Source organism: Leptolyngbya sp. DQ-M1, assembly GCF_039962505.1.
GTDB lineage: Bacteria > Cyanobacteriota > Cyanobacteriia > Leptolyngbyales > Leptolyngbyaceae > Leptolyngbya.
The window spans coordinates 1-57,671 of the sequence record NZ_JAMPLJ010000011.1; the positions used below are offsets into that span (position 1 = coordinate 1).

47 protein-coding genes and 1 riboswitch (1 of these 48 running past the window's edge) are annotated in these 57,671 nt (G+C 48.2%); of the genes, 32 read left to right on the forward strand and 15 right to left on the reverse strand.

Annotated features, from left to right (window positions below):
- Positions 1–3,604 (forward strand): PAS domain S-box protein (locus NC981_RS22460; RefSeq protein ID WP_348244935.1); only part of this gene is annotated, 3,604 nt, incomplete at its 5' end.
- Between the two features lie 505 nt (positions 3,605–4,109).
- Positions 4,110–5,528, forward strand: coding sequence for an S-layer homology domain-containing protein (locus NC981_RS22465; RefSeq protein ID WP_348244936.1), 1,419 nt, complete (start codon positions 4,110–4,112; stop codon positions 5,526–5,528).
- Positions 5,529–5,904: 376 nt separating this feature from the next.
- Here the strand turns inward: NC981_RS22465 and NC981_RS22470 are convergent, their stop codons facing one another.
- Positions 5,905–12,147 (reverse strand): choice-of-anchor I family protein, encoded by a 6,243-nt coding sequence (locus tag NC981_RS22470; RefSeq protein WP_348244937.1) that lies wholly within the window; start codon positions 12,145–12,147, stop codon positions 5,905–5,907.
- 929 nt (positions 12,148–13,076) lie between these two features.
- Between NC981_RS22470 and NC981_RS22475 the strand changes: the two genes are divergently transcribed.
- Positions 13,077–13,334: a hypothetical protein gene (locus tag NC981_RS22475; RefSeq protein WP_348244938.1), complete on the forward strand. Its 258-nt coding sequence runs from the start codon at positions 13,077–13,079 to the stop codon at positions 13,332–13,334.
- A gap of 42 nt (positions 13,335–13,376) precedes the next feature.
- Here the strand turns inward: NC981_RS22475 and NC981_RS22480 are convergent, their stop codons facing one another.
- Both NC981_RS22480 and NC981_RS22485 read right to left on the reverse strand, forming a co-directional pair.
- Positions 13,377–13,553 (reverse strand): hypothetical protein, encoded by a 177-nt coding sequence (locus NC981_RS22480; RefSeq protein WP_242026988.1) that lies wholly within the window; start codon positions 13,551–13,553, stop codon positions 13,377–13,379.
- Positions 13,554–13,609: 56 nt separating this feature from the next.
- On the reverse strand, positions 13,610–15,190 hold the full coding sequence (locus NC981_RS22485; protein ID WP_348244939.1) for a DUF4070 domain-containing protein: 1,581 nt from the start codon (positions 15,188–15,190) through the stop codon (positions 13,610–13,612).
- Positions 15,191–15,955: 765 nt separating this feature from the next.
- Here NC981_RS22485 and NC981_RS22490 point away from each other — a divergent pair.
- The 14 genes from NC981_RS22490 (at position 15,956) to NC981_RS22555 (ending at position 33,049) form a co-directional block, all read left to right on the forward strand.
- Positions 15,956–16,762 (forward strand): WecB/TagA/CpsF family glycosyltransferase, encoded by an 807-nt coding sequence (locus NC981_RS22490; RefSeq protein WP_348244940.1) that lies wholly within the window; start codon positions 15,956–15,958, stop codon positions 16,760–16,762.
- Between the two features lie 22 nt (positions 16,763–16,784).
- Entirely contained in the window at positions 16,785–18,158 is a 1,374-nt protein-coding gene (locus NC981_RS22495; RefSeq protein WP_348244941.1) for an O-antigen ligase family protein, read from the forward strand.
- Positions 18,155–19,483, forward strand: coding sequence for a flippase (locus NC981_RS22500; RefSeq protein ID WP_348244942.1), 1,329 nt, complete (start codon positions 18,155–18,157; stop codon positions 19,481–19,483). Before NC981_RS22495 ends, NC981_RS22500 begins: the two co-directional genes overlap by 4 nt.
- A gap of 19 nt (positions 19,484–19,502) precedes the next feature.
- On the forward strand, positions 19,503–20,195 hold the full coding sequence (locus tag NC981_RS22505) for an FkbM family methyltransferase (RefSeq protein ID WP_348244943.1): 693 nt from the start codon (positions 19,503–19,505) through the stop codon (positions 20,193–20,195).
- Positions 20,196–20,226: 31 nt separating this feature from the next.
- Positions 20,227–21,141, forward strand: coding sequence for a glycosyltransferase family 2 protein (locus NC981_RS22510; protein WP_348244944.1), 915 nt, complete (start codon positions 20,227–20,229; stop codon positions 21,139–21,141).
- A 121-nt stretch (positions 21,142–21,262) separates the two neighbouring features.
- On the forward strand, positions 21,263–22,516 hold the full coding sequence (locus NC981_RS22515) for a glycosyltransferase family 4 protein (RefSeq protein WP_348244945.1): 1,254 nt from the start codon (positions 21,263–21,265) through the stop codon (positions 22,514–22,516).
- A gap of 50 nt (positions 22,517–22,566) precedes the next feature.
- Positions 22,567–23,634 (forward strand): glycosyltransferase family 4 protein, encoded by a 1,068-nt coding sequence (locus tag NC981_RS22520; RefSeq protein ID WP_348244946.1) that lies wholly within the window; start codon positions 22,567–22,569, stop codon positions 23,632–23,634.
- Positions 23,635–23,692: 58 nt separating this feature from the next.
- On the forward strand, positions 23,693–24,955 hold the full coding sequence (locus tag NC981_RS22525; protein ID WP_348244947.1) for a glycosyltransferase: 1,263 nt from the start codon (positions 23,693–23,695) through the stop codon (positions 24,953–24,955).
- Positions 24,956–25,001: 46 nt separating this feature from the next.
- Entirely contained in the window at positions 25,002–26,165 is a 1,164-nt protein-coding gene (locus tag NC981_RS22530; RefSeq protein ID WP_348244948.1) for a glycosyltransferase, read from the forward strand.
- A 6-nt stretch (positions 26,166–26,171) separates the two neighbouring features.
- On the forward strand, positions 26,172–27,071 hold the full coding sequence (locus NC981_RS22535; RefSeq protein WP_348244949.1) for a glycosyltransferase family 2 protein: 900 nt from the start codon (positions 26,172–26,174) through the stop codon (positions 27,069–27,071).
- A 3-nt stretch (positions 27,072–27,074) separates the two neighbouring features.
- Complete coding sequence (locus NC981_RS22540; RefSeq protein WP_348244950.1) at positions 27,075–28,232, forward strand: glycosyltransferase family 61 protein; 1,158 nt, start codon at positions 27,075–27,077, stop codon at positions 28,230–28,232.
- A 6-nt stretch (positions 28,233–28,238) separates the two neighbouring features.
- Positions 28,239–29,225: a hypothetical protein gene (locus NC981_RS22545; RefSeq protein WP_348244951.1), complete on the forward strand. Its 987-nt coding sequence runs from the start codon at positions 28,239–28,241 to the stop codon at positions 29,223–29,225.
- A gap of 142 nt (positions 29,226–29,367) precedes the next feature.
- Positions 29,368–30,822, forward strand: a complete 1,455-nt coding sequence (locus NC981_RS22550) for an SLBB domain-containing protein (protein ID WP_348244952.1) — start codon at positions 29,368–29,370, stop codon at positions 30,820–30,822.
- 52 nt (positions 30,823–30,874) lie between these two features.
- Entirely contained in the window at positions 30,875–33,049 is a 2,175-nt protein-coding gene (locus tag NC981_RS22555) for a polysaccharide biosynthesis tyrosine autokinase (RefSeq protein ID WP_348244953.1), read from the forward strand.
- 364 nt (positions 33,050–33,413) lie between these two features.
- Here the strand turns inward: NC981_RS22555 and NC981_RS22560 are convergent, their stop codons facing one another.
- Positions 33,414–33,971: a Uma2 family endonuclease gene (locus tag NC981_RS22560; RefSeq protein ID WP_348244954.1), complete on the reverse strand. Its 558-nt coding sequence runs from the start codon at positions 33,969–33,971 to the stop codon at positions 33,414–33,416.
- A 97-nt stretch (positions 33,972–34,068) separates the two neighbouring features.
- Between NC981_RS22560 and NC981_RS22565 the strand changes: the two genes are divergently transcribed.
- The 5 genes from NC981_RS22565 to NC981_RS22585 all read left to right on the forward strand — a co-directional run bounded on the left by NC981_RS22565 (position 34,069) and on the right by NC981_RS22585 (position 38,067).
- A complete protein-coding gene (locus NC981_RS22565) occupies positions 34,069–34,941 on the forward strand; it encodes an ABC transporter permease (RefSeq protein ID WP_190377133.1) in 873 nt (290 codons plus the stop codon).
- A 187-nt stretch (positions 34,942–35,128) separates the two neighbouring features.
- Positions 35,129–35,530, forward strand: a complete 402-nt coding sequence (locus NC981_RS22570) for an Npun_F0494 family protein (protein WP_348244955.1) — start codon at positions 35,129–35,131, stop codon at positions 35,528–35,530.
- A 36-nt stretch (positions 35,531–35,566) separates the two neighbouring features.
- Positions 35,567–37,036, forward strand: coding sequence for a cobyric acid synthase CobQ (gene cobQ, locus NC981_RS22575; protein ID WP_348244956.1), 1,470 nt, complete (start codon positions 35,567–35,569; stop codon positions 37,034–37,036).
- Positions 37,037–37,176: 140 nt separating this feature from the next.
- Complete coding sequence (locus NC981_RS22580) at positions 37,177–37,416, forward strand: 2Fe-2S iron-sulfur cluster-binding protein (RefSeq protein WP_190377136.1); 240 nt, start codon at positions 37,177–37,179, stop codon at positions 37,414–37,416.
- 66 nt (positions 37,417–37,482) lie between these two features.
- Positions 37,483–38,067 (forward strand): hypothetical protein, encoded by a 585-nt coding sequence (locus NC981_RS22585; RefSeq protein ID WP_348244957.1) that lies wholly within the window; start codon positions 37,483–37,485, stop codon positions 38,065–38,067.
- Here the strand turns inward: NC981_RS22585 and NC981_RS22590 are convergent.
- Complete coding sequence (locus NC981_RS22590; protein ID WP_348244958.1) at positions 38,064–38,498, reverse strand: SRPBCC family protein; 435 nt, start codon at positions 38,496–38,498, stop codon at positions 38,064–38,066. The two genes, NC981_RS22585 and NC981_RS22590, sit on opposite strands and share 4 nt — an antisense overlap.
- 70 nt (positions 38,499–38,568) lie before the next feature.
- On the opposite strand from NC981_RS22590, the gene NC981_RS22595 reads away from it, so the two are divergent.
- Positions 38,569–39,489: a HEAT repeat domain-containing protein gene (locus tag NC981_RS22595; protein ID WP_348244959.1), complete on the forward strand. Its 921-nt coding sequence runs from the start codon at positions 38,569–38,571 to the stop codon at positions 39,487–39,489.
- A 111-nt stretch (positions 39,490–39,600) separates the two neighbouring features.
- Here NC981_RS22595 and NC981_RS22600 read toward each other — a convergent pair whose 3' ends face one another.
- The 6 genes from NC981_RS22600 to NC981_RS22625 form a co-directional block, all read right to left on the reverse strand.
- On the reverse strand, positions 39,601–40,887 hold the full coding sequence (locus tag NC981_RS22600) for an aminotransferase class I/II-fold pyridoxal phosphate-dependent enzyme (protein ID WP_190377140.1): 1,287 nt from the start codon (positions 40,885–40,887) through the stop codon (positions 39,601–39,603).
- A 211-nt stretch (positions 40,888–41,098) separates the two neighbouring features.
- Entirely contained in the window at positions 41,099–41,986 is an 888-nt protein-coding gene (locus NC981_RS22605; protein WP_190377141.1) for a hypothetical protein, read from the reverse strand.
- Between the two features lie 41 nt (positions 41,987–42,027).
- Positions 42,028–42,549: a hypothetical protein gene (locus tag NC981_RS22610; RefSeq protein WP_348244960.1), complete on the reverse strand. Its 522-nt coding sequence runs from the start codon at positions 42,547–42,549 to the stop codon at positions 42,028–42,030.
- Positions 42,550–42,725: 176 nt separating this feature from the next.
- Positions 42,726–43,799, reverse strand: a complete 1,074-nt coding sequence (locus NC981_RS22615) for an aromatic ring-hydroxylating dioxygenase subunit alpha (protein ID WP_348244961.1) — start codon at positions 43,797–43,799, stop codon at positions 42,726–42,728.
- Positions 43,800–43,904: 105 nt separating this feature from the next.
- Positions 43,905–44,132 carry a 4Fe-4S dicluster domain-containing protein gene (locus tag NC981_RS22620; RefSeq protein ID WP_190377144.1) on the reverse strand — a complete coding sequence of 76 codons (228 nt, stop codon included), beginning with the start codon at positions 44,130–44,132 and terminating at the stop codon, positions 43,905–43,907.
- 159 nt (positions 44,133–44,291) lie between these two features.
- Positions 44,292–44,675, reverse strand: coding sequence for a DUF4278 domain-containing protein (locus NC981_RS22625; RefSeq protein ID WP_348244962.1), 384 nt, complete (start codon positions 44,673–44,675; stop codon positions 44,292–44,294).
- Between the two features lie 36 nt (positions 44,676–44,711).
- Positions 44,712–44,786, reverse strand: a riboswitch (Glutamine riboswitch).
- Positions 44,787–44,901: 115 nt separating this feature from the next.
- Between NC981_RS22625 and NC981_RS22630 the strand changes: the two genes are divergently transcribed.
- Positions 44,902–46,353, forward strand: a complete 1,452-nt coding sequence (locus NC981_RS22630) for a glycoside hydrolase family 13 protein (RefSeq protein WP_348244963.1) — start codon at positions 44,902–44,904, stop codon at positions 46,351–46,353.
- Positions 46,354–46,470: 117 nt separating this feature from the next.
- Here NC981_RS22630 and NC981_RS22635 read toward each other — a convergent pair whose 3' ends face one another.
- Positions 46,471–47,901, reverse strand: coding sequence for a phosphoglucomutase/phosphomannomutase family protein (locus tag NC981_RS22635; protein ID WP_348244974.1), 1,431 nt, complete (start codon positions 47,899–47,901; stop codon positions 46,471–46,473).
- A 13-nt stretch (positions 47,902–47,914) separates the two neighbouring features.
- Between NC981_RS22635 and NC981_RS22640 the strand changes: the two genes are divergently transcribed.
- The 7 genes from NC981_RS22640 (at position 47,915) to rpsD (ending at position 54,093) form a co-directional block, all read left to right on the forward strand.
- Positions 47,915–48,166 (forward strand): hypothetical protein, encoded by a 252-nt coding sequence (locus tag NC981_RS22640; RefSeq protein ID WP_348244964.1) that lies wholly within the window; start codon positions 47,915–47,917, stop codon positions 48,164–48,166.
- Positions 48,111–49,271 carry an MFS transporter gene (locus NC981_RS22645; RefSeq protein ID WP_348244965.1) on the forward strand — a complete coding sequence of 387 codons (1,161 nt, stop codon included), beginning with the start codon at positions 48,111–48,113 and terminating at the stop codon, positions 49,269–49,271. Before NC981_RS22640 ends, NC981_RS22645 begins: the two co-directional genes overlap by 56 nt.
- A 132-nt stretch (positions 49,272–49,403) precedes the next feature.
- Positions 49,404–51,122, forward strand: coding sequence for an ATP-binding protein (locus tag NC981_RS22650; RefSeq protein ID WP_348244966.1), 1,719 nt, complete (start codon positions 49,404–49,406; stop codon positions 51,120–51,122).
- Positions 51,123–51,185: 63 nt separating this feature from the next.
- A complete protein-coding gene (locus NC981_RS22655; RefSeq protein ID WP_348244975.1) occupies positions 51,186–52,508 on the forward strand; it encodes a serine/threonine-protein kinase in 1,323 nt (440 codons plus the stop codon).
- Positions 52,509–52,583: 75 nt separating this feature from the next.
- On the forward strand, positions 52,584–52,919 hold the full coding sequence (gene psb28, locus NC981_RS22660) for a photosystem II reaction center protein Psb28 (RefSeq protein ID WP_190377148.1): 336 nt from the start codon (positions 52,584–52,586) through the stop codon (positions 52,917–52,919).
- The gene (locus tag NC981_RS22665; RefSeq protein ID WP_348244967.1) at positions 52,919–53,413 is read left to right on the forward strand and encodes a MogA/MoaB family molybdenum cofactor biosynthesis protein; all 495 of its coding nucleotides are present in this window, start codon (positions 52,919–52,921) and stop codon (positions 53,411–53,413) included. The genes psb28 and NC981_RS22665 overlap by 1 nt, the downstream gene beginning before the upstream one ends.
- A gap of 71 nt (positions 53,414–53,484) precedes the next feature.
- Positions 53,485–54,093, forward strand: a complete 609-nt coding sequence (gene rpsD / locus NC981_RS22670) for a 30S ribosomal protein S4 (protein ID WP_190377150.1) — start codon at positions 53,485–53,487, stop codon at positions 54,091–54,093.
- A 94-nt stretch (positions 54,094–54,187) separates the two neighbouring features.
- On the opposite strand, the gene NC981_RS22675 is transcribed toward rpsD, so the two are convergent.
- From NC981_RS22675 to NC981_RS22685, 3 genes are read right to left on the reverse strand one after another with little or no spacing between them, the layout of a single operon-like run.
- Complete coding sequence (locus tag NC981_RS22675) at positions 54,188–55,210, reverse strand: SAM-dependent methyltransferase (protein WP_348244968.1); 1,023 nt, start codon at positions 55,208–55,210, stop codon at positions 54,188–54,190.
- Between the two features lie 53 nt (positions 55,211–55,263).
- Complete coding sequence (locus tag NC981_RS22680; RefSeq protein WP_348244969.1) at positions 55,264–55,683, reverse strand: hypothetical protein; 420 nt, start codon at positions 55,681–55,683, stop codon at positions 55,264–55,266.
- Positions 55,684–55,719: 36 nt separating this feature from the next.
- Positions 55,720–56,853 (reverse strand): AI-2E family transporter, encoded by a 1,134-nt coding sequence (locus tag NC981_RS22685; protein WP_348244970.1) that lies wholly within the window; start codon positions 56,851–56,853, stop codon positions 55,720–55,722.
- A gap of 190 nt (positions 56,854–57,043) precedes the next feature.
- Between NC981_RS22685 and eno the strand changes: the two genes are divergently transcribed.
- Positions 57,044–57,671, forward strand: the start of a protein-coding gene (gene eno, locus NC981_RS22690) for a phosphopyruvate hydratase (RefSeq protein ID WP_348244976.1). 668 nt of this gene lie beyond the right edge of the window; the window shows 628 of its 1,296 coding nt (coding positions 1–628); the start codon lies at positions 57,044–57,046; its stop codon lies off the right edge, out of view.

Here is a 57,671-nt window from a genome sequence, read left to right on the forward strand (position 1 = left end):
GTTTTTTACCTATTTGTATCACCCACAGTTCCCGGTCGTGGAAGGATTGCTGATTCCTCTATGCATCAACGATCAAGCCCTGGGCACGCTTTGGATTGTGTCGCATCGCGAGGAACGGCGTTTTGATCCTGAGGATCAGCGGCTGATGATGAGCCTGGGAGGCTTTACGGCTTCTGCCCTGCACAGTATGCAACAGATACAGCAGACGGCAGCAACTGCATTGCGACAAAGTGAGCAGTTTAATCAGCAGATCCTCGACAGTAGCGATGACTGCATCAAGGTGTTGGACTTAGAGGGACGGCTGCTATTCATGAGCCAGCCCGGGCAAACGTTGCTGGGCATTGAGAATATCACACCCTTTCTTAACACGTCTTGGGCGGAGTTTTGGCAGGGAGCCGATCAGCAAGCGGCAATCGAGGCGATCGCCAAGGCCAGAACAGGCGAAGTTTGCACCTTTCAAGGCTATCGTCCGACGCTGAGCGGTGAACCTAGATGGTGGGATAGCAAAGTTAGCCCGATTCGAGGAGCAGCGGGGCAAGTTGAACGGCTGCTGTGCATTTCGCGGGACATCACCGCACGCAGGCAGAGCGAAGACAAACGCAAACAGGTAGAAGAAAACTTGCGGCAGTCAGAAGAGCGGTATCGAACTATTGTCAACCAGGCAGTGACGGGCGTGGCGTACAGCGAGATTGGTGGCAACCTGACGATCGTGAATCAGAAATATTGTGATATCACGGGTTATTCTGCCGCCGAACTGAGTCAATTGCGAATGGCTGACATTACCCATCCAGATGATTTGCCAGGTAATGTCGAACTCTACAATCGCATGGTGACTGAAGGAGCACCGTTTGAGATCGAGAAGCGCTACATTCGCAAGGATGGCTCGATCGTCTGGGTCAATAACTATGTCTCTCCGATCTACGATCGCACTGGGAAGCCGCAATCGGTTGTGGCAGTGGTGCTTGATGTCACTGATCGCAAGCGGGCTGAGGCGGCACTAAAGGCGAGCGAGGCGAAGTACCGGACGCTGTTTAGTTCGATGGACGAAGGGTATTTTCTCGCTGATGTCATTTTTGACGAGAACAACCAGCCGATCGACATCTTCTATATAGATGCAAATCCAGCGGCAACTCGAATGGTGGGGCAAGATTTCACCGGACGACGGCTGAGCGAGATTGACCCAGCTTATGAACCCTATTGGTATGAAATCTTCGGTCGCGTGGCTCGCACAGGCAAGGGCAATCGCTTAGAGCAATACGCTGAGCCAAATCAAAAATGGTATGACTTCTACGTCTTCAAAGTGGGTGATAAGAACAGCCGCCGTGTTGCCGTCGTCTTTCAAGACATCACCGATCGCAAACAAGCAGAAGAGCGGTTGCAACGCGCCGCCGACTTAGATGCGTTTCGTGTCTCCCTCGCCGACGTGCTCCGCTCCCTTGCTGACCCGGTAGACGTTCAAGCAACTGCCACCCGTGTGCTGGGCGAATATCTCAGTGCAAACCGTGTGGTCTACTTCGAGGTTCGCGGCACTGATTACGTCGTTGAACGCGATTACGTCAACGGTGCCGTAGCACTCGCGGGTGGCTACCCCATTGATTCATTCGGATCTAGACTGCTCGCGGATTTCCGTGCGGGTCGTACCGTGTGCGTACCAGATGTATCAGCAGATCCCTACTTGTCTCCGACTCAGCGATTAGCTTATACCGCCATTCAAATTGGTGCCCACATCAGCATCCCACTAGTTAAGGACGGCGAGTTCGTCGCAGGGCTGGCAGTTCACACGTCTGAACCGCGCGCTTGGACAGAGGATGAAGTGGCTCTAGCCGAAGAAGTTGCCGAGCGGACCTGGGCGGCAGTTGATCGCGCCCGCGCTGAAGCAATTGTCGCAGCAGATCTCCAAGATACGCAGCGATTGCGCGAACTGGGGGTGAGACTGGTGATCGAAGGCGACATTCAAACCCTGTACCAAGAGATTTTGTCTACGGCGATCGCGCTCATGCAGGCAGATGCTGGCACAGTGCAAATCTTCGACGAAGCGACGCAAGATCTGGTACTGCTTGCCACGCAGGGCTTTGAACAAACGATCCGCGAGTCCTTCTACCGGGTGAATGCAAGTTTTAATACGTCCTGCGGTATTGCCCTTAAGAACGGTGCTCGCACTTTTGTCAACTTTGATGTGCCCGAGAGTGAAGACCCCAGCGGTTCAATGCGACTGCATGTGGAGGCTGGGTACCTCTGTGGACAATCTACTCCGCTGATCACCCGTGCAGGCAAACTAATCGGCATGGTTTCAACCCATTGGCATGACCATCACCACCCCAGCGATCCTTCGGAGCTTGGCAAAGCCAATCGCGAGTTGCGGTTTCTGGATCTGCTCGCTCGCCAAGCCGCTGACCTGATTGAACAACGCCAGACTGCTGCCGAACGGGAACAACTCTTAGCCCGCGAGCAAGCCGCCCGCACCGAAGCCGATCGCGCCAATCGCATTAAGGATGAGTTTTTGGCGGTGTTATCGCATGAATTGCGATCGCCCCTCAATCCGATATTAGGTTGGGCAAAACTCCTGCAGAGCGGCAAGCTAGACGCAGCCAAAGCCCAGCAGGCATTGCAGACGATCGAACGCAATGCCAAATTGCAATCAGAATTGATTGAAGATCTGCTGGATGTTTCCCGGATTCTCCAAGGAAAGCTCAACCTGAACGTTAGTTCGATCAATCTGTCCTCCATCATCGAAGCGGCGATGGAAACAGTACGGCTAGCGGCAGAAGCCAAATCAATCCGCCTGGAAGCAAGCTTTACGGAGACGGGTTTGGTTGCAGGTGATGCCACTCGGTTACAGCAAGTGATGTGGAATCTGCTCTCTAATGCCGTGAAATTTACGCCAGCAAGGGGACAGGTCAACATTCAATTAGAGCAATCAGATTCCTATGCCCTAATCAGTATCAGCGATACTGGGCAAGGAATCGCGCCTGACTTTCTCCCCTATGTATTCGACTACTTCCGTCAAGCTGATGCAGCAACAACTCGGAAATTCGGAGGACTGGGATTAGGGCTGGCGATCGTGCGGCATTTAGTCGAACTACACGGTGGCACAATCGCAGTCGAAAGTCCTGGGATTGGGAAGGGCGCAACCTTTACCGTCAGGTTGCCACTCATGCCCATCCAGGCGATCACCGATCCCGATAGTCGATCGTCAGAGCCATCTTCTGACTTAAATGGGATTCAAGTCTTGGTTGTAGATGATGAACCGGATTCACGAGAGTTCGTGGCGTTTGTGTTGGAGCAAGCGGGCGCAACCGTACTTACTGCAACGACCGCTGGTGAAGCATTAACCCTGCTCATTCAAGCTAAACCAACGGTGCTGCTGAGTGACATCGGTATGCCAGATATGGATGGCTATATGCTGATGCGACAGGTGAGAGCGCTGCCACTCGAGCAAGGGGGACAAGTTCGGGCGATCGCGCTCACTGCTTATGCAGGCGACTTCAACCAGCAACAAGCCCTGCAAGCAGGATTTCAACAGCATCTCTCAAAACCAATCGAACCAGAGAGATTAATTCAAGTGATTTCTCGCCTAACTCAGTCTGCTGAGCGATCGCCTTGAAGCTTAGCAACACTCTACCTTCAGCTTTTCCTTTGGTTATAGCCCTCTCGCTATTCTAATATTTAGCTGAAAATGATTTATTTCGACATCGGCTTCACTCAGGGCAATTTGCGAAAGGGCAAGCGTCATGAGCGTTCCCAATAATGCTTGTATTGCGTCGATTCTAGATAAAATATAATTTTTAATTCAATATCTACAACTGTAGTGCTAGAGAAGATTAGGCTTCCCCACCTTACCATTTTTGCAACACAACCAATTTGAGACGATTCAATCCCTCTCTGCTCTCCAGAATATTTTTTAGGTTCAAAGTTCCCAAAATTAGCTCATTCTAGCGGGCGCGATAAACTGTGCATTTTACGACTGATTCAGGCTTGACCGAACTGAAGTAGATTCCGTAAAATCACTCTCGACTCACCGAGTATAATTTTACACAATGCTTGCTTAGTGAGAGTAAAAAACTACTCCGCTTAATGTCACCCTCAACACGCATTTCAGTGTGGGAGTTATGAGCCAAAACTATTTTGCTTTCCTCGGTAATGCTACTTTAGCAGCCGCTATTCTCGTGCTTGCTCAAGCTAAAGGTGTTTCAGCAACACCTTCGCAAATTGGTCAACTCGATGCAGCTTCGGTGGCTTCACAATCTCATGTACAGCCGCTTGCTGATGCCAGCAGCCAATTGAAAGATGACGACAAGAAAGAACGTGAGGATGATGAGGTCAAGAAGCTGCCCAAATCGGTTTCTTCTGCTGTTCTCAAAGATGCAGCAAACCGGACTGGTGCAGATATCGCGACCTTGCGGATTGTTAACGTCGAACAGTACGACTGGTCTAATAGTTGCTTAGAATTAACCAGCGGACAAATGCGTTGCCTTCAAGCAATGGCGCAAGGCTATAAAGTCGTTGTGATGCGCGAGCAGCAGTATTGGGTCTACTACAGCAGCGCATCTGGTTCGATGGTCTCCTACGACGAAGCAATGTCCCAAAGGCTGATTGCCCAATCCACTGCTGAGGTTACTCAATCGCAAACCGTAATGAGCACCAGCACTCAGAGTATGAGTATGACCAGCACTCAAAGCATGGGCACTCAGAGTATGAGCAATGCTGAAACTATGGCTAGTGCAGAACAAAGCTCCAGCAGCACAGCTTCAATGTCACAAAGTAGCACCACAACTGCTACCAGCGCGACAATGATGAGCTTTACAGATGTCTCGACAAGCTACTGGGCGAGTTCATTTATCTCTGAACTGGCTAAGCTGACGATCGTTGAAGGCTTTCCAGATGGCAGTTTTCGCCCTGAGGAAGTCATGACCAAAGCACAATTTGCAGCAGTGATTCGCAAAGCCTTTGAGCAGGCTAAAATGCGAAACGCGATCGCGTTTCAAGATGTTTCTGAGGGCTACTGGGCTTACAGTGCCATCAGCAAAGCGTATGAGATGGGTTTCTTGGGTGTAAACGCAGAGAATCAATTCAACCCGAACAGCCGTCTCACCCGCCTAGACATCTTGGTTGCGTTGGCAACTTCACTCAATTACACGACAGTAAGCGGCTCTGTTGAGAAGATTTTGTCAGTATACAGTGATGCAGCAACTATTCCTGTCCAGTATCGCTCTTTGATTGCTGCTTTGACAGAGCGAGGAATTATTGTCAGCTATCCCCAAACCAGTCGGCTTGACTTAACTCGTGTGGTGACTCGATCAGAAGTCAGTGCCTTCGTCTACCAATTCCTAGCAAGCACTGGGAAAGTTGAAAAAATTTCCTCCCCCTATATCATTCAATCAGAAGAAATCAGCAGCCGTTCTAAGCCGACGGGCAAGCAGCACTGCAATCAGGGAATCGGAAATGGATCAGAAGGGTGCGATCCTGGTAACTCTCGTCCTCACGGTGGTAGTAACGATGAAGCTGGAAGAACACCTGGAAATCGCTAGACGGTGTTGTGCACTTTGAAAGCGAATTGTAACAAACTGTTTGGCCATCAAGATGACAAACATAACTATACCTAACCCTGCTAGGGTTAGGTATAGTTAGCCTAAGTCAGGGAGGCGGCTCCCTGACTCGGCTTCAGAATCGGACATGATTCGTTAAAATCATCTGGCTCCTCTCCAACTTGATTCGGTGTAAAGCTAGACACAGTAGCTAATAATTTCGCCAGATAGCGATGACGGGAATACATGGGTAAGCGGATGCGAACGGAGTTGAAGCAGTACGATTATTCTACATTCCGGTTAACCTGACAATGCCAGGGAAACATAGCCTTTTAGATTCAGGCCAGAATCTTATAATCGCGTCAAACTCCCCCGCCAATTACACTCTCAGGAAACTGCTAGAAGTAATGCTAGATGCTTGAACTCCAATTAGGGAAGCAAGTTTCTCTGATCCCGCTCTAATCAGCGTATTGCTGCCGTCTTGTAATACTGTGAGGTCATTGTAAGTTAAGCCAGCCGTTAGATTAAAGCGAGTCGAGCCTGCTGAGTAATTGTAGAGGGTGTCAATTCCACTGCCACGAGTCAACGCGATCGTATCTTGACCACCGCTTAGGTAGATCGTGTCATTTCCTAAACCGCCATCGATCAGGTTGATACCAGAACCAACATAGATCGTGTCGTTGCCAGCTCTACCATAGATGGTGTTGTTACCACCATAGGCGTAGATTTTATCGTTGCCGTTGCCGCCATCGATGTAGTCACTGCCAGCGGCACCATATAGCTCATCATTGCCATCTCTACCTAGCAGAATGTCATTTCCGCCATTTCCATAGATTTTGTAGTTGCCAGAACCAGCGTAGATCGTGTCAGCTCCAGCAGTGCCCTGAAGAGTGCCGTTTTTAACAGTGCCCCGAATCAAATTGGCAGGGTTGATCGCGATCGTGATGGTATCGGTATCAGTCTTCGCTCCCTCTGTTCCAGTGTTACCCAAATCATTGGTTTGAATGGTGAGGGTAACAGAGCCATTAATCACGGATGGGGCATCTGGAGTAAACTTCAAGCCATTGAGAGCGTTATTGAGGTCAGTTAATGTCCCTTGAATCGTGATTGCAGCCGAGTTGTCGCTACCGTTGATCACCGTCAGTCCATTGGTGTTGCCTAAGCTTAAGAAGCCGTTATTAACTGACAGTTTGACCTGCTCCACACCACCATTTGCATCGACATCATTGATAGAAATCATATTTCCTTCTATCGAAGAGAAGGTTAGGAAAGAATCCTGAGTCGCGGTTTGAGCACCAGGAACCGTATTGATGGGAGCATCGTTGACAGGGTTGATCGTTAGGCTAGAAACTGCGCTCTCTTTGCTGAAAGCGGTTGATCCCCCATTCAAGCTGGTATCTACTTTGTTTCCAGCCGTGCCACTGGTTTGATCCCAAGCTCGGAAGTTGAGGTTGATCGTGCCGTTGTAATCAAGCGCGGGGTTGAACCGCATTAGAATATTAGCATCTAGCAGCAAGGCTGAGTTATCGTTGACACTGCCAAAGTCAGTCCAGCTTGTACCACTGTTGATGGAGTATTGCCAGGAACCAGAACCTGTTGTTCCGATAACGGCAATTCCCTGCAATGCTCCAGCATCCTGGTCAACAACTGAGTTCGCCAAGATCGTAGAGAGGCGGGTTCCAGGATTGGTAGCCGGATCTTCATCGATCGCGGCGAAGTTTTGCACCTGAATGGAATTGAGAACAGGCGCATCATTTCGATCGTTAATGGCGATCGTCAGAACCTTGTCTAAACTCAATCCACCCTGATCGGTCGTACGCACTCGAATGCTGTAGGTAGACTTTGTTTCAAAATCTGGGGAGAGATTGATTTGCAGTTGATCGCTGTTAATGGTGAATTGAGTGTTGTCAGTATCTCCAGTTCCAGAAACCAGACTGTAAGTGAAGGTGTTACCCGGATCAAAATCGGTTGATGAGAATGTGCCAACAACTGTGTTCGCCGAAACATTCTCATCAAGGCTTGTTGTGCTCAAGGCTAGAGCGGTAGGAGCACTGTTAAAGAGGAATCGAGCGACTGAGGGATCGTGATCGCTGACTTGATCAACAAACTCAGAGTTAATGTGAACAACATCAAACCCATTTAATTGATTGAGCAGATTTTTGCTCACTAAGATGTGATCCAGCGTTTGAGCATTCCCTTCAAAGTTGTAGGTATACCGTTCGTTTGCAGGCAACGTTTCAATCAGATTATTGAGTCCACCACTTTTGAGAATGTTGAGTGGATTGGAGAACTCAAAGTCATTCAAGTCGCCAGCAACAATAACGTTGGCGTTAGGGTTGATCGCCAAAATACTTTGAACAAAGTTCTTGACGATCGTCGCCTGTTGATTGCGCTGAACTTCGCTACTCAAGGTTGGCGGTTGATTGGGGCCAAATAGGGGTTGATCGCCTCCCTTTGAGTTGAAGTGGTTGCCAATGACATAAACGGTCTGTCCGTTGAAAACAAACTCACCAACTAAGGGTTTACGACTCACATTGAAAGCAGAATTGGTAGGATCGATCAGACCAGGGCTAGCAGACAGATCAGGAATGCCATCATTTCCGACATCTGTAACTATGGTGTTGGAGATTGAGGTGCCACCCGGACGATCGACAAATGTAACCCGTTGCGGATTGTACAGGAACCCAACTCGGATGTTTCCACCCGGTTCTCCACCATTGGTGTCATCGACCGGATTAATCTGACGATATTGGTAGGTGGGACCTCCTGCGGCTGCGATCGCGTTGATCAAGGTCTGATAAGTCACGCTCGCATCAACCACAGAATCATTCGTTGAACCATTATTGTCCTGAATTTCTTCAAGATTGATGATGTCGGGAGATTTTAGATTTGTGACGATCGCACTCGCCAGCCCATTGAACTTAGCAGCACTATCCCCCGGATCAAGGTTCTCGACGTTGAAGGTCGCAACCGTGAGCCGATTAGGATCGCCCACGAGGGAAGTAACCTCCTTAGTCAAAGAACTGGAAGTCACGACCGTTGGCGCAGTAGAGGGCAAGACTTCATAGTTGTTGAAGTTATAGTTCACCACACCTACGATCGTACCGAGTTGCGCTCCAACATTAACCTCTGGCATTCCACCAGTAAACAGATTGTCATCAATTTGAATCCGTTCCGGGTTGAAGTCGGTTGGGTTGATCAAGCTACCGCCGCGTGCAGTTTGGCTGGTCGCATTAGCGCCGTTGTCTGCCAATACCCAAACTTCGCCAAAGCTATTAGTAGGGCTGGTAGTAAAAGGGTTATTAATCTGCACCCGCATCCCTTCCAGACTTTCGTAAAAGTCGATGCCGTCCTGCGCTGGATCAAAAATGCCATTGTTTTCCACATTGCTGGCATTGTTTTCAATGATCGATGTTGGAATGGTGCGCCCTCCGTTGCCTAGAGCGATCGTGGCAGGTAGCGCGTTACCGGACGATATTTTGTTAATGGTGGGATTGGTAACCTGCGTTGTCGTCAAGTTATTGGCATTGTTACCAGGACGGAATTCAGTGACTCGACCACTGACCTGCACAGCGTCACCCACAACAGCCGTTGGAAGAGAACTGGTGAAAACAAAGATACCCTCCGAGGTGCGGATGTCATTGTCAGCAATGGGATCTTGTAAATAAAATCCGTTACTCGCAACGGCGGTGACAATCCCTTGTACGTTGTTCACATCTTTGCCATTGAAGGAGGAAATGTGACCAGCGCCTTGAATGTCACTAATCCGAACAGGTGGCGTAAACTCAAACACTGCTACGGTTTGGCTGACTTCATTTACAGTCACAAGCAAGGGTTTACCCGTGGGACTATCTGCCGCTGAGATGAATGTAAGACCCTCTGGACTCACATCTGCTGGGGAGTTAATATACTCAATGAATTGGGGCTTCGTCGGGTCGGTGACTTCGTAAACTACCACATCTCCCGTTCGCTCCAAACCAATGAAGGCATAGGTACGATCGTTCACAACGCCAATGACCACACCTTCTGGTTCTGGTCCTTTGTTATCGCTGCGAGTATCGAAGTTTGGTGACGTAAAACTGCCATCGGAGTTAAAAACGCTCGGAACCTGAGCAGCGGTGATACGCTCCAATTGATCCCCGCTATCAAAGACCTGATTTCCACTCGCATCCCAAATAGAGAAAGACCTCGCACCAAGCGCTTCGATGCGATCGATATCTCCATCCCCATCAATATCTCCGGTTGCATTCGTTAACTGCAACCGACCCAAATTAGCATTCTGCTTCAAGGTTGCAGCATTGGGAAACACAGTGGGATCGAGAACATAGCTGCTGCTGCCAACCCGCACTTCCTCGTTAAAGCCAGGATAGTTACGGGCATCTCCTTCATTCGCCGTGATGTAGTAGGTCTGACCATTGACAGCAAAGCTTGCGATCTCATCAGGTTGATACAATCCAAACACAGGCACATTGCGAATGTTAATGCCACCATCTTGATCGCTTGGATCGATGCCGTTACCAGGAAGATTATGATTTTTTGCTCCTAGAGGCTTAATGTCAGTCACGGTTGCAGTTGCGATGTCTACGATCGCGATCGCATTGTTTTCCTGTAAGGTGACATAAGCTTTAGTGCCATCCCCGGAGAACGCGATATATTCCGGTTCTAAATCTTGAGCAACTGTGGCTCCTGGAGCATAAATTCGCACACCTGCTGCCTTCAAAGTATTAATTTGGCTATTGAATGCTGTGAAGCCAGCCGTTTGCACCATTGCATTGGCAACACCATTTGCCAGATTGATAATACTGATCGAGCCTTCGGGGTCAAACGAGTTCGCTTGTCCGTAACTGTTGGGTTCTCCTTCGTTTGCCGTCAGCACTTTGGTTCCATCCGGCGTGAAGGTGAGCATATCTGGTAGGTAGCCAACTTCGATCGAATTTAGGAAACTGCCATCCGATGCCTTAAAGAAACTCACTCGTCCCGGCAATTGAGCATTGGTTGTCGTATTTTGAATCGCATAGGCAACCGCAACAATGCCATTTTTGGTCGCCACACTGTTGGGAATGGCTGCTGTTCCAGCAGGCGGCGTAAAGCCAGGTGCGAGGGTGCCGATCGAAGTCAGTGCGCCTGTGTTGCTGATATTGTAGATGTCAACCGTCGCTCCAGCAACTGCAAACAAGCGTTGGCTACCTGGATCAAACGCCGGAATCTCTGCGCCATTGGGACTGTTCAAGCCTCCGACTTTCTTGAGCGATCCGGTGGTGTTATCAGCGATCGTCACTGTAGCACTGCTCGTTGACCCCAGATCGTAAGCGGCTCCATCCACCAAATTCAGAATGACGGTTTCGTTACCTTCAGTGGTGTTGCCATCATTCACAGGAGTAATCGTCAGGGTTGCGGAGCTTTGCCCTGCTGGAATCGTTACTGTTCCAGGTAGGTTGTTGTAATCGCTGCCATTGGTTGAGGTTCCTCCCGCTGTGTAGGTAACAGTCAATGCTGCCGTTGTATCTCCTGTTCGAGTGATCGTGAAGCTACCAGTATTCACCGTCGTACCCGATTCGGCTGCATTGGCATCTGTTGCAGTAATACTAACGCTGGGAACTAACGGAGCATCATTATCTGCGATCGTAATGTTTTGAATCGTTGTATCCCCAAGTACAAGTCCTGCAGAGGGATTACTAATAGATAGAACCGCCGTTTCTGTTCCTTCTATCAAAGCATCATCGACTACTGTGAAGCTAACAGAACCGCTGGTTGCGCCATTTGGAATGGTGATGATCGGATTACTGAGGGTATAGTCTCCTACTGTAATGCCTGTGCCAGCTACGCCCAAGTTCACAGTTTGATCACCTGTAACCGCGCTAGAAGCCGTAGCAGTCACCGTGATTGCTGTAGTACCCGCTTCAGAACCCGTTGTGGTGCTAACCGACAAGTTGACGCTGGGAATTGCTGCACTACTGTTGACAGTAAGGCTGCCAGTGGGTAGGACTGTTCCAGTGTTACTAAATGTCCAGTTTTCTGGATCATTAATCGCAGCTCGCCACTGTTCTTTAGTTCTACTGGTGAGTGTGCTGAAGTTAAAGGCAGCATAGGTTGCCCCATTGCTAAATAAAACAGTAGTGTTGCCACCTTGGGACAACCCTGGAATCACATTGCCTGTATTGGAAGTCGTGGCGTTTTCAAATGTCCCTGTGTAATCAATCTGGTAAATTGGGGTGAATCCTGACAGCAAAGGATTGTTACCTGTGGATTGAACAGCAGCAAGTTGATCCCCGCTCGTTCCCGTTCCCTGAGCTAGAGAGAGATCTGCATAACTCCCTGATGCTCCTGACGCGATCGGTCCAGATTTTGCCCAAGTGAAGCTAGTGGATGTGTCAATACTCCGAATGACAGTACCAGCAGGAATATCTAGAGTAGCAGTAAATTTAATCAGATTTTCATTTCCATCAGCATCGCTAGCCGTCACGCCTCTGAAAGCAGAGCCAGTCCAACCGTTATCTGTGAAGTAAATAACTGTATCAGCGTCGATCGGAACGAGATTCACGAAAGAGAAAGAGTCAGGATTGCCGTTGTTAATATAGCCAACGATCGCAATATCACCGGGATTAAGAATTGTGGGTGCCATAGAAAATCACAACACGAAGAACAAGTAACACGGACATGACAAATTGCCCCAACACCTGCGAAGCAGTGGAAATCTTGAAGATGTAGGGGGCTTCTTTTTGCCGAATTGTAAAAATTGATTCTCCAGCCTGAATCTACAAATAGTGAGTAGAAATCGGCTAGGTACTAGGAGTTGCAGAATGGGATTTGAACCTAAATGTCATTAAGGACTGATACTCCTTTCAGTGTTGTTACTCACGCAAAAACTCTACATTGAGAAAAACACGTAGCTATGTAAGCACGAACACAAAGACAATAAAGATTGTATGAAGTGATACCGTAGAACTCTGATGAAAACACCATCTAGCAGCCGACTTAATCGCTGCATTCAGTTCTCGCAAGCCCATCCGTGTCGCCATCACCACGATCAGAGCCGAAGGCTATGCAGCGTTATCTAAAGAACTCAGACCATCTCAATTAATACCTGCTACAGATAAGATGAACCAGTATCCGGCGATGGATGCGATCGTTTTCTGGCAAAGCTGGTTGAGCAGATCGCGCGCATCCAGATTCCTCTGATTGTGTCGCAAATACTTTCTAGGACATTGTCAGGCTAACCGGAATGTAGAATAATCGTACTTCTTCAACACGGACAAGCTCAAGAGCTACGAAGCGGCGAAGAAATAGGTGATAACGGTGGTAACAGTAAGCCAAAGTGCCGCTGAATTGGCGCTTTCGAGTGTTATCACCGTGTGAATTAAGGTGGTAACAGTTGCACTTATGCCAGGTCAGCAGTGTTGATTGAAATTCAATATTTACATTTCGCCAAGGCTCATCTGAAATTTTGATCCTACTTATATTGGGAACCTATTATTTTTCTGGATTTAAGCATCTCCCAAAAGTGTAAATTTGCAATAGCCTTTACCAAAGGGGCAGGCTCTCCTTTTGGTTGTGTCGCAAAAAATCCTGACTACGCTACAGAAAGAGCAGTTACACGCTAAAACTTCGACGAATGAGAAAGAGGCAGGGTTGGTCTTTCCAGTGCAGGTGCGACTCAAGCAGCATTCGGTTCGAGTGAATGGTCAGGAGGTTCCCCTTACCCCCGGCATGGCAGCCACCGCTGAAGTTGTCACGCGTCAGAAAACTGTACTCAGCTTTTTGCTAGACCCGATCACGGGCAGTTGGGATCGGGCCTTTTCAGTGCGCTAAGGGGAACCAGAGAGCGAAACTTTTTAACGTCAGTTCGACAGATTAGAAGATGGCAGGAGGCGGAGCAGGCAAGCCTTTTGGTTGCAAGTCGAGCGAGGGTAACTTGGGCTGATAGGTGTAGGCAATCAATCCTGCCAATAGGTTGACGAGGAAGTTCCAGCCACTGGGATGATCCGGCGGACAGGCGACCACCTGTTTGCTATAGCCAGTTTTGAGCAAAAAGTTACACAACCTGGTAAATCAATGCCCCAAAAGCAAGCTCGATCGCATCGGGTCTAGACGAAGGCAACCGTTTCGTTTAGCCGGGGAGGATTGAGCGGATCATGTCCAATCTGCTGAGCAATGCGCTCTCTTGCCAAGCTACGGTATTCAGCAAAATGCTCCCCGGCTGCACACAATCCAATATAGAGATTCAGCGATCGCGGTCTGCGGCGGATCATTTCCCAGAGTTGCCGCCAAAACTGTGCACGAATGTCTTTTCGACAAATGCCCTGAAGCCAAATCACCTGCATGATTAATCGGAGTCCCTTTCCGAGTGGGAAATGTAAGCTTTGACGCAGCCGTGGATTCGGAGCAATGTCTAGGCAGTGCTGAAAACAACGCTTTAGATAGTTCGCGGGTTCATACAATGTCCAAAGCGTACTGATATAGTCGTGAGCAATCTCATCGAGCGATCGAGTGGGATGAAAATTCATTAAGGTATTTTGATCACCGACCTCTAGGGCATCTTGGTGAGTCCGCCGCAGTCGGTTCTCTCGCTTGAGTCGTTCCCATAAATCGGTATTGGGAAGCGCCTGAAGAATCCCTAACATGGGTTGTGGAATCTGGGTTTCTTCCACAAACGCTCGAATGCGATCGCCCGCCCCCGATCGCTCTCCATCAAATCCGAGAATAAATCCAGCATAGATTAACAATCCTGCCTGCGCGATCGTGTGACACGCTTCAACTAAAGGACTGCGGGTGTTTTGATATTTACGAGTTGTTTGCAGACTATCTTGATCGGGTGTTTCAATCCCCAGGAACACCCCATAGAAGCCTGCTTGCACCATCAAATCTAACAGTTCTGGATCATCAGCCAGATTGACGGATGCCTCGGTGACAAAGGTAAAGGGATAATGATGTGCCTCCATCCACGGAATCAGATCGCGCAAGAATCGTTTAACGTTGCGCTGATTGCCAATAAAGTTGTCATCCACAATAAACACTGAGCCGCGCCAGCCGAGATCATAAAGAGCTTGAAGTTCTGCGATCGCTTGCTGGGGCTCTTTAGTCCGGGGCTTACGTCCGTAAAGCGTGATGATGTCACAGAATTCGCAGTTAAACGGACAACCCCGCGAGAACTGAATCGCCATCATCAAATAAGCATCTAAATTGAGTAAATCAAAGCGCGGAATCGGGCTCGTGGTCACATCGGGCTTCTCCACGCTGCGAAAGACTCCTTGTTCTGCTCCGGTTGCAAGGGCAGCAATCCATTGTGGAACCGTCAGCTCTCCTTCATCTAACACAAGATAGTGGGCACCTGAAGCTAAAGCTTCTTCTGGCAGCGATGTCGGGTAAGGCCCACCCACCGCAACTTTCTTACCGCATTGGACTGCTTTTTGAATCAAGGCATGAAAATCGGTTTTTTGTGCCAGCATTGCAGACAGAATGACTAAATCACACCAGTTCCAATCGTCGTCGGTTTCGAGTTGCACATTGCGATCGCAAAACCGCACCTCCCACTCGGCTGGCAGCAATGCAGCAGCCGTCAAAATTCCGAGCGGTGGAATAAAGGCTTTTAGTCCTGCCATCTGCATAAAGCGATCGTACGACCAAAACGTTTTAGGAAACTTGGGATAAAGCAAGAGCACTTTCATAGACCATTCTCACTAAGGATGAGGGGCAATCGTGCAGCACATCGTCAAGCGTAGCGACCAAAGGGGATACATTGCCCTTTGCAGTAAAAGTTGTAAAGTCTAGTAATTCATTTTGAGGTCAGTTTATCAGTAATGTTAAAGAAGGTTATAAATTTTAAGATTCGCAAGACGTATTTTTGAAACGGCAATCGATCGGGAAGACGGGACGACGGAGCTTGCAGGTCGGCGCAAGCAGAAGCAACATTCCACAGTAGTGTTACCAGATCGCTGGTTTGAAGAAGTGTCGCACGACTTCGAGCATCGAACAACCAAAGGAATAAAATTCTCCTTTCTTCTTCAATGTGATGTAACACCTTAAACGGGGAACTCTACAGACATATAAATAAGTAAATGATAGCGAGGGAATCAGGGTGATGAGCTAGTCCTGGAAGCAACGTTAGAGCAGTGCTATAGCGTTTTTAGACCGTGCTAGCTGTAACAAACTTCAAATAGTGAATCCACATGAGCTTAGGGTCTCAAGATCACTAAGACTATGCAGTTGTGGGGTAGCTTTGAAGGTCATTCAGATCTCAGTTGCCTCAGCGTAGCTATCTATCTGTTTTGGCGTACTGTCTCCGCTCTCAGTAGAGCGGAGAAGCCGAATTCTCGGATTCGTGTGTTCAGAGTGTCGTTTTAGTTGATCTACATGGTGCTATGAATACTGCCTCAAATTAATCAGAACTAGAAGCTTAAGTCACTACTGCACCCTAAGAACAATTGGCTCCTATGGATACGAGTTTGAAAGAGACGTTTCCCTTCCTTGAGGTTGTGGATGTTCGTGTTACTGCTTTAGATTTTGAAGCCCAAATTTCCTTAATGATGCAATGGGCGAAGCAGCAAAAGAGTAAAAGCGTTTGTGTGGCAAACGTACATATGCTAGTGGAAGCTCGTCGAGATCCTGCATTTGCCGATATTTTAAAGAAGGCTGATCTCGTTACTCCAGATGGGATGCCCTTAGTGTGGATGTTGAGGTGGTTAGGGCAATCCAGACAAGACCGAGTTGCTGGTTTAGATATTATCTTGGCGCTCTGTAGCCGTGCGATCGGAGAGGACGTAGGAATTTTTCTCCTAGGCTCAACACCTGAGATACTGGGACGCATGAAGGCGAGATTTGAAAGCGAGTTTCCAAATCTGAAAATTGCAGGTGCTGCACCACTGCCGTTTCGTTCTTGTACAGAAGCGGAAGAGCAAGCAATCGCGCAAACGATTAACGAGAGTGGCGCAGGATTAGTTATGGTCTCTTTGGGATGCCCTAAGCAAGAGGCATGGATTGCCAGACAAAGGGGTAAGGTGCAAGCTGTCATGATTGGTTTAGGTGGGGCTTTCCCGGTTTATGCGGGACTGAGAAAACGCACTCCTCGCTTGATTCAAAATGCTGGACTGGAATGGTTATACCGTCTTATCCAGGAGCCAAAAAGACTATGGTGGCGGTATGCCAGCACAATTCCAATATTTATATTGCTGGCAGTGAAACAGCTAGTCGTATCTAAGGTATATCAGGGAAGTCTAATAAAGCAGACTGAGCAGAGTTAACGAATCGCAGAAGGCAGAAGCTATGAGGGAGATATTTTTTAATCCGATAGTCTTACTGCTCGTTGCGATGATTGGGACAATCTACCTGCTGCTTTTTTCGTCTTGGGTGACGCGTGAGGAGAATAACCACCGTTTGCGCTGGCTGATTACATTTATTTTTCTATTTAGCGGATTGCACCCAACCGTTGCGCCATTCCCTTATTTTCAGCCAGAAGCGCTCGCTGGGTTCGATAAGTCTCCTGAATCTGCATTTGTGCAATTGACTTTCTATGGTGCGATTGCTCTTCTACTAAGCTCTTGGTTTAGGAATTTCTTTAGCGGCTTGCTCTACCTGGGCAGGAATCCGTTTTTGTTCGGGTTATTGCTCTTGGCGCTGTTGTCTGCTTTTTGGTCAGAGACTCCGATTTTATGTTTTAGGTACGGCTTGGTCTTTCTATTTGCGACTCTGTTCGCGATTCATATTGCTAGGGAGTACAGCTTTAAAGCGCTATGCGTCATACTCCGACGATTGGCATTTGTAAGCGGCATTATTAATTTGTGTTCGCCTGCGATCGTGCCCTCACTAGCAATTAAAGACAAAGGACTATCTGGAATTATGCCTTTTCCAATTGATCTCGGTAATTTTCTGGCGTTCGGTGTTGCACTCTGGGTTTCTTATGGCTCAGATGCTCCTAAACAAGAGCGATGGAAGGCATTTGCGATCGCAGGCTTTTTGGGCATGGTGATGTTAATGGCGAATTCTGCCCAGAGTATCTTTATCTGTGTTGTCTTAACGGTCTTAGTCATTGTTCTACAATCGGTGAAATTCTTGGATAGTAAATACTTTCCAGTGTTGCTAATCGGGGGGCTAATTTTAGCAATTGTAACCTCTGTGATTATGCAGTATTTACTTCCACTCATTTTCGCGGCTTTGGGCAAAGATATGTCGCTGACAGGACGAACAGAGTTTTGGCCACAGCTGATCGATCGCTTAGAGCAGCATAATTTGTTTGTAGGCTACGGCATTAATAGCTTTTGGCAGGCTTGGCGTGGAGATGATGATCCGGCTCATGGCATTATCATTTATGGTGGTTTTATTCCAACTCATGCCCACAATGGTTTTATTGATTTAGCATTGAGCTTGGGAGTGTTTGGACTCATCCTGTTCTTTATGTCTTGGTTTGTCGGGCTCGCTCAAGCAGTGAAGTACAGCTTGCAAAACGGTTCAGCAGATTGCAGCTTGCCACTTCTGATCTTGGTTTACCTAGTTTTCTTTAACGTCTCACACACACTGCTGACAGGTGCAAACTATATTTGGGTGTTGTATACGATCGCGTTAACCCGCTTGCAAATTGAATACAGACAGCGAAGAAAGTCGGCTCCTGAACTTCAATCTGTCAGGAGCTTACCGGTATGAATCAATCCTGGGTTCAACTTCTGCCTCCGTTTCTTCGCACTAAGCTGGAGGGGCGCTATACCGTACAAAAGATTCTTGGCAATACGGGATGGTTGCTTGTCGATCGAATTCTCCGCATGGGATTGGCGCTGATTGTGGGCGTTTGGGTTGCTCGATACTTAGGGCCAGAGCAATTTGGACTGTTTAACTATGCGATCGCTTTTTCTGCGCTCTTCAGCCCCATTGCGACATTGGGGTTAGAGGGGCTTGTGGTTCGCGATATTGTGCAGTCTCCTGCTGATAAAGATGAAATTCTAGGTACGACTTTCCTGATTCGATTGGTAGGTGGCATTTCAGCTTGGTTGTTATCGTTGGGTGTAATTTACTGGATGCGCCCAAACGATGCCATGATTCAATGGCTTGTAGGAATTACTGCCGCAGGATTTATCTTTCAATCCTTTGACATTATTGACTCCTGGTTCCAATCACAGTTGCAATCAAAGTATTCAATTCTTGCAAAAAGCGCCGCCTTCATCTTTACGGTTGGGGTGAGAGTGACACTCATTCATGTTAGAGCGCCCCTGATTGCCTTTGCTTGGGTAGCCTGTTTTGAGGGCATCCTAATTGCAATTGGACTAATTGCAGCCTACTGCTCTAGAGGATTTTCTTTGACCTCGTGGCGAGGAAATATCACTCGCGCTCGGACATTGCTGAAAAACTGCTGGGCTTTAATTCTGTCAGGCTTGGCGATCATGACTTACATGAAAATTGATCAGGTGATGTTGAATGAAATGATGGGAAGTGAAGCGGTTGGAGTATATTCAGCAGCCGTGAAGCTGTCTGAGATTTGGTATTTTGTGCCCATGGCTCTGACTTCCTCAGCCTTTCCGGCGATTGTAGAACTACGATCGAAAGATATTGATCTGTACTATCAACGACTACAAAGTCTATTTAACTTTCTGGTACGGCTTGCTTATGCGATCGCACTCCCAGTCACTTTTCTAGCAGGATGGCTGATTATGCTTTTGTTTGGCAGCGATTATGCTGCATCTGCACCCATCTTAGCAATTCACATTTGGGCAGGTGTGTTTGTGTTTCTGGGGGTGGCTCAAGAGTCGTGGAGCTTTGCTGAGGGGTTTCTCAAGCTGTCATTACAGAGGACTCTGATCGGTGCGGTGATCAATGTGCTGCTCAATTTTATTCTGATTCCAATTTACGCTGGAGTCGGTGCGGCAATTGCAACGGTGATTGCTTATGGATGTGCGGTGGTCGTAACAAACTTCGTTGATCCCAGAGCAAAACGGATTTTGGCGTTACAACTCAAAGCACTTTTCTTGGTTGGATAACTTCTTTGGATAACTTCTGATGAAAACACTTCCTATGCTGCTAAAAAACAATCTGAAAGACTTGAAAATGACTCTTCGGGATGGGTACTCCAGAAAGTCCTATTCGCAAGAAGGTGAGGATCTGATTTTGCATCGTGTGTTTGAGACTGTCGATCGTGGATTTTATGTGGATGTGGGTGCTCATCATCCTAAACGGTTCTCCAATACTTTCATCTTCTATCAAAGAGGATGGTCAGGTATCAATATTGACGCAATGCCGGGAAGTATGGAGCCTTTCAAACGCTTGAGACCAAGAGATATCAATGTGGAAGCAGCGATCGCTTCGAGTCCCAGAGAAATGACATTTTTTGTGTTTGATGATCCGGCGTTGAATTGTTTCGGTCGCGAACTAGCAGAACGAAGATGGCAGGGGGCTTACTCTTTGAAGCAGGAAATTCAGATTGTTACGCAGACTTTGGGGGAAGTACTGCACCGCCATCTTCCGACGGGGCAGAAAATTAACTTTTTGTCGATCGATGTTGAAGGCTTAGATTTGGAAGTGCTGCAATCGAACGATTGGTCAGCGTTTAGACCGGAGTATATTTTGGCTGAATGCGCTGAGATGGACTTGGAGCAGATTCAGAAAGGTAGTGTCTATCAGTTCTTGGCAGAGAGAGGATATTCTCTGTTTGCCAAAACGTTGAGTACCGCCGTTTTTAAAGCAAATGAATGAGTTACAGTTTGCAGCAATTTGAGAGAGCCGCATGAAAACCCCTGTTGCCTTGATCATTTTTAAGCGCCCGGATACTACGAAACGAGTCTTTGAAGCAATTCGACAAGCTAAACCAGAACAATTGCTAGTCATTGCGGATGGTGCTCGCGTCGATCGACCCGGCGAAGCTGAAAAGTGTGCTGCGGCTCGTGCCGTGATTGATTCGATCGACTGGAAATGCGAACTTTTGACGGATTACTCCGACCTCAATTTAGGCTGTAAACATCGGGTTGCTAGTGGACTCGATTGGGTTTTTGAAACGGTTGAAGAAGCAATTATCCTAGAAGATGATTGTTTACCGCATCCGACGTTCTTTCGGTTTTGTGAAGAATTGCTCGATCGATATCGCGATGATCAGCGCATTATGTCGGTTTGTGGAGACAATGCGCGGTTAGCGACCCGCAGAACAGAGTATAGCTATTACTTTGCGCGATCGACCCCCATTTGGGGATGGGCAACTTGGCGACGAGCTTGGCAGTATTACGATGTGAATATGGCGCTTTGGCCCACGATCAAAGATGGAAACTGGTGCAAAGATATCTTGATTGATCCAAAGATTGCTAAAGCTTGGGAACACACATTTCAGTCTGTGTATGACAACTTAGTCGATACTTGGGACTATCAATGGACTTTTGCTTGCTGGGTGCAAAGCGGAGTCAGCGCGATCGCAAGTACCAACCTGATTTCTAACTGTGGTTTTGATGCGGATGCAACTCATACGAAGGAATTTAATCCACGTCTAGCAAATCGACCAATTGAAGCAATGGAGTTCCCTTTGAAGCATCCACCTTTTGTCATTCGCGATACACAAGCTGAGCATTCTCACTTTACACAAGAGGCACCAAGCTTAGCTTTTCGTGCCAGCAGAAAAGCTCAGAGAATGCTTAAACAGTTAATCCATCACTAGAAGGTAATCCCAATTTTCTACATCCGCCACCCGTGGGCAATTTAGAGGGCAAGAAGCTGTCCTACCGAAACGAAAATCTCATTGAACGAACATTAGCCTAGTTATCTCCTTCAATCAAGATATGGAAGTTCTTCATTTAAGTTCCTCAGACCTTACAGGAGGGGCGGCTCGTGCTACTTATCGATTGCATCGCGGGTTGCGACAAGCTGGATACCGATCGCAGATGTTAGTGCAAGCGAAAAGCTCTCATGATCCCTCTGTTCTTGTTGAAAAGAAGTTCTTGAGGAAATTCAACGAGAAACTTTTAATCAGTGAAAGACTGGATGACCTACCCGCACGATCGCGCAGTCATTCACGATTTTCGCCGCAGTGGGTTCCAAATCGGGTCGTCTCTCAAGTCGCTCAACTTAAACCGAGTGTGATTCATCTGCACTGGATTTTTAAGGGATTTCTGAACATTGAGAACTTAGCGCAATTCCGGCAGCCTTTAGTCTGGACGCTGCATGATATGGCTGGATTCACAGGTGGATGTCACTATGCGGAACAGTGCGATCGCTACACAAAATCTTGTGGGGCTTGTCCACAGTTGCAAAGTTCACAGGAGCAAGACTTGTCTCGCTGGGTTTGGAATCGCAAGGCAAAAGCTTGGCGCGACCTTGATCTTGTGGTCGTGACTCCGAGCCGTTGGTTAGCCGACTGCGCTAGCCAGAGTTCTGTATTTCGTCAAACTCCAGTTAGGGTAATTCCGAACGGACTGGATCTGCAAATTTACAAACCGTTTGATCGACCAGCCGCTCGCGATCGACTCAATCTTCCTCAAGACAAATTATTGGTGTTATTCGGAGCGCTCGATCCAACGAGCGATACTCGGAAAGGTTGGCATCTACTTCAGTCTGCTCTGCAAAAACTGAGGACAACCGAATGGAAAGATAGAATCGAGCTAGTGATTTTTGGAGCTTCACAGCCAGAAAAGACAGTTGACGTGGGCTTTAAGGTGCATTACTTGGGACATCTCAACGATGATGTCTCACTTGCGATCGCCTATGCTGCGGCAGAGGTGATGGTTGTCCCCTCCGTACAAGAGGCGTTTGGGCAAACTGCATCCGAATCTCTAGCCTGTGGAACACCTGTTGTTGCTTTCGATGCAACTGGCTTGAAAGACATTGTTGATCACCAAGTTAATGGCTTTCTTGCAGCAGCTTACCAGCCGGAGAGCTTAGTTCAGGGAATCATCTGGGTTTTAGAGGATTTAGAGCGCCATCAATTTCTGAGCGAAAATGCACGAAAAAAGGCGGAAATATCCTTTTGCTTAAACCTGCAAGCTCAGCAGCATATTGCACTTTACTCAGAGCTAGTCGAGAAAACTGTGAGTTAAGAGATTTATAAGTTCAGGGGGCTGAGGAACTGCATTGAGTGAGAAGCAAAATGACGATCGAGAAAAAACTTCTACTAGTGACATTTCCCGTGGATCTGGGAAATCGAACCAATGAGAAGCGGCTGATTTCAATCTTTGAGAACTATTTAGATCTGAGGGTGCATCAGTTCATTCCAAATCAGGCCCAAAGAGGAGTGCCAACAACTAAGTTCGCTTATGCTTCTGTTATTGCAAGACGGTTCTTAGGGTCTTACAACCTCTGTCGAGAAGTGCTAAGAGCTTATCAAGAAGGCAGAAAAGTTTTATTTCATGGGATTAGCCCTGCGCTTTTCGCCTATCCGGTCACACGCAAGCAGAGTAGCTATATCGTCACGGATTGGACTAAGAAACTATACGAACCTTTCTTAAACGCATCGTTGTCTCCAAGTTGGTTGACTGCCACCCATCGGGAAGTGATGAGTGCTCAACGCTATGTGTTTGGACTGACTGATGCAGTGATCGAAGGAATTCATCAAGATTACCAGATTCCCAAAAGTAAGCTCAGGAAAGCAAGGTTGCCATTCTGTCCTGATCTTGATTTGTTCATCCCATCGCCTGAACGCTACGATCGGGAAATTCGTCTCTTGTTTGTAGGGGGCGACTTTCAGCGTAAGGGTGGAGATGTTTTGCTACGTTGGTTTAAGCAGCTTGACAATCCGAATGTGAAACTGACGATCGTGACAAAACAAGCTGTAGAATCTCACCCCAATCTTACAGTCAAAACCTCTGTGGATTATGGGCAGACTGAGCATATTAACTTATTCGGAAGTCACGATATTTTCGTTCTGCCAACAACGCTTGAAGGTTATCCATCGGTGATCGGTGAGGCGGGGTGTGCTGGACTTGCAATCCTAACGACAAAAAATGCTCTGGGTGCGCCTGAGATTATTGTCAATGGAGAGAATGGCTACATCTGTAGCTCTCAGGAAGACCTAATTCAGCAGTTAGAAGCGCTGATTCAAAACAAACCCATGATCGAATCGATGAAGCGCAAAAGCCGCCTGATGATGGAAGAGAAGTTTGCGGAGGATTTGGTGCTAGGGGATTTTATCAATTGCATGTTTGGGAATCAAGCTTAAGGCAAAGCATTTGGGTATTAATAGTTGAAACGATGGGATGATTGCGGCAGGTTGAACTATGGCTGCTCAGAAACTGAGAATATTGCTCTCTGCATTTGTCTGCCACCCGGACAAGGGATCAGAAGAAGGCGTGGGTTGGAACTGGCTAAAGGAGTTAGCAAAAGAGCATGAAGTTTATGCGCTCATCTCTGATTTTTTAGGACAAGAAGAACCTGTAAGAGCAGCAGTCGATCGATTGCCTTACCGCGATAACATTCACCTCATTTTTATTCCAATGCCACAAGGGTCTAAGCTCATGATGGCTCTTTTTCCACGGTTTGAATTTTACAATCTATGCGTTGAATGGCAAAAACAAGCTTTCATCGAAGCACAAGAGCTGCTGGAAACCGTGACGATCGACCTTGTTCATCATGTTACTTATGGTTCGTGGACAATTCCGAGTTATTTATCGCGGCTTCCTAAACCTTTCATCTTAGGCCCGGTCACTGGGAGCCAAAGTGTTCCTCTCGTTGGCTATTCGTTCTTGCCAGCTAAGGGAATCGTCCAAGAAATGATCAGAATGGCTTACTTTATCTGGACAAGATTAACATCCGTTGCAGCCAGAGAGACAGTCAGGAAAGCTGAGCTTGTTCTATGTGGCAACTTGGAAACACTGAATGAAATTCGCAGGATGCGAGATTCTGAGACAACTTTCTTAATGTCAGATTCAGGCATTCCTAAGCTGCCTGAGGGTTTGTCCAAAACTGAAAAACCTGAGTCTGCTGAAATCTGCTTACTTTGGGCGGGTTTGATTGAGCCGCGCAAGAATTTTGGACTTCTTTTACAGGCATTACAACGCCTACCAAGCAATATTTCTTGGAGATTGCTGGTTGTAGGTAGCGGAGTGCTTCTGCCTTATTGGAAAAAGAAGGTTATTCAGGCGGGATTACAGTCGAAAATTGAGTTTTTAGGACAAGTTCCTTATCGGGAAATGAGCAGCTATTACCAGCGAGCAGATATCTTTGTGTTTCCAAGCTTGCGTGAGGGTTCACCCAATGTGATTCTCGAAGCAATGGCTTATAAGTTACCTGTAATTGGTTTGAAACTGAATGGCACTGCAACCGTTTTATCTGAAGACTGCGGGATCTTAGTAAATGTAGGAAGTAAGAAGCAGATTGTGCATGATTTCGCCAGTGCAATCACCAGTCTTGCTGAAGCTCCAGAACTCCGACGCAAGATTGGCGAGAAGGGTTACGAACGGGTCAAGTCTTTCTACACCTGGGAGCAACGCGGAAAAAAAATGTCCTTCCTCTATCAATCCGTCCTGAACACGGCTTCCTAGTTAATTTGTTGCTTTGTTAGAAATTCAGCAATGAGACGCGCTATCTATGAAAATCTTAAACTTAACCACCGCAATTCCTAGCAGATACGGGACTGGGGCAGATATCGCATCTCAGCATTTTATCGATGCGATGAAAGCACTAGGTCATTCGGTTTCGATCGTTGGTTATCGTCGCTGGGGCGATCGTCATCCTTACGGCAAAGATACGATCGAAGTTGGTGAACGCCATATTGAAACGTCATCTGCCGGAATACATTCACTACTTTGGGCTGCGATCGCCCTGTTTCGACAGTTGCCCTATAGCTCAGCGAAATATTACTCAAATCGCTATGTGCAAACGGTACGATCGTTGTTATCTCAACAGCATTATGATGTGATTGTACTGGAGCATTCGTCTCAACTTTGCTGGTTAAAACCTGCCCTTGTCGAGCCTAGTAAGATTGCTGTTTTAGCCCACAATGTAGAACATGAAATCTATCAACAACGCCTCAAATCCAGTGTCGATCACCTGAAAAAACGGGTTTATCAGCGAGAAGCGCAGTTAGTCAAACAAATGGAAGCGAATCTTGCTGCGACCAGTGAAGCAATCTGGACGCTGAGTTCGCATGATGCAAGCTACTTTAGGCAGTTCGATAAAACGGATTCAGTGAAAGTATTTGAACTTCCCGTCAATGTTTCTCCAGTGAATCCGACTCATCGCAAAACTTACGACATTGGCATGATTGGGAGCTGGATCTGGAAACCTAATGCAGATGGATTGTGCTATTTCTTTGACCAAGTTTATCCGCATCTCCCGGCTCACTGTTCGATTCGGGTTGCGGGTCGAGGGGCAGAATGGCTAAAGGACAAGTATCACAATGTTGAGTATCTAGGATTTGTAGAAGATGCTCAAGCATTTTTAGCAGAAGCAAGGGCGATCGCCATTCCTTCTATTTGTGGCGGCGGAGTGCAGCTTAAAACCTTAGAAGCGATCGGGCTCGCTCTACCCGTTGTGGCAACTCCGTTTGCCCTACGGGGATTAACAACTCTACCAACAACGGTCTACTCTGCCGAACAGCCAGGGCAATTTGCTCAAGCTATCCAAACTGCGATCGATCGCTCGATCACGCCTGACGACCTCGAATCGGTCAAGACCTGGGTTGAAAATCGGTACAACCAATTTCTGCACAGTGTAGAGACTGCCTTGACTCTGCTCACCCATGAGGCTTAAACAACAATGAGACAAACAACGATCGCGATCCTCCTGACCTGCTACAATCGCCGTGAAAAAACGCTGCGGTGCTTGCAGGCTTTATCTGAACAAAACCTTCCGCTGGGGATCGAGTTAAAGCCTTATTTGATTGATGATGGCAGCACGGATGGCACAGCAGAGGCAGTGCGCCAAAACTATCCCAATGTTCGGGTGCGCCAAGGAACCGGAAGCCTGTTTTGGAATGGAGGAACGCGACTTGCCTTTGAAACGGCACAGGCAGAAGATCCGGATTACTATTGCTTGCTAAACGATGATACGATGCTCTATCCTTATGCTCTCAGAGCTTTGCTAGAGGTATCAGATAAGCTTGCAGCACAAGGAGAGCAGAAAGCGATCGTTGTTGCCTCTACCCTTGATCCTGATACCAATCAACCCAGCTATGGTGGAGTTGCTCAAACCTATTTTTGGCATCCCCTCAAGTTTCACCAAGTTAATCCTGATTTAAAGCAACCCCGGCGTTGTGACACCTTTCACGGCAATTGCGTTTTGATTCCGCGTACGGTGGCAGCCCTAGTCGGAAACTTCAACCCAGTCTACACGCATAATCTAGCAGATCATGATTATGGTCTAAGAGCGCGCCGTCAAGGTTGTTCGATTTGGATTGCACCCGGCTACTTGGGAACCTGTTCTGCAAATCCCCATCGAAGCCGAATGGTTAAGAGTGATTTAGCTGGGGTAAAGTTAGAGCAAGTGAACCGACCCAAGGGATTTGCGCTAGAAGATGTAACGCTGCATTCCTTTGAGGAGTGGAAAGCATTTTGTCGTGAAAATGGTGGAGTGTTCTGGTTATTCTACTGGCTGCTGCCTTACCGTAGATTGTTTTGGTTAATGTTGGTGCAACGAATGTCTTTTAGTGTTCGTTAGTTGATGCAAAATTCCAAGCTCTCTAGTAACTTCAATACGATCGTGAGAACCTTAATTACCAATATTCCTAAACTTCTGCCTAAGCTCAAAAGAAAGCTTTCTGAGTGGTCACTGGGTTGGTTCTTTTCGTTGTTGTATGCACCCAATGAGGTTGCATCAATAGATCAGCTCGATCGAGTTGAGGTGAAGCATGTTCATTCAAAATTAATAGAGCAACCTTATGCAGTCTATACCATTACAAAAGGTAAGCTGTTTACCGATCGTCATGTATATATTGCGGTATCGTGCGATCGATTCCTAGTTCCCGGTGCATCCTGGCAATGGAAAGACGGCATCATCTTGCCGCCTGAGCAAAATCCTGTATTGAGCAAAGGAACACCGCGATCGATCAGTCGCTTTCGTAAAAGTGTACTCTCGCTGCTAACAGGTGGCTCTGGCAATTACAACTATTATCATTGGCTCTATGACGTTCTTCCGCGAATTAAGCTCTGTGAATCTGTGCTAGATATCGATGAGGTGGACTATCTTTTAGTTCCAGATCTTCGCTACCGTTTTCAAGCTGAAACGCTAAATTTGCTGAGTCTCAAAAACAACTTGATTTCTAGTGCTAAAGTTCAACATCTCCGTGCTGAGCAGCTTATTGTTACCGATCATCCCAATCCAAACTTTGCCAATCCGCCGTTGTGGATTATTAACTGGCTCAGAGAAACATTCTTACCAAAAGCAAACTTAGACCTGAAATTTAATCAGCGTGTTTACATTGAGCGCGGAGACTCTGTGAATGGACGACGTTTACTTAATGAAAACCAGGTGTTCGCATTTCTAGAGCAGCAAGGCTTCTCACGCTATCGTTTATCAGATTTGTCTGTCCTGGAACAAATTTGCTTATTTCATCAGGCTGAGATCATTGTTGGTGTACATGGTGCAGGTTTTACCAACCTCACTTTTTGTCGATCGAACACAAAAGTAATTGAGCTTTTCAGCCAAGAGTACACTCCAAAAGTGTACGAACAGATCGCAAAGCATAATCATCTCGTTTATACGTCATTAGTTACCGGCGACATAGAAGCAAGTGAATCTCCCCTTACGGCTAACTTCTCTATATCTTTGGCATCACTTCGGGAACACTTACAACGAGTGATGTGCGAGTCAAGGAGCTAAGCAACGATGCCTTATCAATTCTACGGGCTTCTGCATTTCGCAGAAAATGAGAACAGTGCAGTAAACTGTGCTGTGACTTCCTTTAATGAACAAATTCTGATTTATCTCAGAAATGCAATCAGTTTGTCTCGATCGCTTAGAAGTAGAGGCATCAGTTTTATTGTCCTGACGAATCAGAAGCAAGAGATTGAGCGGTTATTAGCGCAAATTGGACAGCCAGGAATTTTGGAAATTCAAGAGCTGTGCTTCAATATGCAGCTTCCACATGGTTTGAGTTTTTTCTCATCTCACTTCAAGTTAGAGGTTTATCAATATCTCGCTTCCCTTGATCCACAGTCATATTCCTTGCTGATTGATTTAGATGTTCTTGCAGTCAATCCGCTGCCACGCTGCTTTGAGTACATCGTTGAACACCAAGTTCCACTTTACTACGACATTTCGGATCAAATGATCCCCGCTTATAGTCACGATCGGCTCCTCAGCGATATTCAAAAGCTCATGCCAAGTCCAAGCGAAGGCAGATGGTGTGGTGGTGAGTTCATCGCAGGAAACCCTGGCTTCTTCAGCACTTTATCTATTGAGGTTCAGAAAATTCTAGATACATACATCAGTCAGATCGATGTGCTTTATCATCAGGGCGATGAATTAGTGACTTCTGTTGCTTTAGAGAAGATGCGGCAGCAGGGTTATGTGATGGCAGATGCAGGAACGCTGGGCATTGTTTGGAGATACTGGAGTACGCCTCCACTTCATCCCCAGAGAAATCTTGACTACATGAAAAGCTGTTTTTTGCTTCATCTGCCCACAGATAAGAAGTTTCTAGCAGAGTTAGATGAAGAAGCAGCAAGCAATCAAGACGCTTTTCTCAAAACGTACACAACCTACCATTGGCAAAAACGAAAACGGTTGAGCAGGCAGAAAAAGCTGTCTGGAGTTAAGGGACTTGTCAAACAGTATTTGCAACCTTTAAGAAGCAAGTCAGCATCAATTTAAATCCGCCAGTCTGAGTTGTAACCTTCATCAAGCGATCGTGTGAGTCGCTTTGATGGTTTATGGCAGCGATCGGGCTTACTGTTCAATAGGCTCTTCCTCCGTGCCTCTTATTGACAGCGAGGCGAAACTTGAGATGAAACTTATGTCTTTTACTCGGTTCTATCAATTCTGCTCTGTGGCAGGCTTGGTTCTACTTGCAGGCAACCTTGATGCAGGATTCGTCTACAGCGCCGAACCTTCTGTTGCGACTCCTTCCATTGCTGCTTCGATCGATGAATCCTACACCTTAGGAGCCGGGGACTTGGTACAACTTGATATCTTCGATGCTCCCGAATACAGCGGTCAAAACGCCCGTTATCAAGTTCTAATTGATGGGAGCCTCAATCTTCCCCTCGTTGGTAGCGTTCCCGTTAAAGGACTCACCCTGAATCAAGCAGGCAAACAAATTACTCAGAAATACTTGCGCTTCTTTCGTCGTCCCTTGACGACTGTTACTCTGGTTACCCCCCGCCCGCTTAGCATTACCCTCACGGGAGAAGTCAATCGCCCCGGTTCTTACCCAATTCCTCTTACGCCTGCGACTCCCACTGCTACGCTTTCTTTTCCGACCTTAACCAGTGCGCTCAAACTCGCAGGCGGTATCACTCAGGCAGCCGATATCAAAAATATTCAAATCCAAAGAATCAGCGGCAACAATCGCCAAACTCTGACCGCGAACTTAGGAAAATTTTTGCAATCGGGCGATCGTACTCAGGACGTAACCCTCCGAGATGGAGATTCGATTGTGATCCCGACAGCCACCAAAATTGACTTAACCGAATCCGCCCAGCTTGCTAATTCAACCTTTGCAGCCGATCGCGAACCGATTACGATCGCAGTGGTTGGCGAAGTGTTTCGACCTGGCGCTTATGTCGTAGCTGGGAATATCCGCACGGGAGCCGCAGGAGTTCCCGGTGCGACGAATCAAGCAACGATCGAGCCATTTCCGACCGTGACTCGCGCCATTCAGAGTGCAGGCGGTATCAAACCCCAAGCGGACATCCGCCGCATCCAAATCCGCCGCTTAGCCCGTAACGGAACAGAGCAGACCTTTGAAATTAACTTGCTGAAGTTATTAAAAGAGGGAGATCTGCGCCAAGATGCTATCTTACAAACAGGAGACACGATCGCAATTCCAACTGCGACTCAACTCACTCCTGCTGAAGCAGCTGAGATTGCAAGTTCTAGCTTTTCACCGGATACGATTCGCGTCAATGTGGTGGGCGAAGTGAAGCAGCCTGGAACCGTGCAAATTCCGCCCAACACTTCGCTGAATCAAGCATTGCTGGCGGCTGGCGGTTTTGATCAACGCCGCGCCAAAACAAGAGCGGTCGATCTGATTCGATTGAATCCCGACGGAACGATCGCACGACGTGAGATCGCGATCGACTTGTCCCAGGGAATTAACGATCGCACCAATCCCGCGATGCAGAACAACGATATTATCGTCGTCGGGCGATCGGGGATGACCAGAATCGGAGATGGGATTAATTCAGTGTTAGCCCCAGTCGGCAATATTTTCTCAGTCTTCAACATTCTGAAGCTTTTTGGGCTGTGATTGAGGGGCGCATCTCGTCAACTATGTATGGGTAATTAAGTCAAAAACCGAGATGAATAAACCGCCAAATTCTCTTTCACCTTTGCCCGAAACGAATGGCAAATTCTCGCAACCCAGGATCGAGACTGCAACTGCTCATGAGGTCGAGCAGGAGAAATGGGACTTAGGCTGGCTGATTGGAGTTGTCCGCCGACGTGGATTTTTGATGGCACAAGTAACTATAGGAACCACTGTGCTGGCTGGGGGAGCATTTCTATTAATGACTCGATCGGCCCCAGTTCAGTATGCAGGGAAGTTCCAACTCCTCGTTGAACCGATTACAGCAGAAGAGCAACTGGCACGCTCTTCCACTCGTGCTCAAGGGTCAGAAGTTACCGATGCTCAACGGATTAATATCGATCAATCTAGCTTAGATTACGAATCTCAAATTCGGATTCTGCAAGGCCCGAAACTACTAGAGCCTGTGATTGATCAGCTTCAGCAACGCTATCCCGATACTACTTACGACACCTTAATTCAGAAGCTAAAAATTGCTCGAATTATTACACTTACATCAGATAAACGTGAACAAGGAACTAAGTTAATTGAAGTTAGCTATCAAGATACTGATCCAGAGAAAATCGAATTTATTCTGAATCAACTTTCTCAGGTTTATCTAAAGTACAGTCTAAAAGAACGCCAATCCACCATTCGACGAGGGGTTCAATTCATTGATAGTCAGCTTCCACCCCTGCGGCAACGGGTAGAGACATTACAGCAGCAAATTCAAGCGCTTAGGCAACAGCACAGCATTGTTGATCCTGAGCAGCAGAGCCGATTACTGGCTGAAACTGAAGGCAAATTGCGACAAGTTGCGGCAGATAATCAAACTCAAATTGCGGAGGCAGAAGCGAAACGCAATACTCTGCTGCGACAATTGCAGGCGGCGAGTCCTCAAACCGTCTTAGGCGAAACGCCCTACTATCAAACGCTGTTAACGCAGTATCAGCAAATTGAGGGGCAGATTGCGATCGAATCGGCTCGTCTCAAACCGGATAATCCTGCATTACAGGCACTACTCGAAAAGCGGCGCAACCTGCAAGATCTGCTGAATCAAGAAGCAATCCGGGTTGTTTCAAAGGCAGGGGACGCGGTGACGGTCGCAGAAGCTCGCCGTCAGGCAATCGATCAGGTAAAAGCTCAGGTCGATCGCGAAGTTCAACAGTTACCTGCGATCGCTCGTCAGTACAGTGATTTACAGCGCGAATTAGCTTTAGCAACAGATAGTTTGAATAAGTTTGCCACCCGACGGGAAGCTTTGCAGATTGATGCTGCCCAGCAAGAAGTTCCTTGGGAACTGACCATTCCGCCTCGCTTAGATCGAGATGGCTCAGGTAAACCGATGAGGACTAACAGCATTAATAAGGTGCGATTTCTCGCATTAATTGCGGTCTTGGGAGTGTTGCTCGGAATTGGAGCCGGGTTTCTGGTCGAAACCCTTCAGGATGTGCTGCATAGTCTAGATGAGGTGAAGCGTACTGCTCGATCGCCTGTGTTGGGGGTGATTCCGCATAACAATGCTCAGCCTCCAATCGTTTCTACTCCAATGATCGAAGCATTGCGATCGCTGTCGAAAAATCTCCGTCTCTTGAGCAAGAATCATACCTCAGTGCGTTCTCTGATGATTACGTCTGCCGAGGTGGGAGAAGGCAAAACGACGATCGCGCTAAATTTGGCAATGACTACTGCTCGGATGAAACAAAGAGTCTTGCTTGTGGATGCAAATCTGCGTCATCCTCAGGTTCATGAGCGCTTAGGATTGCCAAATCAGGTAGGACTGAGCGATCTGCTGCTCGGTGATCAGGAGCTTCAAACTGTTGTGCAATTTCTTCCTGGCTATGAAGACTTAACGATTCTGACGGCGGGACAAGCTTTCTTTGATCCAGTTGAAATGCTTACCACGAATCGCATTGAGCCTTTGTTCCAAAAATTTCAGATGATGTTTGATTTGATTATTGTGGATGCGCCACCTTTACTAGGCTTAGCAGATAGTGGGTTGATTGCGGCTCAATGCGATAGTTTAGCGCTGGTGATTCGGTTAGGGAAAACCAATCGATCGTCGATCGCCGCCGCTTTAGAAGAACTGAAGTTTGTGTCAACGCGGGTACTTGGAGTGATTGTGAATGATGCACCACAAGCGTCATCCTTGCCTTTTCGCGATTCCAGGCTTGTGCATAAGCCTTCATAGGTCAAATTCATTCTTCGCGCGGCGATCGCTGCTGCCCTGCACAAACACCATCTTCGCTGTTTTCACTCACAGTTTTCACTCACACTGTTCTCGCTTCAAACAGCAACACTTGTGTTCAGAAGCGAAACATTCCTACTTTAAGCAAGACTGCTCCCACTTCAAACAGCAACATTCGTGTTCAGAAGCGAAACATTCGCGTTCAGAAGTGAAACATTCGTGTTCAGAAGCGAAACGTTCGTGTTCAGAAACGAAACATTCCTACTTTGAGCAAGACTGTTTCCACTTCAAACAGCAATATTCCTGTTTCTAACTCAATTTGTCTCAGTTAACGCACCAATCTTGCTGTTCAAAGCCTCAAACGGCTCTAATCTTCAAACACAGGCGACCAAAGCTCTGAAATTCGTACTTCCCAACCTGGTAACAGATCCGGAACAGTCAACACATCACCATCTTTTAGCGTCACGGGTTCAATGTTCGATCGACGCACTTCCACCCATCTCTGCTTTGGGTGAATCAAGATGCCCACTCGCGTCCCCTGTTCAAGAAACTGATCAATCTTGGCGCGTAATTTCTTCACGCTATCACTTGGAGACTTTACTTCGACCATTAAATCCGGTGCAAGTTCCGCAAAAGTTTCAGGACTTTGGCGCAATCGCTCTGCTTGTACAAACGAGACATCCGGAGCGCGTGTATCTGAATTTGGTAAAACAAATCCTGCCCCTGCTCCAGTTACTCGTCCTAGCTTCCGAGGTTTTACCCAATTGCGTAACTGTGCATTGAATTCTGATGCCACTTCATCAGACTCGTAACCGGATGGACTCATTAGAATAATTTCTCCGTTGATTAGTTCAATTCGGTAGTCTCGCTCACCCTGAGCAAGTTGGGCTTGTACGATTTCTAAGTCTTTCGCTGTAAGAGACATAACAACCTCCTGAGAACTCACCTTCTATTTTCGCCTGCGATCGAATCCCTTCTCAATGCCAGTATCATAGGCAAATCGTTTTACGATCGTGCCTCTCATGACCTCGATTCGTTTGCCCCGCTTTCTCAATGCCACAGAACGCCCCTCGCTCTCGCGTCAAATGATGCGAATCGGCGCGGCGATCGTGCTCATCTTTGTCGCTATTGCCTTGTTTGCCCCAATTCTGCAAGCGATCGGGCTTATCCAAAGTCCGACTGAATTTCTCGATAATCCGCCTCATGCTGCACCCAACGCTCGGCATTGGTTTGGGACATCAAGCTTGGGATACGATGTGTTTTCGCGGACGCTGTTTGGCACACAAGCAGCCATTCAAGTCGTGATTCTGGCAACGGCATTGAGTTTGATCGTGGGTGTGCCGTTGGGAATGGTGAGCGGCTATCGGGGCGGAAAGCTCGATCGTGCGCTCCTCTTCTTGATGGATACGATCTACACGCTGCCGGGGTTACTGCTCTCGGTCACACTGGCATTTGTGGTCGGGCGGGGGATATTAAATGCTGCGATCGCGCTGAGTATCGCCTATGTTCCACAGTATTATCGCGTCGTTCGCAATCAGACCGTGAGCGTGAAAACAGAGCTATTTATCGAAGCGGCTCAAGCAATGGGGGCTTCAACCTGGCGAGTGTTAAAAAAATACCTGTTCGCTAATGTCATTCAAAGCGTTCCAGTTCTGTTTACACTGAATGCCGCAGATGCAATCCTAACGCTGGGGGGTTTAGGCTTTTTGGGATTGGGTCTGCCCGATGAAGTGCCAGAATGGGGGCATGATCTTAGAGAAGCACTCGATGCCCTCTCAACTGGGGGAATTTGGTGGACAGCCTTATTTCCGGGATTGGCAATGACTCTACTGGTGGTAGGACTATCGCTGTTTGGAGAAGGACTGAATGAGTATGTCGATCGTAAAACTCGCTAAATCTCCCCTGATTTGCCAGACTTCACCCGGATTCAATTACACTATCGAGAAAAATACTCTAGCTTGCCTAAAAAACTCGATCGTTTATATCCCGTAAAACAGAAATTTTTTTGTCAATAATAGAGGCTGATGTAAACAGTTCTTCAGACTTTTCTTCAGACTTTATTCCACCGCGTCCCGATTACTGATGACCCCGACGACCTCGAACCCCGACTTCCGCTACCCACAGAAAACCCTCGATCGAGCCACCCGCGCTGTTCGATGCGCTCCGTTTCGGCTCAAGTTCTATGCAACGATGCTAACTCACAGCGTTTCACTCAGTGCGGTTGCTGGCACTCCTGGCATTCGGAATCAGCACAGTAAACGAATGCTCTCAGAGCTTGCCGCAGACGGGGAACTCCTCTGGCTGATTCAAGTCGGCATTTTACGACGCGAAGTAGACGGACAGGGACTCACCGACAGTTTTCGCCTGACTCCGCTGGGTCGGCAACTGGTGCAGCAATGGCAATCCGTTGGGGGGTTTGGCAAAGCTAGCTTGAGCGATCGCATTCTGAATGTGATGCACCGCTGGTTCCGGCTTCCGTTTTAGACCGACTTATTCCGCTTACCGATCGGAGGTGAATTAATGAAAGCAGTCATGGTTGTAGGCACGACCTCGCACGCCGGAAAATCGATGGTCGCAACTGCGCTTTGTCGAATTCTGGCGCGAAAAGGGTTTCGGGTGTCGCCGTTTAAGGGACAAAATATGGCGCTAAATGCCTACGTCACTGCGAACGGAGGCGAAATTGGATATGCTCAGGCAGTGCAAGCTTGGGCGGCGGGAGTGCAGCCTTGGGTGGAGATGAATCCGATTCTGCTGAAGCCTCAAGGGGATATGACTTCTCAAGTGATCATCAAAGGACGCGTTGCAGGGCGAACCAGTGCGGTTGAGTATTATCAAAATTTCTTTGATATCGGCTGGAGCGCGATCGAAGACTCACTCCGACGCATCAGCGAAGAATTCGATCTCGTAGTCTGTGAAGGAGCAGGCAGTCCCGCCGAGATTAACCTTAAGCATCGCGACTTAACGAATATGCGGGTGGCGAAGTATCTGAACGCGCCGACGATTTTGGTGGTGGATATTGATCGCGGTGGCGCGTTTGCTCACGTCGTTGGGACGCTAGAACTGCTTGATCCTGATGAACGCGCGCTGATTAAAGGGGTCGTGATTAACAAATTCCGGGGACAGCGATCGCTGCTCGATTCAGGAATTGAATGGCTGGAGCAGAAGACCGGAATTCCGGTGATCGGGGTGATTCCCTGGCTCGATCAGGTGTTTCCGGCAGAAGATTCACTTTCCCTATTCGATCGTAGTTCTACAAAAGAGAGGGGCGATCTGACGATTGGGGTAATACGCTTACCTCGCATCGCCAACTTCACCGATTTCGATCCGCTTGAAGCAGAACCTTCGGTGAATGTGAAATATGTCCATCCGAAGCAATCGCTGGGGCATCCCGATGCGGTGATCATTCCCGGATCGAAAACGACGATCGCGGACTTGATCGCGCTGCACAAAAGCGGTATGGCCGAAGAAATTCAGAACTACATTGCAGCCGGAGGAACGGTACTCGGCATTTGCGGCGGATTTCAGATGCTGGGTAAAATTCTTGCCGATCCCGAAGGCATCGAAGGACAAGAAGGGCGCTATCGGGGTTTAGGGCTGCTGCCGCTCAAAACAGTGATCGCAGGTCAAAAAATCGCCCGCCAGCGCAATGTGACTTCTAACTATCCGCAAGAAGGTCTACCCGTTTCAGGCTATGAAATTCACCAGGGCAGAACCCGCTTGCTCGAAGAAGCAGAAGGCACACAGGCACTCTTTGACGATGCGAATCTCGGTATTGTGGATGAGAGCCAATCGGTGTGGGGAACTTATCTGCACGGCATTTTTGATAACGGGCCTTGGCGACGTGCCTGGTTGAATCGATTGCGGCAGCAGCGCGGATTGCGATCGCTGCCCACCGGAGTTGCCAACTACCGCGAACAACGGGAGCAAATGCTCGATCAGCTTGCCGACTCGATCGAACCGCATTTAGACCTCAAGCCAATTCTGCCCTAAAAAACAAGCGCACCAGATAGCCTGAATGCGCTTTTATCCCTAACCCTTTCGGTGCAACGTACCCGTTTGTCCTTGATTTATACAGTAGAGGCAAAAACCTCGAAAGCCATTGGCGTTTAGACATTCTTTAGAATTTTGTTATGAGTGTTTGCATTCGTTTTTTGCCGGATGATGTGACGGTGGATGCTGAAGTGGGCGAACCCCTGTTGCAAGTTGCCGATCGTGCGGGAGTGTCCATTCCCACAGGCTGTCTGATGGGATCGTGTCATGCCTGCGAAGTGGAACTCGATGACGGGGAAACGGTGCGAAGCTGTCTCGCTTCGGTTCCCCCCGGACGCGAGACGCTGACCATCAATCTCTTCTTTGATCCAACCTGGTGAGATTGCCGATGCTCGATGGTGGGGGATTGGGGATACTATGATTCAGCTTTCTCAATCTTCAAATTCATGCAGTACCCCTTAGAACTGACCTTCAAATTTTGGTCACTCACGCCGCAAATGACGATCGCCGATGCTGGAGGCAATCCGGTTTTCTACGTGCGGCAAAAGCTGTTCAGGCTTAAAGAAGTGATCAATGTGTTTGCGGATGTCCATCGATCGCAAGAGCTGTTTACGATCAAAGCCGATCGCATCATCGATTTTTCCGCTCGCTACAATTTCTCAGACCCAAGCGGAAAGATCGTTGGAGCGCTCAAGCGGCGCGGATTGAAATCTCTCTGGAAAGCTCACTTTGATATTTTTGATGGCGAGACGGTCGCGTTTACGATTCAGGAAGAGAATCCCTGGGTGAAAGTGATGGATTCGCTGTTAGGCGATTTGCCCTTTGGTAGCTTCTTCACCGGATATCTGTTTAATCCGACTTATTTAGTGAGCCGCCCTGATGGAACTGTGGTGATCAAGCTATCCAAGCTCCCCACGTTTTGGTCGCGCAAATTCACGATTCAGCAAGTCGATCGCACGAACGATCGCGAACAGGCTCAAATCTTGCTCAGCTTAATGATGATGATTTTGTTAGAGCGCGATCGCGGTTAACTTCGCGCATAATCGCGGAATCGATCCAGGTCTGCTTGAATGTTGGACTGCACAAAGCGATCGACCATTGCGTTGTTCATGATCTGAGCCAAAAGATCGGGCACAGCATAAGAGAGCGTCATTCTAACAATGCTGCCCTCGGCTCCGCGATCGTAAAACCGGATTGCTCCGCGATTCGACAAGCCACTGACTGATTCCCACTGAATAATTTGGTTGGGGATTTGCTTGGTGACGCGAGATTGCCAACTAAACTGAAGTCCGCCTGTACTCAGCGTCCAGCGCGAGAGATCGGGCTGATCTTCGGAAATTTTCACCGAGGTAATCCAGTTCATCCAGTTGGGCATCTGTTCGAGATCTGACCAAAGGCTCCACACTTTGTCGATCGATGCCTCGACTTCAACTTGGGCGGAGTGTTCTAACCATTGAGACATTTAAACAATTCCAGCATCTTCGCGTACTTAAGACAAAATAATAAAGCCGAATTTGCATGGAAGTAAGGATATGGCTCAAAGTTTACTCGCGATCGCAACATTTGTGGCACTGATTGGGGGAGTTATTTTCGGGGTGTCCCGCTATGAAAAATCCACCACAAGACGCGAGGACTCAAGCGGACAGGTAATTCAGTCTATTCCAGAACTGAAGATTGACCCTGAACCGATTCCCGTCGTCCCTGTTGCCGAAGAAATCTCGACTCCGGCTGAAGTATCAGCGCCGATCGCAGAAACAATTGACGAGGCTCCAGAACCCACCGAAGAAGCATCGATCGCAGAATTGAGTCTAGAAGCAGAAAGCACCGAAACGCTAAAAGTAGAGGAAAGGGTGGCGGAAGCGCCGATCGACGATGCCCCGGAACCCAGAGGTGAAGTCGTTGAAGTCGTTCTCCCACCAACCATTCAAGATTCAAAACGTCCAGAAGATGAAGTCGAACCGAGAGAGCAAGTCGTTTCCGTGCTTGTCCCACCGACGATCCATGATCCAAAGCGTCCGAATGATGGCAAGCTTGAAGACTTGACTCAGGATCTGCTTGCTTGGGGACAGTCTAAGGATCTCAAGCACATCTCGAAATTAGTTCAGTACACAACTTATGCAGAACCGCTTGTGCGGGGAACGGCTGTAGTTGCGCTCGGTCAAATTGTCCGTCATCATGCGGTTCGAGGTGAGGTAGAACAAGCGATTCCCGTACTTGGCAAACTGACGCTAGATTCTGATCTGAAGGTTCGGCTGTATGCAGTGCAGGCGCTAGGACGCATTCGATCGGAGAAGGTTTTACCGTATTTAGAAAAAGCGTTGCAGAGTCCATCGGGGAGCGTGGTGAAAGCGGCGAATGGTGCGATTCAGAATCTGAAGTTGCAATACGGGAAAACGCCAGCGATGCAGGTTGCTCAAAAGATGCTGGAAAGAACGAAAAAGACATCGGTTTAATTGGGGGGGCGATCGATAATTCCGATCAACAATCAACCCGGTAGAGACGCGATTAATCACGTCTCTACCGGGTTTGCAATTCGCGTTTCTACCGATTTTTCGATCGACGCATCACGCGCTAATCGTGGCGGTGTCTTGCTTGTACATCAATTCCCGCACCTTCACCATACCCGCAACCAGGCAATCCATCTCCTCGCGAGTATGCAGCGCGTTCACCGTAATCCGAATCCTCGGTTTCGCAATAAACCAGATCGGCGATACCCAAATCCCCAACTCCAGCAATTCCCGCGCAAACAGCTTCGGATTCATCTCCGGCGGCAGCAGCACCGGAACAACGTTCGTTTCCCCGATCGCTTCAAATCCCTGAGCCGCTAAACGCGATCGCAAATATCGCGTACTATCTTGCAGGCGCGACACCAATTCTGGCTGCTCCTGCACCGTGCGGAAACTCTGCAACGCTGCTGCGGTCAAAGGCGGTGCCAGCGAACAAGTCCCGATCGAGGTCGGCGAACAATTCAGCAACGGCTTTAGCTCTGCAACATGAGTGCTAATCGCTGCGCCAACCGATGCCCCAAACTTCGCAAACGTCGAAAGAATCAGCGGATTAACGCCGCGATCGATCGCATCTTGCGGCTTCAGTCCGAAATGCTCGTAAATCCCGCGCCCCGTCGCACCAATCGCGCCCGTCGCATGAGCTTCATCCATCAGCAGCGTACTATCGGGATAATTCGCCAAAATTTCGATCATCTCTGGCAAGGGTGCAATGTCACCATCCATCGAGAACACCGCGTCCGACACGACCATAATGCGATCGTCGGGACGAGCATGGCGCTTCAGCTTCCGCGCTAGATCTTCCATATTGCAATGGCGGTATGCCTTGACGCGGACTCTGGGACTATAGCCGAAAAGTTTTCCCGATCGCGTTCCGGCGTGAGCCAAAGCAGACACAATACAACCGTGATTCAACACATCAGTCATCACCAACGTTTCGCGGGTATGCTGAAACCCAGAAACGGGGATCGCCAAATGACAAAAGGCATCCATCAACGCCTGCATCGCCATCCACGCATTCAGAAATAGCTGGGTATGGGGTAAATGCTTAAAGCTAGCAATCTCGTCTTCAAGCTGACGATGCAAGTCAATCCGACCACTGAGCACCGAGGTTGAGCTATTCGAGGTGCCGTATTGGAAAATTGCATCGATCGCGGCTTGTTTCACCGATTCGTTTTGGGTCAGTCCCAGAACATCGTTTGTGCAAAAAGTCAGAACGGTGCGCCGCTCTCCGGTTTCAGCCTCCTCAATCTCCACCATATTCCCCTGGCGTTGATGACAGAGATACTCATCCGGGTCGAGTTCACTCTCATACCAACGCCGCACGTATTCCTTAACAACTTGCACAGTTTACTCCTCTCACCTGCATGACGTTCGCGATTTGCTTCTGACTCAACAGTATATTTGCAGACGAGAAATTTCGCCCACAAACGCATCGTGTTCGATCGACGGTCTCAAACATGAGGCGTGATATCAGCTTATCAGGGACTCTTAGCAAACGAAATAAACAGCGATCGTTCCAGGGGTAAGATCGCTGTTTATCGTCAGATTGCTGCCCCTAGATTTCTGCGACTGCTCGCTCTATCAGACGACGCGCTAAAGTTTGCGTTCCCGTGTGGGTGTAGTATTTGACGGACACATCGAGAAATGCGCCGACGTAATCGAGCTTGTCAGCGGTGATATCGATCGCGCCGCGAACGCGATCGAGCAAAGTTTGCTGAGTCAGATTGCGCGAGGAGACAAAATCGCCCATCCAACCTTTGACCGAATCAAAACTCTGTCCGATAAAGTTCAACTGTCCGGCAGAATCACCGCCAGGGATCAAGGGCTTGACGCTCTTGAAGGATTGGTTCTTTTCGAGTTCGTCTGGGGTAGTTTGGCTAATCGTAGACAAGCCTTTCTGGATAAAATCGCCGCCGAGCGGGATTAAACCGTCAAAGCTCACCAAGGCTGCCATCCGCATCAGAGATTCGCCGCTGTAGTCACCGAGTGCCGCCAGGAAGTCACCGATACTATCGCCAGGGATGCCGTTGATTTGGCAGAAAGCGACAAGTTCAACGACGAGCTTGACGCAGAGATCGAGGCTCTGTAGTTTTTCGGGCTTGGGAGTGAGATTTTTGAGAAATCCCAGGAACGAGATGTCCTGTCCGACTTTGTTTGCGAGTGCAGCGGCTCCGAGTGCGCCTGCGGCGTTATCCACGGTCTGATACAGCCACAGGGCGCGTTGATAGCCTTGAGACTCGTCGTTGTAGAGATAAACGGCGCGTTCTCCGATCGCTTGAATCAAGCTCTCGTCGGTTTCACCTGTAACCGTGCGGATCGTGTTGGTGAAGCCGGTGAGATTTTGCCACTGTCCGGGCACGACAAAATCAAGGGTTTGAAGCGCCTTGACGGTTGTGCCGCGGGTGGGAAGTTCGTCCACCAGTTCAAAAATGGGTTTACTCATGAAAATTCCTATGATTCGTAGTTCAGTATTCGCTGAATGCCCTAGCCCTTAAGCTGCGACAAGCCTCTGAGGTCAAATTTTGAAATCCACTTTTCGCGCTCTGCCTGGGTAAACGAGGGATCACGCGATAAGACTTTGACTTGATACTTACCCACTAAGACTCCGGTTTGGGTATTGCCCATCGTCATTGCAGGGAAGCCGTTAATTTTCTCGGTAGTGTTTTGATACTTCGCAGCCGCAGCAGGCAAGCTAGAGGTATCGGAAATGGACAGCATGGCGACATCTTTGCCGTCTTTTTTCAATTTGGCTTCTGCAAAGCCTTTTTTCTCCTGGGTGTAAACGCGCTCATACCCTGCACCGGGTTTGGGGAAGTATCTGTTAAATTGGCTGCCTTGAGTTGCTTCTTTGGCAACCGCCGTCACTTTCGGTTTAGTGCTTTCTTTTTGCGCTTCGGCAAAACGGGAGGGTTCTTGAGTTTGGCAGCCTGTGACGAACAGGGCGATCGCGAGCATCACCGCCACAATGCCGCGCCGCCAGTTTGATAAATTCAATCGATGTCTCATAAGTTTGCTGAAAATAGTCTTCTCGATCGATGTACGACGACCGCTAAATCGCTGCAACCCACTTAAGGATGAGTTTAGGGATAAGTTTGTGCCGCAGCATGGTTCAGAGGGTCGTTTGACACTGTAGGAGATTTTTTGTAGCCCGATCGCGCTTCGTAATCAAAAAAGAATATTCGCTACCGGGAAATCATTTCAGAAGACTGAAGGGTCTGCTGATAGCGATCGTACTGCTTCACAATCAAACGCTGCACAGCAATAATCGCGGGATTGACTTCGACATAGCGTCGTTGCGGATTTTTGAGATAGTTTTCCTGTTCGCTTTCGATCATTTCAATGTCCTGGTGCAGGAACGGCAAGAAAAGTAAATGCAGAACCACAGGCTGCAATACTCGGCGTACCGAATTCACCAACCAAACGGGAATCGGTAAACGCAAAAATAACATTGCAAATGATCGACTCTCTGTTGCAGAAATCGGTAATCGCATTAAGTACAGCGCAGATACACCTTCGAGCTTGTTGATATAGTTAGGATACTGATAATCCACGGAAATAGTTTTTGTGGTGATACCGCCCGATTCGCTCAGCCCTAAAAATTTCGTCAAAATGCCTTTGTAAGACACCTGATATTCTGCCGTAACAGCCTCATCGGTTTCGCGCAGTTTCAGCAGCACCGGATCAAACCAACCTTGAAGATTCTGGTGCAAATAACCGTGAAACACATCCATTGTGTTTTCGTTACAGATGGAAAAATGCGCTTTGAACTCTGCCCCGATCGGCACCATAAAGCACTTCGGATCATCGTATTCGGGAATTTCTGGAACCGAGGCTAAATGAGCAAAGGCACGATCGCCCGGAAACAGCCAAATCAAGCCGTATCTTTCCTGCACAGGGTAGCTCCGCATTTGAGCACAGGGAAGCTTTTGACCTTCGCCCCAGTAGGGAATGCCCACACAGTCGCCCTGCCCGTTAAATTCCCACCCGTGATAGCCACAAACGATCGCATCGCCCTGCACCTTGCCCTTGTCCATCGCCACACCTTTATGCGGACAGACATTTTCGACGGCTTGAACTTGATTTTGGGAATCGCGGTACAGGGCGATCGACTGATTCCAGATGCGAATCGGGAGAATCTTTCCGGGCTTGAGATCCTTTGCCCAAGTCACCGCATACCAGTGGTTTGGATTAATTCCGACTTCACGCACTCGATTTTGAATAGTTTGTCCCTGAAGTGTCGTCGCCAATTCGAGCATCACTTATCCTTCCTTGGAATTCGTGGAATCATGTTAACAACAAAATAAAGCCAACAAAAAAGGGGAACTCTGTCCCCTTTTGAGCAAAAACTAGATCACCAGAAATTAATTCGGCGTAGATTGCAGATCGGGACGTTCTTCAGGCACGATCGCGCCTTCAACTGGACAGACTTGCAAGCAGATGCCGCAGTCGATACAGGTCGAAAAATCAATCCAGTACCAGTCTGTTCCTTTGGTATTTTTTCCAGGACCTTCATGAATGCAGGCAACCGGACAGGCATCGACGCAATCCGCAACCCCTTCACAAGTGTTTGTAACGATCGTATGAGACACAGTGTTCTTCTCTCTGAGCAAATCGACATTCGGATAGATCTATTCTCGTATATGTTTCTGCCCAATTGCCCAAAGTCGGACTGAATTTGAAAAAATGCGTTTTTGCAAAAAAAAGAGCCGCGATCGCGGCTCAGTGCGTGAAGAGTAAGTGAAATTGAGTTAGATGAGATGGCGGCGTTCTGCTTCAAGCAGTGCCAGTAAAGCCTCATCGCCCTTCTGACGAGCACTCTCGATGCGGCGCTGCAAATTTCGCTGCAAATTCGCACGATGCGTTGAAAGCAGATCTTTTGCTGGCTGCGATCGTCTCACATTGCTAAGCGTCGGCTTACCGTCTGGATAGCCCATCCAGTAGCGATTGCCGCGATAAATCAGTTCACGTGGTTGCTGTTCAACTGCCGATCGTACAGGGCGATTCGGGTCGAGTTGGTAGCGGTTGCCGCGATAAGTTAGCGTGATCGGCTCATGGGACTGAGAAAAGCGATCGTCGCAGCCGCGCTGAGTGGGGTCGTATTCGTATTTAACACCACGATAAATGAGTTTCATAAGTCGCCTCGAACAATGGAAATGAAGTGAGATTGAGGCGCGTTCCTTCAGGAGAACCCCTTACTTCCGTCCTTGGCCCATAGCAATTAGCGCATAGCAAGGATGAACGTTCATATCTGTATTATAGACTACGATTTGTAGAATTTCTAAACTTCTACCAATAGTTAGAGAGCGATTTTCACAGGGATCATTACCGTACTATTGATGTGATCGATGTCGTCTTTTCATGCAGATTCAGACACCAGACTGGGTAAAGAACGCGGTTTTTTATCAAATTTTCCCCGATCGATTTGCCCGCGCCAAGCAACGGCATAGAAAACTGCTCAAGTCGATGCGTTGGGAAGATTGGGATGCGACTCCGACGCTGCAAGGCTACAAGGGGGGTGACCTTTGGGGCATCATCGAGAAGCTTGATTACATTCAGGATTTGGGCGTGAATGCGATTTACTTTACGCCAATTTTCCAGTCTGCTAGCAATCACCGCTATCACACGCACGACTATTACCAGGTCGATCCGATGTTGGGTGGCAATGAAGCGTTTCGCGAGTTGCTCGAAGCGGCACATGAGCGAGACATCAAAGTTGTACTGGATGGTGTGTTTAATCACTCCAGTCGCGGCTTCTTCTTTTTCCATGACGTTTTAGAAAACGGTGATCATTCGCCTTGGATTGATTGGTTTAGGATTCATCAGTTTCCGCTGCATCCGTATACGGGAGAGTTTCCGGCAGGGTATGAAGGCTGGGATAACAATCGCGCTTTGCCTGTGTTCAATCACGATAATCCGGAGGTGCGAGAGTACATCATGGAAATCGCGGAGTATTGGATTAAATTTGGCATCGATGGCTGGCGGTTAGATGTGCCGTTTGAGGTGAAAACACCGGGATTCTGGCAGGAATTTCGCGATCGCGTCAAAGCCCTGAATCCCGAAGCCTATATCGTCGGCGAAGTCTGGGGTGATTCGCGTCAGTGGCTCGATGGCACTCAGTTCGATGGCGTGATGAATTACTTGTTTGCAGGCCCGACGATCGCGTTTGCTGCGGGCGATCGTGTGGTATTGGATCAGGTTCAAAGCCGGGATTACCAGCCGTATCCGCCGATGTTTGCGGGTGAGTATGCTCAAAAGATGCAAGATTTATTGAAACTGTATCCTTGGGAGATTCAGCTTACCCAACTCAATTTATTAGCAAGCCATGACACAGCGCGATTGATGACCATTGCAGGCGGTGATCGTCCAAGCATTGAGCTTTGTACTTTGTTATTGATGACGTTTCCGGGTGCGCCGAGTATTTACTACGGGGATGAAGTGGGATTACCGGGAGCGATCGATCCAGATTCTCGTCGAGGTTTCCCGTTAGAGTCAAACTGGGATTACAAAATCTATGAGTGTCACCGTCAATTAGTCAAACTGCGCCATGCTTATCCCGCTCTGAGAACGGGGGATTACAAGGTGTTGTACGCCGAAGGAACAACCTACGTTTTTGCGCGAACCTTAGACGATCAAACGGTGATTATTGCAGTGAATGTGGGAACCGTTGCGGTGAAAGCTGCGATTCATTGGAATAAAACGGAACTTAAAACGCATCCGAATCGCATCGTTTACGGCAATGCAGAATTGATTTGGAATGAGCAAGAGTTAGAGATTGATCTGCCTGAGCGATCGGGCAGTATTGTCATCTAACAGTGCATAAGTCCATAGAACTGGCTTCGATGTTGAATCCGGGTAGCCCCTAAATCTCGCACGAGTGGGAGATTTAGGGGCAGTCAGCCGCTCAAACCGAAGCGGAAAAATTCGTCCTCAACTCGCCCAATCACGCGCCCAATTTAGCGTTTGGTGAACCTGGTCGATCGTTGCCGCTTCACAATACAGCCGCAAAACGGGTTCTGTCCCACTAAAGCGAATCAATAACCAGCTTTGATCCTCAAGCCGGAATTTATAGCCATCGTCGGTCTGACAGCTAATTACCGCTTTTCCAGCAATGGTTTGCGGGGGTTGCGTTTTCAACTGCTCTAGAAGTTTGGCGCGGACTTCCATGCTGGCAAGAGGCAGATCAATGCGATCGTACTCTGACAAAAATCCGGTTCTTTCCTGTAAACGGCGGTAGAGTTCGCCCAGATCGGTTCCCGTTTGTACCACAGTTTCGAGAACATACAGTGCCGACAGTAACGCATCGCGCTCTGGAATGTGATGACCATAGCCGATCCCACCGGACTCTTCTCCGCCGAGTAGAACTTTGGTTTCGAGCATTCGATCGGCGATGTATTTGTAGCCGATCGGCGTTTCGTGTACAGGCAGGTTGTAAAGCTTGGCAACCAACGGCATCAGATCTGAACCACTCACCGTTTTGACGAATTCGCCGCTAAAGCCTTTTTGCACCAGATGCTCGATCAGAATCGGGATCAGAATCTGAGAACTGAGAAAATTCCCTTTGGCATCAACTGCGCCAACACGATCAGCATCGCCATCAAACACTAAGCCCACCGCTAAACTATTTCCGTCAAAATTCTGAATCGTCTCTAAAATCTTTGGCAAATACTTCGGTAGCGGTTCTGGTGCGCCTCCTGCAAACAGGGGGTCGCGATCGCTGTTCAACTCATGAATTTCCACACCGAGCAATCGCGCTAATCCGGTCGCTGCGGCTCCGTGCATCACATCCGCAAACACCGTGACTTTCCCTTGCTCGATCGCCGTTTTAATCGCTGTAGTATCCACAAGCGATCGCAGTCCTTCGCAATAGCTCTCCCAGGGATCAAACGTGCTGAATGTTCCCGGTTGCACATCAGGCGCAGGCGCACCACTCGCTAACAAGGCTTCAATCTTCTTCGTCACTTCCGGCGGCACTGATCCCCCGTGGGCGCTTTTGACTTTTAAGCCTGAATAGTTGCCAGGATTGTGGCTTGCCGTAATCACGATCGCGCCCAGCGCATTCAGCTTCTTCGCTGCCCAACTAAAGGCAGGAGTCGGCGCGAAACTTTCAGAAAACAGCACATCAAAGCCAGCTTTGCGAATCGACTCTGCCGCAGTGCGGGCGAATTCTTCGGATAAAAATCGGCGATCGTAGCCCACAATCACGGTGTTGCTTCCGGTTTCTGCACCGTAAACCTCAGACAGAACTGCCGCGGCGATCGGGGCGACGGTCATGACGCGATCGAACGTGAAATCAGCAGCAATCACGCCGCGCCAGCCATCGGTGCCAAACTGAATCGGATTAATTGTGGTAATTGTCATCGGCGCGTGAGCCATGCTTGCACTTCTCCTGCTGCAAAAGGGTTTGGAACAAAAACAGTGTAACGGGGATATCTCGGACTTTATCGAGTTTTATGATCTTTCTCCAGTTTCTTTACAGAGCGCCTCAAGGCTTCCAGGACGCTTCAAAATCCCTTTACTCCTCGCTCCTCAATTACCCTTGCAATATAAACCTCACCGTTCTTTCATTTATGCGTTCTTCACTGGTTTGGATGATGGCGATCGCGTCGGGCGCGACGGTCGCTAATTTGTACTACAATCAGCCGCTTTTAGCCAAAATAGCTCAACAGTTCGGAGTTTCGGCAGCAGAAGTCGGAGTGATCCCGATGTTGACGCAGATTGGCTATGCGATTGGAATTTTATTCATCGTGCCGTTGGGCGATCGCATAGAGCGGCGACGGCTAATTGTCCTGGTGACGGGATGCACCGCGATCGCGCTCCTGATGGCGGCACTATCGACGAATTTATTGGGATTGAGTCTTGCGAGTTTTGCGATCGGGGCGAGTACCATTGCTGCACAGATCCTCGTACCGTTTGCCGCGCAACTGTGCCAACCAGAGGAGCGCGGCAAAATTGTCGGTCGGGTGATGAGTGGCTTATTTATCGGCATTCTGGTCGCAAGAACGCTAAGCGGGTTTGCCGGAGAAATCATCGGTTGGCAGGCGATCTATGGGTTTGCTAGTGGTGCGACGGTGCTGTTGGCGATCGTTTTAGCGAAACAGCTCCCCCGCTATCAATCGAGCTTGAAAATGACCTATCCAACTTTGCTGCGATCGATGTTGGAGCTAATTCAGCGAGACCCTATACTGCAAGCGACTTCTTGGATTGGGGCGATGTCGTTTGGGGCGTTTAGTGCCTTCTGGAGTACGCTTGTATTTTTGCTCGAACAACCGCCGTATCAGTATGGCAGTGATATTGCAGGGTTGTTTGGATTTGTGGGAATTGCGGGTGCAGTAGCGGCGGTGATTGTTGGCAAAATTGCCGATCGTCAGAGTCCGGGCTTCACGCTAAAAATCGGAGTTTTGATGACGATCGCAGCGTTTCTCGTGGTTTGGGCCTTTGGAAAACAGCTAGGCGGATTAGTCCTCGGTGCGATTTTGCTGGATTTGGGAGTCCAGACGAGTCAAATTTCAAATCAAGCAACGCTTTACAGCTTGCCTGCGGAATATCACAGTCGCTTAAATGCGTTGTACATCACGCTTTATTTTGTTGGCGGTGCAATTGGATCGTATTTAGGCACTTATGCTTGGAATCGGTTTCAGTGGTCTGGCGTATGCGCGATCGGATTTGGGATGATGCTGCTAGCAGGATTAGGATTATATTGGCGACAGCAGCGCTTAACAGCCCATTGACAAGTTTTGTATTTGATCTTTGTATGTATTTGATCTTTGTATTTGATCATAGGAGTTGATCGTAGTGGTAGCACAAGAGAATTGAGGGAATGATAAGGAAACTTTTCTCAAGATTGCTCGGTTGTGCCCTGTATGAGTTCTAATTCGGCTATAGAGATTGATGTGCAGACGATCGCCGCTAACGCTCCAGGTGCAATCTTTCGGTTAAGCGCGATCGGGAACGAGTACAGAATTGATTACATCAGCGATCGCGTCGCTGATCTCGTTGGTGTTTCTGCTGCGGTGATTACAAAAGATTTTGCCGTGTTAGAAAACCAAATTGATCCAAGCGATCGTGATCGCTTTCGAGAATCTTTAAGAAAGGCAATCAATCGTGCCATTCCCTGGAGCTTTGAGGGACGAGTCAAGCAGAGATGGATTCAAATTACCGCAGCGCTCACTGAGATCAATCAGAGTGAAACCATCTTTTGTGGAATGATTACCGAAATAACAAGATATAAACAGTCTGAAATTAGACTAAAGAAATCACATAACAAATTAATTACAGAATTATCAGGTCAAGTTGCGAAGTTGCAGCAAAGCCAGAACTTGCTTAAGTGTATTATCAACAACACAAGAGCTAGTATCTTTGCCAAAGAATATCGCAATACGAACGGAACGTATATATTGATGAATCGAGAATTTGCCCATCGATTCAATCTCGATCAAGACCGCGATCTAGGCAAGACCGACTACGACTTTTTTCCGCCTGAGATTGCAGCGGCATTTCAAGTCGCCGATCGTGCTGCGATCGCGTCTGGAACTTCGATTCAGCTTGAGGAAATTGAGCCCCATGAAGACGGATTACATATTGCGATCGTCGTCAAATTTCCCTTGTTTGATGAAACAGGACAAGCGTTTGCGATCGGTGGGATCGCAACAGATATCACTGATCTCAAACGTGCCAAAGAAGCCTTAGAGCAAGCAAACGAAGTTTTAGAAAGTCGGGTTGCAGAGCGAACCACCGAACTGTCTCAAAGAAATGCAGAGCTCGAAGCAACGCTATCCAGCTTAAATCAAACCCAAACGCAACTCATTCAAAGTGAAAGGATGTCGAGTCTGGGTCAATTAGTTGCGGGAATTGCTCATGAAGTGAATAATCCTGTTAATTTTATCCACGGAAATTTGCGTTATGCAGATGCTTACACTCGCGATTTAATTCGGGTTATTCAACTTTATCAAAAACACTATCCTGAACTGATCGCGGAAATTCAACACACCATTGATGAAATTGATCTCGGCTTTTTGCTCGATGATGTTGCTAGGGTGTTTGCTTCAATGCGAACAGGTACGACTCGCATTCAAGAAATTGTCAAATCGCTGCGATCGTTCTCCCGATTAGATGAAGCAGCACTCAAAACCATTGATATTAACGCTGCGATCGAGCAAACCTTAACGCTATTGCAGCACCGATTGAAAGCTCAACACATTACAATCGTTAAACACTATGGAACTGTTGCACCCATTGACTGTTATGCCGGACAACTCAATCAGGTGTGGATGAACTTGATTAACAACGCGATCGATGCGATCGAAACCGTAGAAAATCGCACGATTGAAATTTGGACAGATCAACAGTCTGACCAAACTGTAAAAGTCCGAATCCGAGATACAGGCATCGGTATTTCAGCAGAAATTCGACCCCGCATTTTTGATCCATTTTTCACAACAAAACCAGTCGGCAAAGGAACCGGAATGGGACTCGCGCTCTCGTATCAAACAATCGTCGAACAACATCGCGGTTCGATCGAGTGCTTCCCCGTCTTGCCTCAAGGCACAGAATTTATCGTCAAACTCCCCAGCTTCAGCTAAAGAAAAGACGGAATCGCTATGATCGAAAGCGAAGTCGGTAAAGACGGTAGGGAGCCTCGATCGATGCTGAGTGCAGGACAAACGCTGTACGATCGCTATCAACTTCAAGAAAAATTAGGTCACGGTGCAGGGCGGCAAACTTGGCTGGCGATGGATTTAACGGCTCAGTCGCAATCTGTGATTGTGAAACTGTTGGCGTTTGGGGAGCAATCGCAGTGGGATGATCTCAAGCTGTTTGAGCGTGAATCTCAGATTTTGCGGCAGTTGGATCACCCACGCATTCCGAAGTGTCGGGATTCTTTTTCGATCGACGATCGCATTCTCTGGTTTGGCTTGGTGCAGGACTACATTCCGGGAACTTCACTGAAACAATTAATTCAGGAAGGCAAGCGATTTTCTGAAGCGGAAGTGCGACAAATTGCGCTGGAAGTTCTAACGATTCTGCGGGATTTACATGGTCTCAATCCCGCCGTTCTGCATCGCGATATCAAGCCCAGTAATCTAGTTTTGGGCACGGATCAGCAAGTGTATCTGGTCGATTTTGGAGCGGTGCAGGATCGCGCTAATGTCGAGGGTGCAACCTTTACGATCGTTGGAACTTACGGATATACGCCGATCGAGCAGTTCGGCGGTCGTGCTGTTCCCGGTTCTGATCTCTATGCGTTGGGTGCAACGTTGATTCATTTACTCACCGGAGTCTCCCCAGCCGATTTACCCCAGCGACAGCTTCGGATTCAATGGCGCGATCGTGTCACATTGCCGCCCGCGTTAGCAGATTGGATCGATCAGCTCACCCATCCTGATCTAGAGCAGCGATTCCAGACAGCACATGAGGCGATCGATGCCTTGAATCGTTCTGAAACTGTGTTTTCCTTTCCGCCGGTTGAACGCCCAAAAAATACGCGAGTCCAGCTGATGCGATCGAAAAAACGGCTAGAAATCGTTATTCCCAAGCATCCCGAAGAGAAGGGCTTAAATCTTCCAGGCTTGATCAAGCTAGGCGTTGCATCGCTGGGATTAACGTTTATCGTGCCGATGATTTTCCTGATCCTGTTTTTCGGCGTGCTTAGCTCTGCAACCTGGATTCTCATTTTGGGAGCGCTGATCTTTTTGCTGTTTATGAGTCCGACGTTTCAGCGGACTTATGTCAAGTTCGATCGCCGAGAATTCGTCGTCGAAACTCAGCGCTTCAAAACCGCCAGCAATCGGATGACAGGCATTACCCGCGACATTCGAGAAGTGCGGCGCGACTCAAATGGCTTAATCACAATCACATCAGGGCCGTATCGTACCGGATATCGATTGCACCAGTTTGGCGAAGAACTCACCGATTTCGAGCAGGCTTGGGTACTGAAAGAGATTCGATCGTGGCTGAAGCTTAAATGAAAAATGAGAAGCCTTTGTTAAGTTACGCAAAGATGGGAGAATAGAGCCAATCCAAAATACTCATCGATTCGCATCATGGCAGAAATCCAATTTTCAAGAGGCATTACCGAAGAAGTGATCCCAGATGTTCGTATAACCCGCTCCAAAGATGGAACCAACGGAGCCGCCACCTTCATCTTCGAGAAGCCAAAAGCGCTAGAAGCTGAAAAGACCGATAGCATCACCGGAATGTACATGATCGACGAAGAAGGCGAACTGCTCACCCGCGAAGTCAAAGCCAAATTTATCAACGGTCAGCCTGCGGCACTCGAAGCTACCTACATCATGAAATCGGTGGAAGATTGGGATCGCTTTATGCGGTTTATGGATCGCTACGCTGAATCCAACGATCTAGGCTTTACAAAGTCGTAATGTCGCATCAGCCCCACCCGGATAAAGCTGCGATCGCCGTTTCCTGTGCCGTGATTACCGTCAGTGACACCCGCACGATCGAGACCGATCGCAGTGGTCAACTGATCCAATCGCTGCTCAAACAATCCGGTCACACAATCGCGCATTATGCGATCGTGCCCGATGAACCTGATCAGATTCGTGCTCAATTCGTCAATCTATTCGCTGTCGATGCGGTGATTCTCAGTGGTGGAACAGGCATCGCCCCAAGAGACACCACCTACGACGCGATCGAACAACTCCTCGAAAAAACGCTGCCCGGATTCGGGGAAATCTTTCGATCGCTGAGCTATGCCGAGATCGGATCAAGAGCGATCGCATCGAGAGCGATCGCCGGAGTTTATTCAAACAAGCTGATTTTTTCGCTCCCCGGCTCATCGAATGCGGTAAAACTGGCAGTAGAGCAACTGATTTTGCCGGAATTAGTGCATCTGGTCACTCAATTGAAAAAATAATTGAAGCCGCGAATTCCGCGTCGTATACTAGAAAAGTTGTTTAAATCTCCGAGTCAAACGAGGAACGTTCAATGTCGCGATATCGAGGCCCTCGCCTTAGAATCACCCGTCGTCTGGGAGATCTTCCCGGACTCACCCGTAAATCTGCACGCCGCGCCTATCCACCCGGACAACACGGACAAGCGCGTAAGAAACGCTCAGAATATGCAGTTCGTCTAGAAGAAAAGCAAAAGCTTCGCTTCAACTATGGAGTGAGCGAAAAACAACTGCTTCGCTACGTGCGGAAAGCCCGCCGTGCAGCAGGTTCGACTGGACAGGTACTCTTGCAACTGCTGGAAATGCGGTTAGATAACACTGTGTTCCGTTTAGGAATGGCTCCGACGATTCCCGGCGCACGTCAACTAGTGAATCACGGTCACGTTACGGTCAATGGTAAGGTTGTAGACATTGCGAGCTATAACTGCCGTCCGGGAGATGTGGTTGCGGTGCGCGATCGCGATCGCTCTCGCAAATTGGTCGAAGCAAACCTGCAATATCCGGGTTTGTCTAACTTGCCGAGTCATTTGGAGTTCGACAAGAACAAGATGACTGGGAAAGTGAACGGAGTCATCGATCGCGAATGGGTGGCGCTGCAAATTAATGAACTGCTGGTCGTTGAGTATTACTCACGTCAGGCGTAAGATTTTTCCGAAATTGATATTCTCCGCGGCAATTGAATATCTTTGACAGCCTCCCGCGCCCCGTCAGCGCTGGGAGGTTTCGTCGTATTGTGGGTTATTCTGGCGCTGTTCGCATCGCGACTGTCACTTCTTGCCGATTGTGAAATAGATTTCTAATTCCAATCACTTCGTAATGGTCTTCGAGCAGTGCGATCGCATTGTTAATCACGCTCTTTACCCCTTTACTGGGCAATTTCAGAGTCATGATCGCCATGCCATCTTCTTTAAGCGTTTTACTTGCTGCAATCATGTTTTTTGCAGAGTCAACTGCATCCATTCTCATATCATTGACGATGAGATCAAAGCGATCGCGGCAGCTTGGTAAATACTGTTGTACAAGCTGACGGTGATGAGTGATGTTTGAATCCAAGCGCAGCGATTCAGCTAAATCACCCGGATCAACGGCAACCACGGATAATCCAAGCTTTCTCAGAATTCTTGTCCAACCGCCCGGACTTGCACCCAGATCGAGCGCTAATCCTGCGGTGGGTAATTTGAGATTGAAAACATCGATCGCTTCGAGTAGCTTAAATTCGGCTCTAGAAATCTGTTCGTCTTCATGTGCAAATCGGTGCATTCCACCTGCCCAATTGCTCAAGTTCTCTGAAGCGTTAGAAAATCCCAGATAAGCAGTCGTGCTATCACAAAAAATCGAGATAATTTGAGTTGGATCTTTTGCCTCCACCTTCAAGCCTGCATTGATTAAATCATCAACAAGAGCGTTTCTAAGTTTAGATCGATCGATGTTTTTAGTAGAAGAACGAATTTGAATTGAGAGCGTTTTAGATCGATCGAACAAAGGAATCTGAGCTACGATCGCCGCTCTTAACTGTGTAATTTCAAGCGGAATTTTGTCATTCACCGGGCAAAGATGTCTAATGAATGCAGCCTTTGTCTTTAGAATTCGGGGTGCTAAATCGCGGAAATCTAGAGTGTCTAATTGAATTAAGCCCACTCCTTGATCAAGCCATTGCAGCAATTTTGAGCCTCGATCGCTTTGCTGAATTTCGTTCAATGCAACTTGAGCAAATTCGGGTGATGCCGTGAAGATAACTTGAGAAGTTGGGGGCTTTTGCATGAATTTACGAGGCTACAGAAACGAGTAATAGTCCTATCACATTTAGCTTTGAGCTAACGTCTCACTGTTCCTGTAAATCCTGCTGCTTTGAACTGCAACAACTTCAACGGTAACGGTTGATTCTCAGGCACATTCACCTGAAACTCAAACTCACTCACACCCGGCGGAACTTCCTCGATCGCGCCCAACCGGGTACGGTTCTCGATAATCGGATCGTCGTTCGCATCATAAATTCGTCCGAAAATATCGGCATTGACGATCGTTTTATTCGTGGGATTGGTCGCCTTGCCAAACACAATAAAGCATCGCGCCGACTGCGGCACACCGCCCGCTGTAACTGCGCCTTTCGACATCTCCGCCGAACATTCTCGATACGACAAATCCGATAGCTTGATTTGAATCAACGCCCACGCGTCCGAGATGCCCGTTAACCAAATGACTGCCGACACTGCAACCGCAATCCACGCTCTCATAATTCAGAACATTCCAGATGTGACACAGGAATTAGTTTACCGCGAACCCTCCTCGTCACTGTGAGTTTCTTCGGGTGAATCAATCCCGACTTTCGCTTCTGAAAGTTGCTGCAAGTCTGTCTCCGCATCAATTAACTCTGCCTCAAGTTCATCTTTGCGCCAGCGATCGAGAACGTCGTGCACCAATGTTTCTCGTATCCAAATCTGTCCCACAATCACCAATGGAATCGCTAAAAACAGACCGAGAAACCCAAAGGCAATGGCAAACACAACCTGCGAAATTAACGTTACTGCGGGCAAAAGTGCTACCTGCCGCGACATGACAAACGGAACCAGCAAATACTGTTCAAGCTGCTGAATCAAAATGTAGACAATCAAAACGGCAACCGCTTTCCACGGGGCATCGAGAAGTGCGACTGCGATCGGTGGAATCACACTCAACACTGGGCCGACATTCGGAATTGCCTCTAAAAGTCCCGCTAGAAGCGCATTCGCTAACACCAGCGGCACACCCAAGATCAGCAGCGAAATTCCGCTCACCAACCCAATCACGACCATATTGATCAAAATCCCGATAATCCAGTTCACGAGCGACACTTCGCACAGTGAGAGAATACGATCGGCTCGTCTCCGGTAAAACGAAGGAAATAGCGCAATGAATCCTTGACGATACGGTTGAGGATTAATCAACAGCATAATCGTCAAAATTAATACTAATAGAATATTCAATAGTACCGTTAACGCATTCGAGAACAGCGCGAAGAAATTTCCCACAACCCTAGTCGCCAACGGTTGAATCTGTCGCACTAAGTCATCCACACCAGGCATATACTGCGAATACCCTGGAACCATCTGCTGCATCTGATCAAACCAGCTTTGCACCCGATCGAGTCCTCGCGGTACCAGTTCGACTAGCTGCTGAAACTGAGTGATAAACGGTGGCACAATCAGCCCGATAAACAAAGCCATTAACACCAACAGCGTCACGATCGAAATCAGCACCGCTCCGCCGCGCTTGAGTCCAAATCGCTGCAAAGACTTCACCAAGCTACTCAGCGCCGTCGCAAACACCACCGCCGCAAACACCAACAGCAACACCTGGCGAAGCTCCCACAGAATGTAAAGCGCGATCGCAAACGCCAAAAACCCAATCCATCTACCGAGTCCCACCGTTTTCACTCCTTACCGAAACCTAATCGAGTGTACTGCTCAGATTGAATTTAATTCCGGATTTTTTCCACTTCCCTGCGACCGGGATGTGAAGCTCGCTACAAGAATTGTTCAGGAAGGGCGTATTCTAGGCAAAGGCAAAATTGATTTGCCCGAAAATGCTGCCTTTTTCACTACAGGTTTGACTATTATGATTGATGCCCTAGACACAGCGATCGAATCCATTCGTGCCCGTGAAATTCTCGACTCACGCGGTCGTCCGACGATCGAAGCCGAAGTCACTCTGGCGAATGGTGCTTACGGAATTGCTCAAGTTCCGAGCGGAGCTTCGACTGGAAGCTTTGAAGCCCACGAACTCCGCGACGACGACAAAAGCCGCTACGGTGGAAAAGGTGTTCTCAAAGCGGTCGAAAACGTTGAAACGTCGCTGGCTCCAAAGTTGATCGGGCTGGATGCCATTAATCAGGAGCTAGTCGATCGCACGATGATCGCGATCGATGGTTCTCCGAATAAAGCAGCTTTGGGCGCAAATGCAATTTTGGGTGTGTCGCTGGCAACCGCAAAAGCAGGTGCAGACGCGCTGGGACTGCCGCTTTACCGCTATCTGGGTGGGCCGTTATCGAATGTATTACCTGTGCCCTTGATGAATGTGATTAATGGTGGTGCTCATGCAGACAACAACGTCGATTTCCAAGAATTCATGATCGTTCCGGTTGGGGCACCGACGTTTCGAGAAGCGCTGAGATGGGGCGCGGAAGTGTTCGCATCGCTCAGTAAAGTGCTGCACGATAAAGGCTTGCTGACGGGTGTGGGTGACG

Bases quoted from the DNA above. Each gene is read 5' to 3' on its own strand.
- NC981_RS22580 (WP_190377136.1), top strand. From the start codon at position 37,177: ATGAGTGTTTGCATTCGTTTTTTGCCGGATGATGTGACGGTGGATGCT.
- NC981_RS22680 (WP_348244969.1), bottom strand. From the start codon at position 55,683: ATGAGAGCGTGGATTGCGGTTGCAGTGTCGGCAGTCATTTGGTTAACG.
- NC981_RS22630 (WP_348244963.1), top strand. From the start codon at position 44,902: ATGCAGATTCAGACACCAGACTGGGTAAAGAACGCGGTTTTTTATCAA.
- NC981_RS22675 (WP_348244968.1), bottom strand. From the start codon at position 55,210: ATGCAAAAGCCCCCAACTTCTCAAGTTATCTTCACGGCATCACCCGAA.
- NC981_RS22510 (WP_348244944.1), top strand. From the start codon at position 20,227: ATGAAAACCCCTGTTGCCTTGATCATTTTTAAGCGCCCGGATACTACG.
- psb28 (WP_190377148.1), top strand. From the start codon at position 52,584: ATGGCAGAAATCCAATTTTCAAGAGGCATTACCGAAGAAGTGATCCCA.
- NC981_RS22585 (WP_348244957.1), top strand. From the start codon at position 37,483: ATGCAGTACCCCTTAGAACTGACCTTCAAATTTTGGTCACTCACGCCG.
- NC981_RS22525 (WP_348244947.1), top strand. From the start codon at position 23,693: ATGGCTGCTCAGAAACTGAGAATATTGCTCTCTGCATTTGTCTGCCAC.
- NC981_RS22640 (WP_348244964.1), top strand. From the start codon at position 47,915: ATGCTTGCACTTCTCCTGCTGCAAAAGGGTTTGGAACAAAAACAGTGT.
- NC981_RS22540 (WP_348244950.1), top strand. From the start codon at position 27,075: ATGCAAAATTCCAAGCTCTCTAGTAACTTCAATACGATCGTGAGAACC.
- NC981_RS22470 (WP_348244937.1), bottom strand. From the start codon at position 12,147: ATGGCACCCACAATTCTTAATCCCGGTGATATTGCGATCGTTGGCTAT.
- NC981_RS22545 (WP_348244951.1), top strand. From the start codon at position 28,239: ATGCCTTATCAATTCTACGGGCTTCTGCATTTCGCAGAAAATGAGAAC.
- NC981_RS22485 (WP_348244939.1), bottom strand. From the start codon at position 15,190: ATGAAAGTGCTCTTGCTTTATCCCAAGTTTCCTAAAACGTTTTGGTCG.
- NC981_RS22645 (WP_348244965.1), top strand. From the start codon at position 48,111: ATGCGTTCTTCACTGGTTTGGATGATGGCGATCGCGTCGGGCGCGACG.
- NC981_RS22650 (WP_348244966.1), top strand. From the start codon at position 49,404: ATGAGTTCTAATTCGGCTATAGAGATTGATGTGCAGACGATCGCCGCT.
- NC981_RS22465 (WP_348244936.1), top strand. From the start codon at position 4,110: ATGAGCCAAAACTATTTTGCTTTCCTCGGTAATGCTACTTTAGCAGCC.
- NC981_RS22565 (WP_190377133.1), top strand. From the start codon at position 34,069: ATGACCTCGATTCGTTTGCCCCGCTTTCTCAATGCCACAGAACGCCCC.
- NC981_RS22490 (WP_348244940.1), top strand. From the start codon at position 15,956: ATGGATACGAGTTTGAAAGAGACGTTTCCCTTCCTTGAGGTTGTGGAT.
- NC981_RS22515 (WP_348244945.1), top strand. From the start codon at position 21,263: ATGGAAGTTCTTCATTTAAGTTCCTCAGACCTTACAGGAGGGGCGGCT.
- NC981_RS22655 (WP_348244975.1), top strand. From the start codon at position 51,186: ATGCTGAGTGCAGGACAAACGCTGTACGATCGCTATCAACTTCAAGAA.
- NC981_RS22530 (WP_348244948.1), top strand. From the start codon at position 25,002: ATGAAAATCTTAAACTTAACCACCGCAATTCCTAGCAGATACGGGACT.
- NC981_RS22495 (WP_348244941.1), top strand. From the start codon at position 16,785: ATGAGGGAGATATTTTTTAATCCGATAGTCTTACTGCTCGTTGCGATG.
- NC981_RS22505 (WP_348244943.1), top strand. From the start codon at position 19,503: ATGAAAACACTTCCTATGCTGCTAAAAAACAATCTGAAAGACTTGAAA.
- NC981_RS22570 (WP_348244955.1), top strand. From the start codon at position 35,129: ATGACCCCGACGACCTCGAACCCCGACTTCCGCTACCCACAGAAAACC.
- NC981_RS22550 (WP_348244952.1), top strand. From the start codon at position 29,368: ATGTCTTTTACTCGGTTCTATCAATTCTGCTCTGTGGCAGGCTTGGTT.
- NC981_RS22555 (WP_348244953.1), top strand. From the start codon at position 30,875: ATGAATAAACCGCCAAATTCTCTTTCACCTTTGCCCGAAACGAATGGC.
- NC981_RS22615 (WP_348244961.1), bottom strand. From the start codon at position 43,799: ATGCTCGAATTGGCGACGACACTTCAGGGACAAACTATTCAAAATCGA.
- cobQ (WP_348244956.1), top strand. From the start codon at position 35,567: ATGAAAGCAGTCATGGTTGTAGGCACGACCTCGCACGCCGGAAAATCG.
- NC981_RS22605 (WP_190377141.1), bottom strand. From the start codon at position 41,986: ATGAGTAAACCCATTTTTGAACTGGTGGACGAACTTCCCACCCGCGGC.
- NC981_RS22625 (WP_348244962.1), bottom strand. From the start codon at position 44,675: ATGAAACTCATTTATCGTGGTGTTAAATACGAATACGACCCCACTCAG.
- NC981_RS22665 (WP_348244967.1), top strand. From the start codon at position 52,919: ATGTCGCATCAGCCCCACCCGGATAAAGCTGCGATCGCCGTTTCCTGT.
- NC981_RS22500 (WP_348244942.1), top strand. From the start codon at position 18,155: ATGAATCAATCCTGGGTTCAACTTCTGCCTCCGTTTCTTCGCACTAAG.
- rpsD (WP_190377150.1), top strand. From the start codon at position 53,485: ATGTCGCGATATCGAGGCCCTCGCCTTAGAATCACCCGTCGTCTGGGA.
- NC981_RS22610 (WP_348244960.1), bottom strand. From the start codon at position 42,549: ATGAGACATCGATTGAATTTATCAAACTGGCGGCGCGGCATTGTGGCG.
- NC981_RS22535 (WP_348244949.1), top strand. From the start codon at position 26,172: ATGAGACAAACAACGATCGCGATCCTCCTGACCTGCTACAATCGCCGT.
- NC981_RS22520 (WP_348244946.1), top strand. From the start codon at position 22,567: ATGACGATCGAGAAAAAACTTCTACTAGTGACATTTCCCGTGGATCTG.
- NC981_RS22560 (WP_348244954.1), bottom strand. From the start codon at position 33,971: ATGTCTCTTACAGCGAAAGACTTAGAAATCGTACAAGCCCAACTTGCT.
- NC981_RS22595 (WP_348244959.1), top strand. From the start codon at position 38,569: ATGGCTCAAAGTTTACTCGCGATCGCAACATTTGTGGCACTGATTGGG.
- NC981_RS22590 (WP_348244958.1), bottom strand. From the start codon at position 38,498: ATGTCTCAATGGTTAGAACACTCCGCCCAAGTTGAAGTCGAGGCATCG.
- NC981_RS22635 (WP_348244974.1), bottom strand. From the start codon at position 47,901: ATGACAATTACCACAATTAATCCGATTCAGTTTGGCACCGATGGCTGG.